Origin of the sequence: Curtobacterium luteum (genome assembly GCF_014646995.1) — a bacterium.
In the GTDB taxonomy this organism is placed as follows: Bacteria; Actinomycetota; Actinomycetes; order Actinomycetales; family Microbacteriaceae; genus Curtobacterium; species Curtobacterium luteum.
Genome location: NZ_BMOI01000016.1, coordinates 1 through 56814, shown reverse-complemented (window position 1 = coordinate 56814; position 56814 = coordinate 1). Strand labels below are relative to the sequence as shown.

Below are 56814 nucleotides of genomic sequence, written 5' to 3'. Positions count from 1 at the left end.
GGTACCCGGTCGCGAAGGTCCTCAACAAGTCCGGCTACTACGTCGAGCCCACGGCCTCGAACGTCGCGGTCGGCCTGCTCGGCGCGAAGATCAACACCGACAAGAAGTCGCCGTCCTACCTGACGCAGATCCTCGACGGGGTCTACGACAACCCGGACCCGCGCACGTACCCGCTGTCGTCGTACTCCTACATGATCATCCCGACGACGACGGACGCGAGTCTCACGACGGCGAAGGGCAAGACCCTCGGCGCGTTCGACTACTACTTCCTGTGCGAGGGCCAGCAGCAGGCCGAGGTCCTCGGCTACTCGCCGCTGCCGATCAACCTCGTGCAGGCCGGACTCGACCAGGTCCGTCGGATCCCCGGCGTCCAGGCGAAGTCGATCGACATCCGGAAGTGCAACAACCCGACCTTCTCGGCGGACGGCAAGAACACGCTCGCGGTGAAGGCTCCCCAGCCGCCCGCGTGCGACAAGCTCGGCGCCACCCAGTGCAACACCGGCACCGGCGGCGCGAAGGGCACCGCGACCCCCACCCAGACGAGCAGCGGTTCGGGACGCTCCTCGGGCTCCGGCGGGGCGAACGGTGGAAGCGGCTCCGGGTCGGGGTCCGACGGTGCGAGTTCGGACGCCGGCTCGGGGTCGACGAGCGGTGGGTCCTCCGGCACCACCACCGCGGGGGACCTCTCGAGCGGGAGCGCCGGCGGCTCCGGGTCGGGATCCGGCACCGGCAACGCGGTCGCGGCGCTGAACGACGGGTCGCCCGTGCAGTGCGACGCCGACAGCGGTGTCTGCCAGAACGTGGCGGCGCTGCCGGTCGAGGTCGACGCCGCCGACGGGTGGAGCCCGACCAAGACGCTCATGACCTGTGCCGTGGCCGCACTGCTCGGCCTGGTGCTCCTGCCGCCGTTCATCGGCGTGCTCGTGTCGCGACGGAGGATCCGCAAGTGAAGCACCAGACCCTCGTCCGACTCGGCTCCGCGGCGCTCGTCTTCGGCGTCGTGACGACCACCGTCGCGGGTTCGCTCCTCGTCGCGAGCTTCCCGGCCTCGGCCGCTGCGCCGTCCACGAACTCGTCGTCGTCGGTCACGACGTCGTGGGCGGACGCCCAGGCGGCGCTGGCGACCGGCGGCACGGTGTCCGGCGCCGGGAGCGGCACCGGCACCGGCCGCCCTTCGGCCGGCACCGCCGACACTGCGGCGGGCAACACCGACGCCGGCACCGCGGGGGCGAGCAACACCGCCACCGCCACGACCGCGCCCGACCCCGCCGCGACCCCCGACCCCGACGCGACCCCCGACCCCGACGCGGCCGACTTCGCCGCCATGTCGTTCACCGTCAGCCAGACCGAGGACCTCACCGACCAGGGCGTCACCGTGAGCTGGACGGGTGCGAAGCCGACCTCCCCGAGCGAGTACGCCACGAACTACGTGCAGATCATGCAGTGCTGGGGCGACGCCGCCACCGGACCGTCGCCCGAGCAGTGCGTCTGGGGTGCCCCGTCCTCGACGATCGCCTCGCTGACCGGCGTCGGCGCGGCCAAGCGCGACCTCGTCATCGGAGACGACCCGCTGCAGGATCCCGCGCTCTCGGGTCCCGACGCGGACCCCGACATGCTCCTCGACCCGCCCGTCGAGAACCCGTTCCTCCGCGCCTACCGGGTGCCGTTCCGTGCGGTCGACGGCTCGCTGTCGAAGAGCACGACGGAGCTGTCGAAGCAGTTCGACGCGACCACCACGAACGAGGTCACGGCGGCGCGCACCGCGAGCGACGGCACCGGACGCGTCACCTTCGAGACGCAGTCCGGACTCGAGGCGCCCCAGCTCGGCTGCGGACAGGACGTCCGCACGGCGACCGGGACGGCACCCCGGTCGTGCTGGCTCGTCATCGTGCCGCGCGGGTCGCACAACCTCGACGGCAGCCCCGCGACCGCGACCGCCGCCGGACGCGTCACCGGCTCGCCCCTGTCGGCCTCGGCGTGGCGCAACCGCGTGGTGTTCCACCTCGGGTTCCAGTCCGTCGCGCAGTCCTGCCCGATCGGGAACAAGGAGCAGCGGCTCGTCGGCTCGGAGACCGCGACCGAGGCCGTCACCGCGTGGCAGCCCGCGCTCTGCCGACTCGGCACCACGTACGGGTACTCGCAGATCGGCGACGAGGAGGCGCAGCACCAGATCGTCTCGACGACCGACGGCGCGGCACGACTCGCGCTCGTCAACACCCCGCTCGACACCGGGACCGCGTCCGGGACGACCATCCGGTACGCCCCGGTGGCGCAGTCCGCGCTCGTCATCGGCTTCACGATCGACTACCGGCTGTACCCGGACGCCCCCGCGAAGGTCCGCAACGGGCTGCAGGCGCAGGACCTCACCCTCGACGCCCGGCTCGTCGCGAAGCTGCTCACCCAGACGTACCAGGCCGACGTCCCCGGTCGGGGCAAGGGCGACGCGGTCGTGCAGGCGAACCCGACGAGCATCGTCACCGACCCCGAGTTCCTCGCGCTCAACCCGTCCTTCGTCGGGTCGAAGAGCGACTCGGCGCCGGCCGGCCTGATGGTGGCGCTCGGGGACACGGACGCCAACGCCCGGGTCTGGGCCTGGCTCCGGGCGGACCCCGCTGCGCAGGCGTTCCTCGAGGGACGCCCCGACGAGTGGGGGACCCGCATCAACCCCGCGTACCTGCCGCTCGCACTCGGGACGGACACGACGATCGACAGCTTCCCGAAGGCCGACCTCACGATCGCGAAGGGCGGCGACCCGGACGAGACCGGCTACGGGACGCTCGACATGCGGCCGTACATGAACGACATGCACGAGGGCGCGTACCGGACCCTCAAGGCGGACCCGAACGAGAAGGACTCGTGGAACCCGTTCGGGCAGCCGAAGGGCTACACCTCCCTCGGCGCGCAGGTGCCGGGCGCGCGGTTCGTCCTCACCGTGACCGACGCGGCATCGGCGGCCCGCTACGCGCTCCCGACGGCGAAGATCGTCAACGCCGCCGGCGAGGCCGTGGCGCCGACGACCGAGTCGATCACCAAGGGGATCGCCACGATGCGGCCCTCGACCGCCGGTGGTGTCCTGCTCGCCGACCCCACGAACCGCGACCCCGGCGCCTACCCGCTCTCGATGCTCAGCTACGCCGCGGTCAACGTGTGCGCCTCGTCGCCGACCGAGCGTGCCGCGTACGCCACGTTCATCCGGTACGCAGCCGGCACCGGGCAGGTGCAGGGGGAGAAGCAGGGCGAGCTCCCCGCGGGCTACGTGCCCCTCACCAGCACGATGGCGGCCACCGCGAAGCAGGTCGCGGCCGGGCTCACCGACGCCCGGAGCATCGCGAACGCGTGCCCGACGACGACCCCGCCGGCGGCGTCCGGCGGCACCGAGCAGCCCCCGGTCGCAGGCGGGGCGGGCGTTGCCGTGCCGACCACCGAGGGCACGACGACGGACCCGGGCAGCGTCGGCGACGTCGCGCCGGCCGCGGACCCCGAGGCGCCGGCCGCAGCTGCCCCCGCTTCCACGCACGACGTCGACGAGTCGTCGACGCCCGACCGACGCACCCACGACCAGCCGCTCGCGGTGAGCCGCACGGCGCTCGCGGCAGCGCTCGGCGCCGGTCTCCCGGCACTCGGCGTGGGGCCGTTCCTGATCCGCCGCGGCCGGAGGCTGGCGATGCTGGCCGCCGCCCGTGTGTGACCGAGTTCCACCCCAACGACGGCTGTCACCGCGGCAGCGTCGGAACCCACGAAAGGAAACACCAGCCATGAAGGTCAACACCTTCTGCAAGGTCGGCGTCACGCTCGGGGCCTCGGCCCTGCTCGTCGGGGCCCTCTCCGTGCCGGCACACGCCGACCCCGCGGGGAACGCGTTCGGCACGCTCGTCGGTCTCGGCTCGGACACGACCCAGGACGTGATGAACGGTGTCGCCAGTGCCGTCGGCGGGAACCAGATCGCGTCCTACGACGCCACGAACGCGGGACCGACCGTGGTCACCCGCTCCGGTGGCAAGGCGATCCCGCGGGTGTCGGGTTCCGGTGCCGGACGCGACGAACTGCTCGTCTCGATCGGCGCGATCGCGAACAAGTCCGGCGTCGCACTCGCCGACGGTTCGAGCACCACCATCGACGACTCCGTCGTGGGACAGCTCGACTTCGCGCGGTCCTCCGGCGGCCCGGCGAGCAAGGACCTGTCGGCCGACGGCGTCCTCGCGTACGTGCCGTTCGCCCGCGACGCGGTCGACGTCGCCTACGCGCCGGGCAGCGCCCTCGCGAAGGTCCCGTTCTTCATCGGTGACGGCACCCAGGCGAAGAACGCGCCGACGCTGTGGAACGTGTACCGCGGCGACGTGACGCACGCCTACTTCAACGCCGACGGCACGTACAACTCCGTCGGCTCGGACGCCACCGGTCCCGACGGCACGACCGCGTACCAGCTGCAGCCGCTCCTGCCGAAGTTCGGCTCGGGCACCCGCAGCTACTTCCTCGGCCAGCTCGGCCTGACCGACGCCTCCGGCTTCACGAGCACGAACCCCTTCGTCTCCGACACCGACGGCGGCAAGCCGATCGAGGAGCACGACGGCACCGCGATCGTCGACCAGACCACGCAGTCGACCCTCGCGATCGCCCCGTTCTCGGTGAGCCAGTGGGTGGCGCAGGCGAACGGCGTCGGCACGGTCACCGACCGCCGCCACGGCGTCCAGCTCGCCGCGCTCAGCAAGGCCGACGGCGCGCAGACCGCCGCCACCACCGGCAGCGGCACGGCCTACGCGACGAACCCCGCGTACGCCGGCTTCGTCCGCGACGTCTACAACATCGTGCCGTCGCGCCTCGCCGACAACCCCTCGAGCGCCATCGCGAAGACCTTCGTCGGCAAGGACTCGCTCGTCTGCAAGCAGACCGCGACCATCGCGGCCTACGGGTTCCTGCCCGAGCCCGCGACGAGCGCGGCGACGACCTGCGGCTACGCCCAGCTCCGCGCCTACGCTCCGTCGCTGAGCACGACGACCCTCTCGGTGCCCGCGACCGCGACCGCCGGCAAGCCCGTCGACGCGACCGCGTCGGTCGAGTCGTTCGGCACCGGTGGCGGCTCCGTCCGCTTCCTCACGGGCTCCACGGTCGTCGGGACCGGCACCATCGCGAAGGGCGCCAAGAGCGTCACCGCCCCGGTGACCCTGCCGGTCGGCACGTCGTCGGTCACGGCGCAGTTCATCCCCGCCCTCGCCGGTGTCGCCTCGAGCACCTCGGGTGCGTCGAACGTCGCCGTGTCCGCCGCGACCACGGTCGCCGTCTCGGTGCCGAAGCTCACCGTCGGCACGACCGCGAAGGCGACCGTCACGATCGGCAACGGTGACGCAGCCGGCGGCACCGTCACGCTGAAGAACGGCACGGAGACGGTCGGTACCGCGAAGGTGGCCGCCGGTCGCACCAGCGCGACGATCTCGTTCGTCCCGAAGCACGCCTCCTACAAGTTCGTCGCCTCCTACGTGCCCGCGTCGACCGGTGGCAGCACCGTGTCGAGCTCGGCCGTGAGCGCCACGGTCGCCAAGGGCGCCCCGACGGTGAAGGCCGGTTCGGTGAAGTCCGTCTCGGCGAAGAGCCACGCGAAGTTCTCCGTCTCGGTGAGCGGTGCGGGCGCGACCCCGACCGGCAAGGTCACCGTGAAGGAGGGCAGCAAGACGCTGACCACGGTCACGTTGACCAAGGGCAAGGCGACCGTGACGCTGCCGCGGCTCTCGGCGGGCACGCACAAGCTGACCGTCTCCTACAGCGGTGACTCGCTGTGGAAGGCCGGCTCGACCTCGGCGACCGCCAAGATCACCCCGCTAGTCCCACCCCGTCCGGCCGGCCCGCACGGGCCGGCCGGACCTCCCCGCACCCGAGCACCCCCACGAACACCCCGACGGACGGACCGATGACGAGCTCGACCTCCTGGCTGCCCCGACCCTCCTGGTGGCCCCCGCGCCGCGCCGAGCCTGGCCGAGGGCGCAGCCGGACCCGGGGACCCGCGCGCACGGTCAGCGGCTGGTCCCGGGAATCCGCCGGCCCGGCCGCCCGAGCGATCCCGACCCTCGGCGAACCCGACCGGTGGCGCTTCGGCGGGTCCGCGGTCGTCGTGGCCGGGCTCCTCCTGGTCGGCTTCGCGCTGCAGTTCACCGGCGTCTCGCAGATCTCGTACGCCCGTGACCAGCAGCTCGCGCTCGACGCCTTCCGCTACCAGCTCGCGAACGCCACCGCCCCGGTCGGCCAGACGGGCTCGGACGGCCGACTCGTCCCCGACGGCACCCCGGTCGCGATCGTCCGCGTCCCGGCGCTCGGGCTCGACACCGTCGTGCTGCAGGGCACGACGTCCGACGTCACCCGCTCCGGACCGGGTCACCGCCGCGACACCCCGCTGCCCGGGCAGGTCGGCGCCAGCGTCGTGTACGGACGTCAGACGGCGTACGGGGGGCCCTTCGGTCGGATCGACCAGCTCCGCACCGGCGCCGTCATCACGACCACGACCGGCCAGGGCACCGCGGAGTACCGCGTCGTCGACGTCCGCCGGTCCGGCGACCACGTCCCCGCGCCCCTCGGCGCCGGTGACGGCCGCCTCACCCTCGTGTCCGGCGCAGGGCTGCCGTTCCTGCCCGACTCGATCGTCCGGGTCGACGCCGAACTCGTCTCGAAGGCAGCCGTGACCCCGACGCCCGCGATCGGGTACTCCTCGCTCGCGCCCGAGGAGCTCACGATGGCCGGCGACGGCTCGGTGTGGCCGTTCCTCGTCCTCGGGCTCGTCGTGCTCGCCGCGATGGTCGCGCTGTTCGCCGTCGGCATGCGGTTCTGGGGCCGCCGGCAGACCCTCGTCGTGGCGGTGCCCGTGGTCCTCGCGATCGGGTTGTCCGCCGCGTCCCAGCTCACCGTCCTCCTCCCCAACCTGATGTGACCGAAGAGAAGACCATGACCGACACCGAAACCCTCCTCGCCGAGTTCGACAGCTGGTTCGGGGACAGCACCCCCGACCGGCCCGGCCCCGCGGTCGCGCCCGCGACGCTCGACGCTCGGTCCGTGTCCGCCTGGTTCGGCGACCACAAGGTCCTCGACCGGGTGTCCCTGACCATGCCCGCCGGCGAGGTCACCGCGCTCATCGGGCCGTCCGGGTGCGGCAAGAGCACCTTCCTCCGGACCCTGAACCGCATGCACGAGCTCGTGCCGTCCGCGTCGCTCGCTGGCGAGGTCCTCCTCGACGACGTCGACATCTACGACGCGTCCCGCCGGATCACCGAGGCGCGCCGCCAGATCGGCATGGTGTTCCAGAAGCCCAACCCGTTCCCGGCGATGAGCATCCAGGACAACGTCCTCGCGGGGCTCGCCCTCACCGGCGTCCGCCTCGACAAGGCGGCGAAGGTCGACCTCGTCGAGGAGACGCTGACGAAGGCCGGGCTCTGGAAGGAGGTCAAGGACCGCCTCCGTCAGCCCGGCGGCGGCCTGTCCGGCGGTCAGCAGCAGCGCCTCTGCATCGCCCGGTCGCTCGCCGTGCGGCCCCGCGTGCTCCTCATGGACGAGCCGTGCTCGGCGCTCGACCCGACCTCGACCCGGCGCATCGAGCAGACGATCACGGAGCTCGCCGCCGAGGTCACGATCGTCATCGTCACCCACAACATGCAGCAGGCGCAGCGGGTGTCGGACCGGTGCGCGTTCTTCCTCGCCGAGGCGGGGACGCCCGGGGCGATCGTGGAGCACGGGCCCACCGCCGCCATGTTCGAGACGCCCCAGGACCCGCGGACCGCGGACTACGTGAACGGTCGCTTCGGGTAGGGATCTCCACGGTCGGACGGGAGGCGCGGTGCGGGCCCGCCCCGCGCCTCCCGTCCGGCCGTGCTCGCGTCGGACCTGCTCGCGTCCGGCCGCGCGCACCTCCGGGGCCTGCCCGCTCCCGCCGATGCGGCGGATTCCCGGCGATGCCGGGTTTGCTGGTGGCATGAGCGCCTTCGTGAGGGACAACCCGCCGGCCGGGGCCGAGGAGCCGGACGCGTTCGGCATCGACCTGGTCGACGGCGACGAACCGGCCGTGCGCATCCTCGTCCGGGGCGAGCTGCCCGCGACGGTGGAGCACGACGGACGGACGTGGGTCGCCACGGACGAGACGCACGACGCAGGGGACGACGGCCCGCCGATCGCGGTGTTCCGCCCGCGGGCCTGACCGTGGCCGCCGAGGACGAGACCGGGCCGTTCTTCCACGGCACGCGCGCGGCGCTCCGACCGGGGGACCTGCTCGTCGCCGGGCGCCCGTCGAACTACCGGCCCGAGGTCGTGATGAACCACGTCTACTTCACCGCGCTGCGGGACGGCGGCGGTCTGGCGGCGGAGCTGGCGGTGCTGCTGGCGGGCGCGGGGGAGCCGCACGTCTACGAGGTCGAGCCGACCGGGCCCTTCGAGGACGACCCGAACGTCACCGACAAGAAGTTCCCCGGCAACCCCACGCGGTCGTACCGCACGTCGGCGCCGCTGCGGATCGTGCGCGAGGTCGACGACTGGACACGCCTGACGCCCGAGGCGGTCACGCTGTGGCGGGAGCGCTTGACCACCATGCGCGACGGCCGGGCAGAGATCATCAACTGACGACGTCGTCGCCGAGGACGGCGCCGCGGGTGCGCTGCGGTGTCGGTGGTTGGTCGTACCGTGTCGCCATGCCCGAGGGTGACTCCGTCCACCGGCTGGCCGCACGCCTCCGCCAGGTCGACGGATCACGGGTGGTCAACGGCGAACTCCGCGGCGGACCCGACGCCGGCCGAGCGTTCGGGGACCGGGTCGTCACCGGGCACGCCACACACGGCAAGCACCTGCTCACCCGGTTCGACGACGGCATGACGCTGCACACCCACATGCGGATGCAAGGGTCGTGGACGGTCACCGCGGCCGGTCGGCGCCTCCCGCGTCATGTCGTGCAGGACGCGCGCGTCCGGCTCGTGCTCGAGGACGGCCGGACGGTGTGGGGGATCGACCTGCCCGTGGTCGAGCTCGTCCCCACGGCCGAGGAACACCGGGTCGTCGGACACCTCGGGCCGGACCTGCTGCACGACGACTTCGACCGCGACGAAGCTCTCCGCCGGTGCTCGCGCGACCCGGACGCACCGATCCGCCGGGTGCTGCTCGACCAGCGTCGGGTCGCGGGGCTCGGCAACCTCTGGGCGAACGAGCTGTGCTTCGTGCGCGGGCTGCACCCGGACCTCCCTGCGGGCCGGGTCGCCTTCGGTCCGCTGCTCGACACGGCACGGCGCATGCTCCGACACTCGGCGACCGCGCCGGACGCGTACCAGGTGACGACCGGGGTGCTCCGACGGGGCGAACGGCACTGGGTGGTCGGCCGTGCGGGGCGCCCGTGCCTGCGCTGCGGCACCCGGGTGCGGGCGCGGGACGACGTCGAGGTGGTCGGGTCGCCGGCCCGACGACTGTGGTGGTGTCCCCGGTGCCAGCCGGAGCCGAAGGCGGCCTGACCGAGCTGTCCCCGGGCTGGGCTCAGAGCACCCGCTCGAGCAGCCGCAGCGTTCCCGCGATGTCGATCCGCCGGTCGAGCAGCCACTGCACCTGCAGCCCGTCGAACGCCGCGATGATGAGCGACGCCACCTGCTCGAGGTCCGCGTCCGAGTACCGCCCCGACGACGCCAACTCGTCCCGCAGCTGCGTCGCGAGGTCCGCCCGCAGCAGCTCGAACCGCTCAGTGAAGAACGCGCGCGACTCCTCGTTCCCGGCCGCCACCGACACCCCGAGCAGCGTCGTGTAGAGCGTCACGAGGCCCGGCACGCTGACGTTGTGGTCCGCCGAGGCCGCCATGCGGGGGAGCACCCCGTCGACGTCCGCGACCCGGGCGACCGAGTCGGCGTCGCGTTGCCGGAGCACCTCGAGGAGCAGGGCCTCGCGTGACGAGAAGTAGTGCCGGAGTGCGGCGTGCGAGATGCCGATCGCATCGCCGATGGCCCGGAGCGAGGCCCCGTCGATGCCCCGCGTCGCCACGACGTCGAGCGTGCGGTCGAGGATCTCCTGCCGGCGCTGCACCCCCTTGGCGTAGGGCCCCCGGACACCGCTTCCACCGTCGGAACTCACGGACCCAGGCTAGGCGTAGCCACGGGTTCCCGATGACCCGGCGAAACATCCGCACCAAAAACTTCCGTCCGGAGGTTTTGGGTGCTACTGTCGCCGTCACCTACCAGCACTAGGTATTCAGACGGGCGTCAGCCCCCTGTGGCTCGAGGAGGAGTCATGTCGACACCGACGTCGAAGGAAGAACCCAAGTCCGGTCTCGCCGGCACCGCGACGCCGCCCGTCACCGCGGCCGCCGGTGCGACGAGCACCGACCCCGCAGCGGCATCGCGGGCGTTCTCGGTCGAGGGCATCACGCAGGCCGTCAGCGCGGTCCGCGTCGGTCGCGGCTACCTCTGGGCCCTGAGCTTCGCCCAGTTCGGCCTGTTCGTCGCCCTGCTCACCCCGGTCTTCGTGAGCATGTCGATCAAGGCCGAGCAGCTCAACCCGACCAGCCCCGAGACCGTCGTCGGATCGGTGTTGCCGTTCGGTGCCCTCGGTGCCCTGTTCGCCAACCCGTTGCTGGGCGCGATCTCGGACCGCACGCGCACCCGGTGGGGGCGTCGCCGCCCCTACATGGTCGGCGGTGTCGTCGTCTTCGTCGGCGCGCTCGCCTGGATCGCGTTCTCGGACAGCGTGCTGCAGCTCACCCTCGGGTGGTTGCTGGCACAGATCGCTGCCAACACCGTGCTCGCCACCCTCACCGCGAGCTTCGCGGACAACGTGCCGGAGTTCCAGCGCGGCAAGGCCTCCAGCGTCATCGCGCTCGCTCAGAACATCGCGATCCTGGCCGGCCTCTACCTGGCCGTCTACCTCGTCGGCAACCTGCCGCTGCTGTTCATCGCACCCGGCGTCCTGGCGATCATCGCGGTCCTGATCTACGCGTTCGTGGCCCGTGACGACCTGCCGACGACGACGATCAAGCCGTTCAGCTGGATCAACCTGATCAGCTCGTTCTGGACGAACCCGATCAAGCACCGCGACTTCGGACTCGCCTGGTGGGGCCGCTTCCTCATCACCTTCGGCACGTTCATGTTCACGACCTACCGCGTCCTGTACATGCAGGACCGCATCGGTCTCTCGACGAAGGAGGCCGTCCCGGCGGTCGCGTTCGGTGTGCTCCTCTACACGATCGCGCTCCTCGCCAGCGCGGCCGTCTCCGGCTGGGTGTCGGACCGGGTGCAGCGTCGCAAGGTCTTCGTCTGGGGATCGACCGCACTCACCGCGGTCGGACTCGTGATCCTCGCCCACGTCGACACCGTCGGCGGGTTCTACTTCGCCGAGATCGTGCTCGGCTTCGCCTTCGGCATCTACGCCGCCATCGACACCGCGCTCATCGTCGACGTCCTGCCCGACCCGGAACGCCCCGGCAAGGACCTCGGCGTCATCAACATCGCGAACGCCCTGCCCCAGTCGCTCGCACCGGCCGTCGGCCTGTTCCTCCTCGGCATCGGCGGTGGGCAGAACTACACGCTCATGCTCTGGGGCGCCGGCGTCGCGGTCCTGCTCGGGGCCCTCGTCATCTTCCCCATCAAGTCGGTCAAGTAGCGCAGTCGCCAGCAGACGGCCTGGAGGCGCGACCCGCGTCCGCAACGCGAGTCGCGCCTCCCCGCCGTCACGCCACCCCGCGACGACGCGGGCAGAAAGGATCCACCATGGCACCCGCCATCTCCCTGCAGCTCTACACGGTGAACGCCGCGCTCGAGCCCGACCTCGACGGCGGCGTCCGCCGCCTCGCCGAGATCGGCTTCGACACCGTCGAGGCCTTCGCCTTCGTCGGTCGCTCCGCCGAACTCAAGCGGGCCTTCGACGCGCACGGGATCACCGCGAAGACCGGCCACGCGTTCCTCGTCGAGGAGACCATCCCGCTGCCCGACGGTTCCGTGATGACTGCTCCGTCGCACGCCGACACCTTCGCGGCCGCGAAGGAGCTCGGCCTCGAGATCGTCATCGACCCGTTCGTCGGACGGGATGCGTGGACGACCCGCGAGGGCGTCGAGCGCGTCGCCGCCCGACTGAACGCCGCCGCCGTCGAGGCCGCCGAGCACGGCCTGCGCGTCGGCTACCACAACCACGACCGCGAGCTCCGGCCGCAGATCGACGGGCAGCCCGCGCTGCAGGTGCTCGCGTCGCTGCTCGACCCGGCCGTGGTGCTCGAGCTCGACCTGTACTGGGCCTCGGCCGCCGGCATCGACCTCGTGCCGTTCATCCAGGAGCTCGGCGACCGGATCGTCGCCGTGCACGTGAAGGACGGACCGATGCACGAGGACATCTCGACGGCCTCGATCCCGACCGACCAGACACCGGCCGGTCAGGGCGACGTCCGGCTCGCCGAGGCCATCGCCGCGGCACCCGCCCTCGAGTACGCCGTCATCGAGTTCGACGGCTTCGACGGGGAGATCTTCGACGGGGTCGAGCAGTCCTACCGGTGGCTCGACGCCACGCTGAACAAGCAGGAGGTGTCCGCGTGACCCGCACGGGGAAGGTCGGCGTCGGGTTCATCGGCGCCGGCATGATCAGCGAGCAGTACCTCACGAACCTCACACGGTTCCCCGACGTCGAGGTCGTCCGCATCGGAGACATCGACACCGAGCGGGCCGCGGCGTCGGCCGCGAAGTGGGGCGTCGCAGCGTCCGGCACCGGCGACGAGGTCCTCGCGGACCCGGACGTCGAGATCGTCATCAACCTCACGCTGCCGGCCACGCACGTCGAGGTCTCGACCGCAGCGCTCCGTGCCGGCAAGCACGTGTGGAGCGAGAAGCCGATCGGCGTCGACCGCGGATCGGCCGCCGAGCTCGTCGCCCTCGCGGAGTCGCTGGGGCTGCGGCTCGGCATCGCACCCGACACCGTCCTCGGCACCGGATGGCAGACCGCCAAGCGGGCGATCGAGGCCGGTGCGATCGGCACGCCCCTGACCGCGGTCACGAGCTTCCAGTGGCAGGGGCCCGACGTGTTCCACCCGAACGCGTCGTTCCTCTACGCGAAGGGCGCGGGCCCGCTGTTCGACATGGGCCCGTACTACTTCACCGCGCTCGTGCACCTGCTCGGGCCGATCGCCTCGGTCGTCGCGACCGGCTCGAGGTCGCGCGACACCCGGCAGCTCGTGGTGGGACCGAACGCCGGTCGGGAGTTCCCGGTGGAGGTCCCGACGCACCTCTCCGTGCTGACGTCCTTCGAGCAGGGCGGGTCCGCGCAGTCGCTGCTCTCGTTCGACACCCCGCTGTTCCGCCACGGCGTCTTCGAGGTGAACGGCACCGAGGGCACGATCGTCCTCCCGGACCCGAACACCTTCGGCGGCGGCCACCCGATCCGCATCGCACGGCCCCTGGGCGCGGACGTGTCGTTCCCGTTCGAACAGGAGTGGGAGACGGTCCTCGACGAGGAGCCCACCGCCGGCCGCGGGCTCGGCGTGCTCGACATGGCGCGGGCGATCCGCGGCGGAGGCACCCACATCGCGACCGGCGAGGTCGGGTACCACGTGCTCGACACGATGGTCGCGGTGGAGGAGTCCGTCGAACGGCGGTCGTTCGTCGAGGTCGAGTCGACCGTCGCGCCGATCCCGTCGCTGCAGGACGACTTCGACCCCTTCGCGGCCACGCTGTCAGGGGTGGCGGCCGGGGTCTGACGACCCACGGTCACGGCCTGGAGGCCCTGCGCACGTCCGCCGCGCGCGGACCGTGAGCAGGGCCTCCCGTCCGTCCGCGGTCACGGACGTCAGGCCCAGAGCCGCTCGACCGGCACGGCGCGCCCGAGCACCCGCTCCGCCGCCCGGTGCCCCGAGTACATCGCCGCTGCCACGGTCGCCGGGTCGTCCGTCCACGTCGCCTCGCCCGCCAGGTGCAGCACGCCGTCGATCGGCTCCGCGAGGTCGTCGTGGTCGGCCGTCGTCGACCCGGGCAGCATGTGCGCGTACGAACCCCTGGCCCACGGATCGTCCTGCCACGCCGTCACGAGCACCGACGTCGGATCGTCGACCCGGTCGCCGTACAGGCGTCGCAACTGCCCGAGCACCGAGTCCCGGACCCGCTCGGCCGACCAGCCCCGGATCGCGTGCGCCGCCGGACCGGCCGCGAACGTGAGCAGCGTCGGCTCCCCGTCCATCCGGGTGAGGTCGTACCAGGAGTGCCACCACGCCCCCGCCGGACCGAGCTGCCGCACCGCGTAGACGTCGTCGTCCCAGAACCGCTGCGGGAACCGCAGCACGACCTTCTCGAACGCGTTCATCCGCAGGGCCCCGAGTGCCCGCCGGTGCGGGTCCGGCAGCGGCGGCTCGAAGCGGATCACGCCCGCCTGGAGGACACCGACGGGGACGGTCACGACTGCTGCGCCGGCGGAGAAGAGCCCGTGGTCGGTGGCCACGGTCACCGCGTCGGACGAGCGTGTCACGACGGACACGGCGTGGCCCAGCCGGACGTCGAGCCCCTCGGCCAAGCGCGCCGGCAGCTCGTCGTAGCCGTGCGGGAAGACCACCTCGTCGCCCTCGATCGTGTCGTCGTCGAGGCCGTGCGCGGCGAGTTCGTCGGCGGCCACCCCGTACTGCTCCTCACTCCGGTGCTCCAGGTGCTCGAGCACCCGTGCGGACCGGTCGGCGTCCCAGCCCTGCGCCGTCACCGCCCGTTCGACGACGTCGCGGTAGGAGTCCGACGGGCCGGACGCCGCGACGACCTCCGCGAGGGTGCGGTCCACCGTGTGCACGTCGGCTGCGAACCGCGCTGCCTCGTCGTCGCTCATCCGGCGGCCGTCGGGAGCGTGGTACGCGATCGGCCGACCGTCGACCTGGTAGCCCCCGACCGTGAACTCCACCGTCGGCAGCCCGAACGCGTCCGCCGCGGCCGCAACCGCGCTCCCGTCGACGCCGTGGATCCACGACGCTCCGAGGTCCGTCACCCGGCCCTCGCTCCGGTCGGTGTGCACACGACCGCCGACGCGTCCGCGTGCTTCGAGCACCACGACCCGGCGTCCGGCGTCCTGCAACAGCCGTGCTGCCGCGAGTCCGGCGACCCCGGCGCCCACCACGACGACGTCCCACGAGGAGGTGTCCACGCTGGTGCTCCTCTCGACGGCGGATCACGATCATCACAGGGTAGTGCGGATCCCGTCGCGAAGCGCTATTTTCAGTGCTCGGATCCACGGTGCTGCGGATCCGCGACGACGGAAATCGTCGCCTGGCACATCCGAGAGGTGGCTGGTCATGCGTGATGGCGGAGTGGTGACGGCGACCACGGACACGACCGCGGTCGACAAGGGGTTGCGGACCGGGACGCTCGGCCTGTTCGGCAGTGTCGTGATGGGCATCTCGTCCACGGCGCCGGCGTACAGTCTGGCCGCCAGTCTCGGCCTCGTGGTCGCGAGCGGCGGAGCCCTGCTCGCCGGGGTCAAGGCGCCCGCGATCATGCTGTTGGCGTTCATCCCGATGTGGATGATCGCCGTGGCGTACCAGGAGCTCAACACGGAAGACCCGGACTGCGGGACCACGTTCACGTGGGCGACCCGGGCGTTCGGCGCCGTCACCGGATGGCTCGGCGGGTGGGGGATCATCGCTGCCGACGTCATCGTCATGGCGAACCTCGCGCAGATCGCCGGCTCGTACGGGTACACGTTCGTCGGCACGGTGACGAACGACCCGGCGATCAGCGCGCTCGGGAGCAGCACCCTGTGGTCGACCGTCGCCGGTGTGCTCTGGATCGCCGTGATGACCGTCATCTGCTACGTCGGGGTCGAGGTCTCGGCGCGGTTGCAGTACGTGCTCCTCGGCGTCGAGGTGCTCGTCCTCGTCATGTTCGCCTCGGTCGCCCTCGTCCGCGTCGGCACGGGGCACGGAGTCGACGGGTCGATCGCCCCGTCGCTGTCGTGGCTCTGGCCGAGCGGCATGGACTTCGGCTCGGTGATCGCGCCGGCGATGCTCACCGCGATCTTCATCTACTGGGGCTGGGACACCGCGGTGTCCCTCAACGAGGAGACGAAGGACCCGGGCAAGACCCCCGGCCGCGCCGCCGTGATCAGCACCGTGCTGCTCCTCGTCATCTACGCGCTCGTGTCGATCGCGGCGATCGCGTTCGCCGGCGTCGGGACGAAGGGCATCGGGCTCGGCTCCCAGACGAACGCCGACGACGTCTTCTCGGCCATCGGCCCGACGCTCTTCGGGGACTCGTTCCTCGGGCACGCGGCCATGGCGCTGCTCGCGTTCTCGATCCTGACGTCCGCGTCCGCGAGCACGCAGACCACCATCCTGCCGACCGCACGGACCGCGCTGTCGATGGCGGCGTACAAGGCGATCCCGACCCAGTTCGCCCGCATCCACAAGCGCTTCCTGACGCCGACCTGGTCGACCGTCGGCATGGGGATCGCGTCGATCGGCTTCTACGTGCTGTTCACCGTCATCTCGACGAACCTGCTCACCGCGCTCATCGGGTCGGTCGGGCTGATGATCGCCTTCTACTACGGCCTCACCGGGTTCGCGTGCGTCTGGGCGTACCGGCGCACGCTGACCTCGAGCGTCCGGAACGCGCTCATGCGCGGTCTCGTCCCGCTGCTCGGCGGGGTCTCGCTCGCCGTCACGTTCGTCTACGGGCTCGTGCAGTTCGCCCAGCCCGACTGGCTGCAGGACGACGCCGGACACGACGTCACGATCCTCGGGATCGGCGCCGTCGCGGTCGTCGGTGTCGGCGCGATCCTCATCGGTGTCGTGCTGATGGTCGTCTGGTGGGTCCGTTCGCCCGACTTCTTCGCCGGTCGCACGCTCACCGCCCGGACGCCCGTCCTCGTCCTCGACACCCCGGGCGGCATCGAGACGATGGGTCTGCCGGACTCCGGCCGCGAGGCGACGGTGATCGCGCCCGACCTGTCGAACCTGCCGACCGGCAGCGTCGCCGTCGACGAGGAGACCGGCAAGCGGTTCCGCCGGACGCGCTCGCGACGCGACGACTGAGCAAGCACGCGGGCCCGTGGTCCCCGCCGCGGCACCGCGGCCCGGTCCTCGCGCGACACCGCGACCACGTGGGCGAGGGGAGCCGGGGCGGGCGTGTCCGCCCCGCGGCCCGCGCACGCCGAGACGGCCTGGAGGCCCGGTACCAGCTGGTACCGGGCCTCCAGACCGTCAGTGGTCACCCCTGATCCGGGTGACCGCACGCGGCGGGTCGGTCTCCCGACCCGCCGGGACGACGTCAGCGCGCGGTGCGAGCACCGATGCGCGGGACGACCAGGCCGAGGACGACCATCGCGACCGCGAGGATGAAGTGCAGCACGTTGTCCGCGGTGTTGAGCGGCACGAAGTTCGCACCGGTCGCCATGCCGGCGGTGAACAGGCCGTAGATGAAGACGACGAAGTAGACGATGCCGCCGAAGACGAGGTAGTTGCGCGAGCCGACGTGCGAGCGAGCGGCGATGAGGCCGACGACGCCGAAGAGCAGGTGCACGATGTTGTGCAGGACGGACACCTGGAAGACGCCGACGAGGAGCGCCATCGAGCCGTGACCGGCCATCGACATGGAGCCCATGTCCATCGTGAGGCCCGGGATGAAGCCGGCGATGCCGACGAGCAGGAAGACGACGCCGAAGAGCAGCGCCACCTTCTGGGTCAGCGTCGCGGCGAAGCCGGTACGTGCAGGAGAGGTGTGTGCGGTCATGGTGCGGTCCTTCCGAACGGTGGGTTCGAACTCGATGGGCCCGCGGCGTGTTCGCCGCGGAACTGTTCCCGTCGCACAGGGTCTTCGGAGCGGACGGTCCGCCGGTTTGGAGGTGCCCGTGTGAACACCGCGTCGACCGTCGGACCCTGCTCCGACGGACGCGATCGGTGCTGTTCAGACCCAGCGTGCCCGTTGTGCGGCGTGCGTGTTCGCTGATTGCGCACTGTGGCGACACCAGTTCGGGGGTCAGCACATCTCCGTCGCACGGGGGACGCGGGCCGGCTGGGGGTCCCCCTAGCGTTGGCTGCGTGATCGAAGTCGAGCACCTCACCAAGCACTACGGCCAGAAGATCGCCGTCAACGACGTCTCGTTCGTCGTCCGTCCCGGGAGCGTCACCGGCTTCCTCGGGCCGAACGGCGCGGGCAAGTCCACGACGATGCGCATGATCATGGGGCTCGACCGCCCCACTGCGGGGGGGGCGATCGTCAACGGGGCGCCCTACCGGAGCTTCCCCGACCCGCTGCGGCAGGTCGGGGCGCTGCTCGAGGCGAAGGCGGTCCACTCCGGACGCAGCGCGTACAACCACCTGCTCGCGCTCGCCGCGACGCACGGGATCCCGAAGGCGCGGGTGCACGAGGTCATCGACATGACCGGACTCGACGCCGTGGCCAAGAAGCGCGTCGGCGGGTTCTCGCTCGGCATGGGGCAGCGTCTCGGGATCGCGGCAGCGCTCCTCGGCGACCCGAAGACCCTGATCCTCGACGAGCCGGTCAACGGCCTCGACCCGGACGGTGTCGTCTGGGTCCGGCAGCTCGCCCGCCGCATGGCCGCCGACGGCCGCACGGTGTTCCTCTCCAGCCACCTCATGAGCGAGATGGCACAGACCGCCGACCGGGTCGTCGTGCTCGGCCGCGGCCGGGTCCTCGCCGACGCCCCCATCGCAGAGTTCGTGGCCGGCGGCGAGTCGGGCGGCGCCAACCGCGTGCTCGTCCGCACCCCCGCACCCGACCAGCTCTTCGGAGCGATCGGCTCGGAGGCGTCCGCCGTCACCCCGCGCGAGGACGGCGCCTTCGTCGTCGTCGGCCCCGACGCCCGGCGCATCGGCGACGTCGCCGCGCAGGTCGGGGCACCGGTCCACGAGCTCACCCCGATGGGCGCCAGCCTGGAGGAGGCGTACATGGCCCTCACCCGCGACGACGTCGAGTACCGATCGGAGGGCGCCCGATGAGCGCCGTGACCATGCCCCGCTCCACGAACGTCACGTTCCCGCGGCTCGTCCGGAGCGAGTGGATCAAGCTCCGCAGCATCCGGTCGACCGTGTGGTGCTACGCCATCGTCGTCCTGCTGACCCTCGCGATGGCCTTCCTGCTCGTCAGCATCGACACCGGTGTCCCGCGAGGTGCCCCGGTCGCCGCGGCGAACGCGCTCATCGTGCAGATCGGCACGGTCAGCGTCTCGCTCACCGCGCTCGTGGTCGCGGTGCTCGGCGTGCTCATCATCACGGGGGAGTACGGCACCGGGCAGATCCGGTCCTCGTTCACCGCTGCGCCCGGACGCACCGGCGTCGTACTCGCGAAGGCCGCGGTCCTCGCCGTCACGACCTTCGTGGTGAGCGCCGTCTCGACGTGGGTCGGGGTCGCGATCGCGGCGTCGCTGCAGTCCGGTCGTGACATCCACCCTGACCTCGCCGACCCGTCGGTCTTCATGCCGATCCTCGGGTCCTCGGTCTACGTGACCCTGGTCGCGCTGCTGGCGTTCGGCATCGGGCTCCTGGTCCGTTCGAGTGCCGGCGGGATCGCCATCGCGCTCGGCATCCTGCTCGTCCTGCCCACCATCGTGCAGGTCTTCGCCGCCCTGACGAACCAGCAGTGGATCATGGATGCCTCGCAGTTCCTGCCGTCCTCCGCAGGCGCGCAGCTCTACGCCTTCGACGGCGGTCAGCAGGGCGACGGCCTGCACCTGAACGGCTGGGGCGGCTTCGGCGTCCTCGCCGCCGAGGTCGTCGTCGTCGGTGCGGTCGCCTTGACGGCGGCGCGCACGCGCGACGTCTGACGACGTCCACGGTCGACCTGGAGGCCCGGGTCACGTGAGCAGGTCTGCTCACGTGCTCCGGGCCTCCCGTCGTGCTGCGCGCAGTCCGCGCGTGTTGACTGGTGGCCATGGATGCGGGGGAGTGGCCGTTGCCGCGGTGGGCCGAGGTCGGGAGCGTCGTCGTGGCGGGGGTCGCGATCGTGCTGGGGATCGTGCTGCGGCTGGCGCCGGAGGACGAGCCGTTCGAGACCGTGCGGTTCGTGTTCCAGCTCATCGGACTCGGCTGTGCCTCCGTCGCGATCGCCGTGGGCCTGACAACGATGGCTCGGGGCCGCCTCGGCGCCTCGGTCCTACCCGAGAGCCGTCGCTTGGATCGGAGGACTCGACGCCGGATCGGGGCGGCGGCCGTCGGCCGGGTCGAGCCGCCCAGCGGGACCGACGGCCTCGTCCGGAGCACCGCGAAGCGGGTTGTGACCCTGATGCGGACCTCGGTGCTCACGGTGACCGGCATGCTCGTGCTGGAGGCATCTGCTCTCGCCCAGCGCTCAGACGGTGATGCGTGGCGATGGCTGTTCCTGCTCGCGGCCGTGATGTTCGCCGTGGCGCTCGTGGCCTCGTTGTGGCAGTACCACGGGGCGCTGCGGGTGCTCGCCCGGAGTGAGCCCGCCCCGGCGGACGAGGTCCGCTAGCGCCGACCGAAGACCGCGGCGAGGGCCTCGCGGAAGCGCGACGGGCGACGCGGCGCGAGCGGCAGCGTGCGCGTCTGGTTCGGGAACGCCAGGTCGTGCAGCATGTTCCGCTTCGAGCCGTCCCAGTTCGCGAAGAGGTACGCGCCACCGAACGAGGTGAGACTCCGAACAGGCGTGCGTTTCCAGTTGCGGGCGACGTAGTACCCGGAGTGACCGGCACTGATGTTGCGGATCACGGTGTCGACGTCGATGACGCTCGTGGTCGTGACGACGGCGGTGATGCCCGTGCGGTCGCGGGCAACGTACTCGATGAGGTGTTCGGACACGGCGGGCTCTTCGTGCTCGTGGGGCAGGGCGGGGACACGGAACCGCCGTTGCTTCCGGAGGTCAAGGATACGTCGAGGGCGCCGATCCGGTCACGGGTCGGAAACGACCTGCGTGCTTCCGCGCCGGGCGGACGATGGCGGGTGCCGCGGCCGCCCGAGTCTCGCCGTGCGCGACACTCCTCGCGCTCTCGACCACGAGCAGTGTCGCTGCGGCCGAGTCTCGGTCTGCGCCGCCCGAGTCTCGTACCCAGCGACGGTGCTCGCGCTCCCGATCGCGAGCAATGTCGCTCAGGCCGAGTCTCGTGCCCAGCGACACCGCTCGCGCTCCCGATCGCGAGCAATGTCGCGCCGGCCGAGTCTCGGGGTCGGCACCGCCGCGACGCGCACCCGGTAACACACCGGGGCGCGGGTGGCCATGCTGGGACGGTGCCCCTGATCTCCTCCGCCGTCCGTCCTGCCCTGCCAGGCGTCGCCGTCGCCGTGGCGGTCGGCATCGTCGCGACCGCCGTCGGGACCCTGGTGCCCGTCGTCGGTGGCCCGGTGCCCGCCGTCGTCCTCGGGGCACTGCTCGGCTGGCTGGTCCGTCGACGGACCGACGGTGGCCTCGGCCTGCTCGCACCCGGGGTGAAGTTCGCGTCGAGCCGGGTGCTGCAGGCGGCCGTCGTCCTGCTCGGCGCGCAGCTCTCGATCGGCGCGGTGCTGCGCATCGGCGCCGAGACCCTGCCGGTGATGCTCACCACCCTCGTCGTGTGCCTGGTCGGGGCGTGGCTCATCGGACGCGCGCTCCGGGTGTCGTCGACGCTCCGCACGTTGATCGGTGTCGGGACCGGGATCTGCGGCGCCTCCGCGATCGCCGCCGTCACGCCCGTCGTCGGCGCCGTCGGAGCGGACGTCGCCTACGCGATGTCGACGATCTTCCTCTGCAACATCGCGGCCGTCTTCCTCTTCCCACTGCTCGGTCACGCGCTCGGCCTGTCGCAGCACGCCTTCGGCGTCTTCGCCGGGACCGCGGTCAACGACACGTCGTCGGTGGTCGCGACGGCGACCGTCTACGGTCGCCAGGCGACCGACACGGCGGTCGTCGTCAAGCTCGTCCGCACTCTCATGATCATCCCGATCGTGGTCGGACTGGCCGGCCTGGAGGCACGGCGCACCGCCCGCGCACAGGCCGCGTCCGTCGACGGTGCCGGTCGCGACGGGGGCGTCCGCGTGTTCCGGCTGGTGCCGTGGTTCCTGATCGGGTTCCTCGTGGTCGTGCTGCTCCGGACCGTCGGGGTGCTGCCCGCGGCTGCGGCACCCGGGTTCGCGACCGTGGCGACGTTCCTCATCACGGTGGCGCTCGGCGCGATCGGGGTGTCGACCGACTTCGGGGCGCTGCGCCGGGCAGGGTTCCGGCCGATGCTGCTCGGCATCGTGCTGTGGGCGCTCGTGGCGGGCACGAGCCTCGGGGTGCAGGCGGCGTTCGGCATGCTGTGACGAGGCCCCATGTGTGTGCGCTGTGCGCGAGGCGCTGGGTGGCCGAGAGGATGGTCTGGACCACGCGAGCGCGTCGGTCGGAGAGGACACAGTGTCGGACACGACGAGCAACGGTGCACTGCAGGCGATGATCGAGCGCGCCGGTCGGATCACTGCCGAAGAGGCCGAATCACTCGACGTCACCTGGAAGGCCGACGAGGGCATCCTCGTGCCGGAACCGAGCGCATCGCTCGCGATCCAGGGCGGCGCGGACGGGCGGATGGTCACGAACGCCGACCTCCTCGCCGCCTGGCAGCACGCGCTCGACGCCGCCGGCGCAGCGGGACGCGTCGAGGAGATCGAGGCGGCACAGGAGGCCGGACGCGCCGTTCGGCACTCGGACGCGCATCTGCGCGACCGCGCCGGGGCGGAGGAGGCCGTCCGGTCCGCAGTGCTCGCGACCGGCGTGCGCGACCTCGTCTCGGACGACGAGTACGCCACGCTGACGGCCGCCTGGCGGAAGGTGCTCGGGGAGGTCTGAGCGGCAGTACGTCGCGTGGCACGCCCTCGGTGGCCACGGTGCGCCCGCGACTCCTGCTCAGGAGCAGTCGTTGGTGATGCTGAGACGGCGGTCCCGTCGCTCGGGGCTGGTCCTGGACCGCCTGATCACCGGCCCCGAGGCCAGGGGACGCACGACCGGTGCGATCGCACGACCCCTGCTGCGGTCCTAGTCACAGATCCTGTGGTAGATGTACGCCGTGCAGATCTGCGTCTTCTTGTCGCAGCCCTTCTTGGTGTAGGTCTCGGTCCACGAGTGACACACGAGCGGACCTGCGTGGGCCGGAGCCGCGGCCGCAGGCAAGACGATTCCCACCCCCGCCAGTGCCACGACCAGCCCCATACCTGCCAATGCTCGCTTGACATTGCTCATTGCATTTCCCCCTGTTGTTCAGTGCCGTTCGGCCACCATTGTAGACATCATGGACGTTCGACTCTGCGACCAGCACTCGCGTCGACACGATCCGCGCCCGCTGTTCCTCGAGACGCGGTGATGGCCGGTCGACGGACGTGTTCATCCTGAAGGATGACCCGAGGTGCTGTTGCACGATGCAATACTCGCCGTCACGTTCGCTTCTCGACCCGGCTCCCGCACGCGGTGAGCAATGGGCGGGGCGTGCCGCTGGGGGCTCTTCGTCAGGAATTCACGATGCTGCAGGGCGCATTGTGCTGGGGGCGGACGTTGCATGCTGTTCGAATCACAGGAAAGAGACGTTCAATGAAGAAGAAGATCGCAGCAGTGCTCGCTGGTCTTGCGCTCATCGCTGGCGGGGTGATGGTGGGGGCTTCTCCGGCTTCGGCGAAGGAATGCGCCTACGAGAAGGGCGCTGAATGCACCGGCTGGTACCCGAACGTCAACACCTGCAAGGGGATCGCCTACCGTGGAACCTTCCAGCAGATGCGTGCATGCGAGGCGTGGGCCGGATGGGGATCGCACGGCTGAGCCATGTCGACGCTGCTCGCACGCAGCAGCGCTCGATCGAGCGTGAGCGGTGGGGAGCACCGAGGACCGTAGCGCTCGGCCGTTCCCGCCGGGCTCACCTCGGCGTCGGAAGGGAGGCCCGGGCCACGTGAGCAGACCCGCTCACGTGGGCCGGGCCTCCCGAGCGACCACCGTGGCGGCAGCCGCGCGTCCCGCCCTCACGCCACCCGCGAGTCGATCACCGCCCGCCCCCCCGGGACCGCGAGCAGCTGCGAGCATGCGACCGCCTCCACGTTCTGAGGAGGAGCACGGCGCCGTTCGCCGACGTCCGCTTCTCGGGTGATCCGGTCGCGGGTTCATCCCGTGTGATCGCTGTCCGCGCGTGCTTCTGCTGTCGCAGGCGTTCGGTCGGGCTGCCGCTTCGTGGCACCACGCTCGGATCGAACGGACCCGTGCAGTGCGAAGCCGATCGCACCGACGGCGGCGGCCAGCAATCCCATCGCTGCGATGACGAACCCGGCTGCGACGAGGCCGACGGAGTCGGGACCCACGACGAGGCCGAGGAGCGCCATGATCACGCCCGCGACCAACGCTCCCACGCCGAGTGCAAGGCTGAACGCGCGAGGCGCAAGTCCGAACAGCATGCTGGCATCCAAGTCCTCGTTGCCGAGCGCGGTCGCCGGTCTGGGTGGCAGGGCTCGAGCGCGCCGCGAGTGGGACGTCTACACGCAGTACAGTGCGATCGTGCAGATCGTCGATGGCGTGTGTGTCTGGTGGAGCGAGGACGAGGGCTGGGGCGCCCTCCGTTCAGAGGCGCTCGAGTCCGATGTCTTCGTGCACTTCTCCGAGCTCACCGGGCCCGGCTTCCTCTCACTGCGGCCCGGACAGACCGTACGGTTCGAGGTCGAGCCCTACCCGGCCGGACAGGACGGGTACTTCTTCCGGGCACACAGCGTCACGATCATCTGATCGAGCATCGGTGACCTGACCGAAGGCGCTGCACGCGGGCAGGTCAGCGCGGCACCCCCCCTCGGCCCCTCAGCGGTCGAGCGCGCTGGTCCACAGGATCAGCAGGAGACCCGTGACGGTGAGCACTTCGACTCCGGACCAGAACCACGGAGCACTGCTCCCTCGTTCTGCCTTCGCCCGTCCGATCCCGTCCCTGCGGATCGCGATGACGACGGCGCGTCCGATCAGTCCGGCCCCTGCCAGTGCGATGGCCACGAGGCCGGACCACGCCCACCACGAGAACTCCGCGGGTCGAGTCTGCCGGACGGGGAGGGCTCTACCTGGGCACACCTCGGAGTGGAGGCCCGGAGCACGTGAGCAGACCCGCTCGGGTGGTCCGGCCTCCCGTCCGGCCACTGTGGCACCAGCCGTGGGGCGCGCCCTCACACCACCCGCGAGTCGATGACCGCCCGGTCCCCCCGGTACCGCGAGAACCCGTACTCCACCGGGGTCCCGTCGGCCAGGCACATCAGCCGCTCGATGTGGAAGATCGCCTGCCCGGGGTCGATGTCGAGCAGGTCGGCCGTCCACTGGTCGGCGTTCACCGTGCTGAGCAGCAGCCGGCGTGCGACCGGCCGCTCGCCGCTCCGGCGCACCAGGACGTCGGGCACGTACGCGGTGAGCGGCTCGGACACGAGGCCCGGGAAGCGCTCCTGCGGCACCCAGCTCGTCCGGACCCGGCTCGGCTCCCCGTCGAACGAGATGAGGCTCTCGACGAAGTACGCCGACGTGCCGGTCATCTCGAGGTTCCGCCGGACGGTCTCCGGCGCGGGGACGAGCTGGACGCAGAGGTGCACGATGCTCAACCGGGGCGAGTCGAAGATGCTCCCGCCAGCGGTCTCGCCGTAGATCGTGACCTCCTCGGTCGTGCGTGCGAGGCTCACGGACGCGACCGGGCGGACGCCGAAGGTCCCGGACCGGGGAGCACGGGTGATGAGCCGCTGCTCCTTCAGCAGGGTGAGGGCTGCACGGAGGACGTTCCGCGTCGTGCCGTACAGGTCGAGCAGCTCCCACTCGTAGGGGAGCGGCCCCGCGAAGCGTCCGGCGACGATGTCGGCGCGGATGAGGTCCGATACCTGACGTGCGGCGTCGGACCGGCGGTTGAAGCCGATCCAGTGCCCGGGTCGGACGTCGCCGACGCCCATGTCGGTCCAGGGCGGAGTGGGACGGCGGTCCACGGGCTCGTCGAGTCCGGGCTCGGGCACGGTGTCGGTCACGAGGCCACCTCCAGGCTGTCGGTCACGAGGCCGCCCCCACTCGTGCGAGGTCCCCGGTCCACCCGGCCCACCGTAGGAACTCCCGCGCGAGCCGCACCGCGTAGTCCGGCGCCTGGATGTCGAGCGACACGAACACCCGCCGGTAGAATGTCGGACCGCCGAGCAGGTCGACCGCGATGCCGAGGTCGACGTCCGGCCGCAGGTCACCGGCGTCCATCGCCCGCTGCAGCATCGCGTTCACGCGGACCCGTCGGTCGAGGTGCCATGCGGCGACGGCCTCGGCCACGCGGGGTTGGTGGGCGGCGAGCTCGACGATGATCGGCAGGGCCCGACCCACCGGCGTCGCGACGAGCGCGTGCACCCAGCCGCGCGTGAGGGCGAGCACCCCGTCCTCGATCGCGGCGTCGAGCTCGGTCGGGATCGACTCCTCCATGAGCCGGATGACCGTCTCGGTGAGCAGGACGTCCCGGCCGGACCACCGCCGGTAGATCGTGGCGGCACCGACCCCGGCGGCGGCTGCGACCGCGCGGATCGTGAAGGCACCGGGACCACCGGTCGCGAGGATCGCCACACACGCGGCGTGCACGGCCTCGTCGACCCCCGCGTCGCGGGGCCGGCCCCGGAGCACGGCGGGGCCGGCGGCGACGGCGCTCACGAGACGCTCCAGTGCGCGAGCACGCGGTCCATCGGCCACACTTCGCCGATCTTCGCGGCGATGTCGAAGAGGTTCGCCTCGTGGACGCTCGGCAGCCGGTCGCCGACGGCCTCGCGGACGACGATCGGCACGAACCCGTGCTGCATGGCGTCGGTGGCGGTGGCACGGACGCAGCCGCTCGTCGACAGCCCGGCGATGAAGAGCGTGTCGACGCCGCGTGCGACGAGTTCCGCCGCCAGCGAGGTCCCGAAGAACGCGCTCGGGTACTGCTTCTGCACGAGCGTGTCCCCGGGCTCCGGCGCGAGGCCCTCGATGAACGCCCCCGTCGGCGCCCCCGGCAGGTACGCCGTGAGCGCGGGCACCTTGCGGAAGAACACGCCCGCGTTCGAGCCGTCGGCGGACAGCGCCATCGTGGTGACGGCGACGTGCACCCCGGCTGCCCGCGCCGCGGCGGTGAGCTCCCGCATCCGGTCCACGGGCTCCTCCACCCCGGCGTACAGCCCGCACGTCCGGTCGACGTAGGCGGTCACCGGGTCGACGACGACGAGCGCCGCCCGCCGTCCCGGCTCCAGCGTGCCGGTGTACCCGGCCGCTGCGTAGTCCTCGTGGTCGTCGGTCATGCGGTCGTGCTCCCGTCGTGTGGTCCGGTGGGGTCGGTCTGGAGGCCCGGCTCGGTGCCGTCGTGGCGGCCGTCGGTCCGCCGCGTGGTCGCGGAGCGGCCCGCACAGGAGGTCATCCGGAGGCTCCCGCCTCGGGGACCGGACCCGACGTGTCGGGCCGGACCGGTGCCTCCCGGTCGGGTGGACCGAACGGTCCGAACGCGACGATGAGCGCACCGAGGGCCGCGCAGCCGGCGAACGTCAGCGCGGCCGAGCGGACCCCGTCGACGAACGCCTGGACCTCCGCCGTCGAGAGGGCGAGCAGGCTGCCGTCGTACGCCGCGGACTGCTGCGCCGCGGAGAGCCCGCTCGTCGCGATGGCCAGGCCGAGCGCCGTCGAGAACAGGAATCCGGCGTTCTGCAGCGCCGAGCGGATCGCGTTGGCGATCCCGCGACGGTGCACCGGCACCCGCACCATGAGCGCGGAGGTGCTCGGCGTCATGAACACGCCCGTCCCGACCCCGACCGCGCCGAGGCCGACCGCGGTCCACCCGTAGGCCCCGTCGTCGGCGAGGGACACGGCGAGCACCGCCGCGCCGACGGCGATGAGCAGCATGCCGATGGTCGACAGTGTCCGTGCGGGCACCCGGCGGGCGAGGACACCGGCGCTCGCCGCGGCGACGGTCGTGCCGATCGGGGTCGGGAGCACCCAGAGCGCGGCCTCGACGGCGTCCTTGCCGGAGACGGCCTGGAAGGTCAGGGACGCGAGGAGGACGAGGGCGTAGCTGGACAGGGCGCAGAGGCCCGCGGCGGAGAACAGGGTGATCGTCGCACGGTCGCGGAAGATCGACGGGTCGACCAGGGGATGTGCGACGCGGCGCTGCGTCCGGACGAACACCCACCCGAGGACGACCGCTCCGACGCCGGGCGCGACGGCCGGGGGACTGCTCCAGCCCGACGAACCGCCGGTCGACACGGCGGCGACGAGCAACCCGACCGCGGCGACGGACAGCACTGCGCCGGGCACGTCGAGCCGCTCGCCGGTCCTCGGGCGTGCGACGCGGGGGACGAGTCGGATCGACCAGAGGAGCCCTGCGAGGGAGACGGGCACCCCCGCGAGGAAGATCCACCGCCACCCGAGGGACTCGGCGACGAGCCCGCCGACGATCGGACCGACGACCTGGCCGACGGCGGCCACCGTCGCGTTGACCCCGAGGCCGAGCGACAGGATCGACTCCGGGAACACGTCGGTGAGCAGCGCCGTCGTGTTCGTGACGATCGCGGCAGCGCCGACGCCCTGCACGAGCCGCGCGCCGATGAGGACGGCGGCGTCGGGGGCGAAGCCGCACGCGAGCGACGCGACGAGGAACACGAGGATCCCGGCGAGGTACAGGCGCCGCCGACCGACGAGGTCCGCGATCCGGCCGAGCACGAGGATGAGCGTCGTCGTCGTGAGCATGTAGCTCAGCAGGACCCAGCTGGACTGCAGGGCGCTCGCGTCGAGGTCCGCGCTGACGTCGGGGAGCGCGACGAGCAGGGCGCTGGAGGAGATGAAGACGAGGACGACGCTGAGGCTCGACGCGCACAGGACCTGCCAGGCGCGGCGGCGGGCGGCGCCCTCGTCGGTGGTGCGACTACGGATGGGACGGCCCTCCCGGGGCGGAGGCGGTGGTGGAGCGCGAAGCGGAGACCGGCGGGACCCGGCGGTGGTGGTCGGTCGCGCGCTGGAACGCGACCGCGGCCGACAGCACCGTGCCGTCCGCCCAGGGACGCCCGACGAGCTGGACGCCGACGGGCAGGCCGTCCGGTGCGACGCCCGCGGGCATCATCAGCGCCGGGAAGCCGACGTAGTCGAACAGGCGGGTGTTCCGCGGCACGACCTCGTGCAGGTTGTGGCGCTCGCCGTCGACGGACATCGTCAGGTCGTCGAGCCGCGGGGCGGTGGCACCGATGCCGGGCGTCAGCACGAGGTCGACGCGGGCCTCGTCCATCCGGGCCACCATCGCGGCCTGCACGAGCGGACGCCGACGCAGTGCGCGGAGGTAGTCGGCGGCGCTCGGCGTGAAGGCGACCTCGAAGCGCGCCCGGGTGCCGGCGTCGAAGCGTTCGGCGGTCGCGGCGTTCGCCTCCTGGTTGGCGGCGAGCTCCCCGTAGAAGACCGTCCAGCACTCCGAGTCGACGGTTTCGAGGTCGTCGAACTCGATCGGGACGACCTCGGCCCCGAGCTCGTGGAACCGGTCGACCGCGGCCTCGTGTGCCGCGAGCACGGCGGCGTCGACGCGCTCGGTGAACCAGGACCGCGGCACACCGATGCGCATCCCGACGACCCGGGCCGGGTCCGCGGTGAGGTCGGGGACGGCCGGGTACGTGGACGGGTCCGCGCCGTCGTCGCCGGCCAGCACGTCGAGCACCAGCGCGAGGTCCTCGGCGCTCCTGGCCATCGGCCCGACGTGGTCGAGCGTCCAGGACAGGCTCGTGACCCCGGTGCGCGGGACGAGCCCGTGCGTGGGCTTGATGCCGGTGGTGCCGCACAGCGCGGACGGCACCCGGATGGACCCACCGGTGTCGGTCCCGAGCGCGAGGGGCACGATCCGCGCCGCCAGCGCCGAGCCCGACCCGGTCGATGAGCCGCCTGTCCACCGCTCGGCGTCCCACGGGTTGCGGACGGCTCCGTAGCGGGCGTTGTGCGGACCGCCGCAGGCGAACTCGGTCGTCGCCGCCATGAAGACGGGGATCGCGCCGGCCGCCCGGAGCCGTGCCGTCACCGTGGCGTCGGCCTGGGCGACCCGGTCGCCGGTCTGGAGCGAACCGCTCGTCACGACGGTGTCGGCGACGTCGATGATGTCCTTCACCGCGAACGGGACGCCCTCGAGCGGCCGGGCGGTGCCCTCGGCCCAGCGGCGGGTCGACTCGGTGGCGGCCGCGTCGGCACCGGCCACGAGCCGGAGGACGGCGTCCGACCACACCGCGTCGGTCGTCCACAGCGGCGCGAGCGCTGCGAGGACGGCCGTGGGGGTGGTGGCGCCGTCGGCGTAGGCGGCGAGGAGCTCGGTGACCGTGGCGCCGGCGGGGTCCGCCGCGGTGGAGCTCGTCGTCGGCGTGGTGTCGGCCGGCGCTCCCTGGCCCGTGGTCGGGCGGTCCGTCGAGGGCGCGGCCGTGGTCACCGCCTCCAGGAGCCGGGTGAACAGCGCGCGGCTGTGCCCGGGCTCGGCGGCGAGCGACGACGGCGACGCCGGGAGGGGCCGGGCGCGGCTCGCGGCCAGCGCCCGGTCCAGCTCCGGTGCGATCGTCGCGCGCACGACCGTGAACACGTCGGGCGCGGTGGTCGTCGCGCTCACACCGGCACCGCCGGGGCGTGGGCGTCCGCGAGGTACCGGAAGACGCCGGGCTGCCGGTCGCGGCCGAGCGGGAAGTCGGTCCGGGCGGCGGCGACCTCGGACACGTCGATCGTCGCGCGGACGATCGGGCCGGCCTCGTGGGCGGGAGCCGAGACGACGAGCGCGCCCCGCGGGGTGACGACGGACGACCGGCCGAAGTAGCTCACGGTCTTGCCGTCGAGCGTCTCCTGTCCGCCGCGGTTCGGTGCGACGACCCATGCCTGCGTCTCCATCGCCCGGACCTGGAGCTCCTGGGTGAACAGGGTCTCCCGGAAGCCCATCGACGAGACGAAGACGAGCATCACCTCAGCACCGGCCGCGCGCGAGGCGAGCCAGTACTCCGGGAAGCTCCGGTCGTAGCAGATGAGCATCCCGAACCGGGTGCCGAGCGCGTCGAACACGACCGGACCCGAACCGGGCGCGAAGTAGTGCTTCTCGTCGACGTCGGAGAGGTCCTCCTTCGGGATCGAGGTCTTGCGGTAGGTCGGCACGCGCTCGCCGTGCACGTCCGTGCCGTGCACCACGCTGCCGTCGGCGTCGATCAGGACGGCGCTGTTGTAGAGCGCGTCACCGCCGTCCTCGTAGAGGCCGAACGCGACCGCGGTGCCGAGGCGACGGGCGGCCTCGGCGAACCGGGCGGTGGCGGGGCCGGGTACGGGCTGCGCCCAGGCCTTGCGGTCGTCGTTGCGCACGCCGCAGAAGTAGGGCGTGGTCGCGAGCTCGGGGAAGACGACGAGGTCGGCGCCGTCGGCCGCCTGCTCGAACAGGGCCAGGAGTCCGTCGAGGGCGAGTCCGTGGTCGGCGGGCGTCTCGCCGGCCTGCACGATCGAGACCTCGATGACGGGCCCGGTGCTGCCGGTCGTCATGCGGTGACCGCACTCGGTGCGACGGAGGCGACGCCCTCACGGGTGCGCATGAGCGGCTGGATGCGGTTGCCGAAGTCGTCCATGCCCTGCAGGAAGTCGTCGAACACGAGCATGATGCCCTTCGTGCCCTCGACGTCGGCGGCCTCGTCGAGCATCGCCGCGACGTGCTCGTACGAGCCGACGAGCGTGCCCATGTTCATGTTCACGGCGCCCTCGGGCAGGGAGATGCGCTTGGCGGTGTTGCCCTCCTCGCCGTTGGTGTCGGTGAGCGCCTGCCCGGTCATCCAGGCGATCGCCTCGACGTCCACGCCGTCGCTGTACGCCTGCCACTTCGCCTGCGCGGCCTCGTCGGTCTCGTCGGCGATGACCATGAAGAGCACGTAGGAGCCGACGTCGCGGCCGGTCTTCGCCCGGGCCTCGAGGAGTGCCTGGTTCTGCTCGGCGTAGGCGGTCGGCGTGTTCACGCCGACGCCCATCGAGAAGTTGTAGTCCGAGTACTCGGCAGCGAACGCCATGCCCTGGGACGACTGCCCGGCGGACACGATCGGGATGTGCGACGTCGGCTTCGGCAGCATCCGGCAGTCGTTCATCTGGAAGTACTCGCCCTGGAAGTCGCTGCGACCGGTCTCCCACAGCTCCTTCATCACCTGCATGTACTCGGTCTGGTACGCGTAGCGGCGCTTGAAGTGGACCTCGTCGCCCGGCCACAGGCCCATCTGGTCGTACTCGGCCTTCTGCCACCCGGCGACGAGGTTGAGTCCGAACCGGCCGTGCGAGATGGAGTCGACGGTCGCGGCCATCCGAGCCGCGATCGCGGGCGGGATCGTCAACACCGCGGTCGTGGCGAAGAGCCGGATGCGCTCCGTGCGGGCGGCGAGCCCGGCCATCAGGGTGAAGGACTCCAGGTTCTCGTCCCAGAAGCCGCTCGGCCCGCCGAACCCGCGGAGCTTGATCATCGAGAGCGCGAAGTCGAAGCCGTACGACTCGGCCTTCTGCACGATCTCGAGGTTCAGGTCGAACGACGGCTTGTACTGCGGCGAGGCGGTGGAGATGAGCCAGCCGTTGCTGCCGATCGGGATGAAGACGCCGATGTCCATGGGGGACTCGCTTTCTGTGGTGAGGGTCGTGGTCATGGGGGAGGGCTGGAGGGGCCGGAGGTCAGGACCGCTTGGCGGCGGCCTTCGCGGCGCTCGTGACGGCGTGCCGGCGGATCGTCTGGGAGACCGCGACGGCCACGATGAGTGCGCCGCCGTAGAAGAGCTGCTGGACGAAGTTGTCGGCGCCGAGCATCTGCAGTCCGACGACGCCGGAGAACAGGAAGTAGACGGCGATGAAGGTCCCGACGGCGTTGAAGCGTCCGGGGACGATGGCGGTCGCGCCGAGGTAGCAGGCGGCGAACGCGGGGAGCAGGAACGACTGTCCGCTGGACGGGTCGGCGCCGCCGAGCGTGCCGGCGTAGACGACCCCGGCGACCGCGGCCGTGAAGCCCGCGCCGACGAACGCGCCGACCCGGAGCCGTCGGACGTTCAGGCCGGACAGCTCGGCGACCGTGCGGCCGGTCCCGACGAAGAGCAGGCGCCGGCCGACGGGGGTGGCGCTCAGGACGATCAGCACGACGACGGTCGCGACGAGCCCGTACACGAAGGCGAGGGGCAGGCCCGCGAGACCGCGCCAGCCCACGGTGGCGTTCACGAGGGCCGGGTCGACACCGGTCACGGAGGAGGAGGCGCTCATCCACTGGATCAGGCCGATCATGAACGTCGACGTGCCGAGCGTCACGATGAACGAGTCGATCCGGAACGCCACCGTGAGCAGACCGTTCACGAGGCCGACGACCACGCCGATGACGAGCCCGACCAGGATGGCCGGCACGAGCGGGACGCCCGCCTGCGCGTTGAGGACCGCGATGGTCATCGCCGACAGCGACATCGTGGACGCCCCCGACAGGTCGAACTCGCCGGCCGTCAGCGGGAACAGGAAGCCGAGCGCCAGGATGAGCAGGACCGACTGCGAGCCGAGGATGTTCTGCAGGTTGCCGAGCGTCGGGTAGGTGTCGGGCAGCACGACGCTGAACGCGATCACGATGACGAGCCATGCGCCGAGGAGGGCGTAGCGCTCGGTGTGGCCCCAGCTGAAGCGCGGGCGGCCGGGGCGGGGGATGCCGGTCTCGAGGACGGGCTCGGCGGTGGTGGACATCAGGCGTTCTCCTTGACGGGGGAGGAGTCGACGGGGGTGGGAGGGTCGACGGTGCTGGCGACGACCGCGGCCGCGATGACGTCGCGGTCGATGCGGTCGCCGGTGAGCACGTCGTGCACGCGGCCGTGGGCGAGGACCACCACGCGATCGCAGACCTGGGCGAGCTGGTCGTGGTCGGTGGAGGCGCAGACGATCGAGACGCCCTGGTCCGCGCTGCGCCGGAGCATCGCGAAGATCGCCGCGCGGGCCCCGACGTCGATGCCCTGCGTCGGCTCCTGCAGGAGGACCAGGCGCGGGTCGTCCTGCATCCACTTCGCGAGCACGGCCTTCTGCTGGTTGCCGCCGGAGAGCGTCCCGAACAGCGCGGCCGGGTCGGCGGGCCGCACGTCGTACTCGCGGACGAGGCCGGCGACGTGCGACCGCTCGCGGGCCGGGGAGAGCCCGAGCAGCCCGCGGAGGCGTCCGAGCACCGGCAGTGTCACGTTCTGCTCGACCGAGAGCGTCAGGGCGCCGCCCTCGCGCTTGCGGTCCGCCGGGACGTACACGACGTGCCGCGCGATCGAGTCGGCCGGGGTGGCGCGGGCCAGGTCGGTCGTCGCGCCGTCGAGGGTCAGCGTGCCGGTCGCCGTCCGGGCGCCGTAGAGGCCGGGGAGGACGTCCTCGACGCCGGACCCGGCGAGTCCGGTGATGCCGACGACCTCGCCGTCCGCGACGTCGAAGGACAGCCCGTCGACCGGGCCGACCGTGAGGTCGCGGACCCGGACGACGGCGTCGCCGGTCGCGGCCGGGCGCGAGGCCCTGGTCGTCTGGCCCTCCACGCCACGGCCGACGATGAGCGACACGAGTTCGTCCGCGGTGGTGGTGGCGGTGTCGCGGTGGGCTTGCACCCGCCCGGCGCGCAGGACCGTGACCCGGTCCGCGTACTCGAGCACCTCGGACATGTCGTGCGACACCAGGAGCGCCGACGTCCGACCGTCGGACACGAGGTCCTTGACGACCCGGAAGAGCAGGTCGGCGTCGTCCGGCGGCAGGAACACCGTCGGCTCGTCGAGGACGATGAGGGACCGCTCGTCGCCGAGCTCGGAGACCGCGCGGAGGATGGCGACGAGCGCCTTCTGCGTGTCCGTGAGCGCTTCGACCCGGGCACGGGGGTCGATGTCGACCCCGTACCGCTCGAACAGGGCGGCGGCGGCGCGGTGCTCGGCCCCCCACCGGACGAACGGTCCGCGGCCGGCCACGACGGACGCGAGCCGGAGGTTCTCGGTCACGCCGAGCGACGGCACGAGGGCGAGGTCCTGGTGGACGAAGCTGATGCCGACGCGTCGGAAGTGCCCGGGAGGCACGGGGAGGGGGAGTCGGTCGCCGCGGACCTCGATCGTCGCCCCGGGGTCCGGGGCGTAGGTGCCCGAGAGCACCTTGATGAGGGTGGACTTGCCCGACCCGTTCTCGCCGAGCAGCGCGTGCACCTGGCCCGGACGGACCTCGAGGTCGACGTCGTCGAGGGCGGTCAGTCCGCCGAAGCGCTTGGTGAGCCCGCTGATGCGCAGGACGGGCGCGGTGTCCGCACCGACCCCGGCGGCCGCAGCGGACGCTGCGGAGCCGAGGCGTGCCTCCCGGGTGTCGGTCACTTCGCCGGGCCCCAGATCTTCTCGTACCCGGTCTTGTAGGCGTCGCCGTAGCCCTTGCTCGGCTCGGGCGGCGTGCCCGTCTCGTCGACGTTGTCCTTCGTGAAGACCTTGAGGGGCGTCTGCTCGTCGCCGTCCTCGATGATCGGGGTGTCGGTGAGCACGCGACCGGCCTGGTCGATCGTGGCGTAGGCGAGCCACTCCATGTTCTCGCCGATGTCCATCGTCATGACGTTCCCCTGCTGCAGGATCTTCATGACCGCCGGGGTACCGTTGTACGAGGACGTGTGCACCTGGCCGGTCTTGCCCGCTGCCGTGACGCCGGCCTCGACGAAGAGCGCCATCGAGTCGTAGATCGGCAGCACGTAGTCGAGGTTCGGGTCGGACTGGATCGCGGACTGCACGGTCGACGAGATCTTCGTCGCCCAGTCGGCGACCGGGACGTTCGTGACCTTCACCGTGCAGCCGGAGCAGTACTGGTCGAACTCCTCCTGCATGGCCTCGACGATCCCGTTCGACGGCGGCACCTCGGAGGAGGTGATGATGAGGACGTCACCCGTGCCCTTGGTCTCCTTGATGGCCCAGTCGGCGTTGAGCTTCGCGGCCTCGTGGAACGGCGCGGTGACCTGGGCGGCGACGAGCGGCTGGAGCTGCGACGGGAGCGCCTGCCCGGTCTGGTAGGTGTGGCTGACCAGCACCGGGATGCCCGCCGCCTTCGCCCGCTTCAGCGCCGGGACGATCAGTTCGCCGTTGACGCCCTGTGCGAGGACGATGATGTCCGCCTTGCGGCTGATCGCCTGGTCGATGCCGGCCGACTGCTCGGTCGGCGTGCCCTGGTTCGTGTACTCGATCCACTTCGCCCCGTACCGCTCCGCGAGCGCCTCGCCCGCCTCGTCGACGGAGACGATGAACGGGACGGCGGACGAGTTCGGGATGTTGAAGATGGTCTTGCCGGCGATCTTCGACAGGTCGAAGGGCTTGCCCTCGAACGTGAACTCGGGGTCGACGCTCGCGGCGGTGATCTGCCTGGTCGCGTGGGTCACGCCGGCCGCGTCGTCCTTCGAGCCGGTGGACGCGGTGCTCGTGGCGGAGCAGGCGGAGAGGACGAGGACGCCGCTGAGGGCGGCGGCGAGGATCGCGGGGCGGGCGAAGCGTGTTCGGGTCGGTGCGGGGGACGACATCGGTCGGTGACCTCCAGGACGTGGTGCGGGGACGGGTGGGGGTGCTGCGGGAACGACGAACACCCCGCGGCGCGGGGTGGGCGTGACGGCGTGGGACGACCGGTCACGGGGAGGGTGCTGCTGCACCGGCGGCGATGGCGTCGGTGGGACGGGGCCGCTCCGGTGGGGCTGATGCGAATGTAACGGCCCGGCCGAGCGTGCAGGGGCCTGCGCGGTAACGGTCCTGTTAGGCATTTGTTTCGCTGGTGTTAGGCCACCGTGCCGGGGTGCCCGGACGGACCCGCGAACCGCGCGCCCGCGGCGATCCCGTCCGCGCCACGGACCCGCGTCGATGTGCGGATCGGCGCCGTTCCGGGGCGGCGGCGGGTGGGCGCAACACGGCGGACCCGCGACGGACGGATTCCGGGAACACGTCTCTCACAAGTCGGCGGTCGGCGACCGGCGCATTGCCGCCGTGGACCGCCGGTGACCGGGTCCTGACCAGGCCGTTCCGTGCGGACCGACCTCGACGCCCCTGGCGTAACGGACTCGACACCGACGCGCCACGACGGCGAAACGCGCCGGGAGTGGACTGCACGCAGCGGACACCGCCACCACACCACCCCGAGCACAGGAGCGCACCGGATGATCACCACCGTCGTCGTCGGCAACCCGAAGCCGGCCTCGCGGACCCTCGACGCCGCGACGGTCGTCCTCGAGCGCCTCACCGGTCGTGCACCCGACCACGTCGTCGACGTCGTCGAGCTCGGTGCGGGGCTCCTCGGCTGGGGCGACGAGGGCGTGGCCGAGGCCGTGCGGACCACCGCCGCCTCGGACCTCGTCGTGGTCGCGTCGCCCACGTACAAGGCGACCTACACCGGCGTGCTCAAGCTGTTCCTCGACCAGTTCGCCACCGCTGACGGTCTCGCCGGGGTCGTCGCCGTCCCGCTCATGCTCGGCGCCGGACCAGCGCACGCGCTCGCCCCCGAGGTCTTCCTCAAGCCGGTCCTCGTCGAACTCGGCGCGACCGTGCCCGCCCCCGCCCTGTACCTCAACGACAAGCACTACTCGGAGCCCGCGTCGACGGATGCCTGGACCGCGCGCTGGCGCGACGTCGTCCTCGGTGCGGCCACGAGCCTCCAGGAAGGAACCCGCTCATGATCAGCCCGTACTCGACCGAGGCCCCCGACCTCTCCGCGCTCCGCGAGGCCTTCTCCGGCTTCCCGTGCGGTGTGGCGGCCCTGTCCGCGATCGTCGACGGCGAGCCCACCGTGCTCGTCGCGTCGTCGTTCACGGTCGGCGTCTCGCAGGACCCGCCCCTCGTGATGTTCGCGGTGCAGCACACGTCCTCGACCTGGCCCGTGCTGCGCGGCGCCGAGACCATCGGCGTCTCGGTGCTCGGCGAAGGGCACGCCCAGGTGACGCGCCAGCTCGCGTCGAAGGACAAGTCCGTGCGGTTCGTCGGGGTGGACACCTCGGTCTCCGAGACGGGGTCGGTGTTCCTGCAGGGGGCGCCGATCTGGATGGAGTGCTCCGTCGAGCACACCTACCCGGCGGGCGACCACGACATCGTCGTCCTGCGGGTCCTCGGGCTCATGTCGGACTTCGCGCACAGCCCGCTCGTCTGGCACCGGTCAGGGTTCGCGACGCTCACCGCGTGACCGACCGGGGGCCGGTCGACGTGACCGACCCGGAACCGGTCGACGGACGGGAGGCCCGGATCACGTGAGCAGGTCTGCGCACGTGGTCCGGGCCTCCAGTCCGTCCCTCGCGGCGTCAGCCGCGGATCGCCTCCGCCAGCTTCACGCGACTGCCGGTCCGCAGCAACGCGTTCTCGTAGATCCGCGCGCCGACGAGGATGACCACGACCACGGACGCGAGGAGCACCAGGAGCGACAGCACGGGCTCCCACCAGGCGGCCGACCCGAGGAAGATCCGCATCGGCATGCCGATCGCGGCGCTGAACGGCACGTACGACATCACGCCGAGGACCGTCGGGTTCGAGTACGCGACGATGATGAGCACGTACGGGATCATCACGAGCATCATCACCGGGGTGGTGACGCTGCCGACGTCCTCCTGCCGGGAGACGAGCACCGCGGAGGCCGCGAAGAGCGCCGCGATGAGCACGAACCCGACCGCGAAGAACCCGACGAACCACAGCATGCTCGGGCCGAGCAGGGTGAACAGGTTGTCCTGGCCGGTCACGGCGAGCGCGATCGTCGCCGCGATCGCCACCGCGACGATCTGCGCGAACGCCATGACGCTGTTGCCGAGCACCTTCCCGGCCAGCAGGGCTCGGGCCGGGATCGCCGCCATCAGGATCTCGACGACCCGGGTGGACTTCTCCTCCACCACGCTCTGCGCGATCGACTGCCCGAACGTCACCGCCGAGGCGAAGAACACGACGCCGAACGCCAGCGCGACGGTGTACGCGAGGCCTTCGGGCAGCGCATCCGGGTCGAGCAACTCGACCTCCGGCGAGACGCTGAGCGCCTGCACGACCGCCGTTGGGGTCGAGTCGAGCCCGACGACCGAGAACCCGAGCGGGTCGTCGGAGGGCACGATCGCGGCGTCGACCTCCCCGTCGCGCACGAGCCGTTCGGCGGCCGCGGTCGTGGCCGTCGGCGTGACGTCGAGTCCCACGGACGACGGCAGGGAGACGCCCTCCGCCACGGCGACGGGGGTCTTGTCGTCGGCCGTCGCACCGCCGACGATGCCGGACACGACGATCGACGCGACGACCATCAGGACGAGGACGAGCGCGGAGACGATGAACGCCTTGCTCCGGACCCGCGCCTGGATCTCCCGGGCGCTGACCAGCCGGACGGCGGACACGAACGAACCGGTCACCGGATGACCTCCCGGAAGACCTCGCTCAACCGGGGCACCCGGGGAGCGAACGACCCGACGGTGCCGGACGACACCGCACGCTGCAGCACGGACTGGGCGACCGCGTCGGAGGCCTCGAACACGGCGTAGCCGCCGTCGAAGTCGCGGACCGTGACGCCCGGCTCGTCCCGGAGCCAGGCGACGTCGCCGTCGACGAGCAGTTCCCACGCGGGCGGCCCCGCCTGCCTCCGGAGGTCCTCCTGCGGACCGGACGCACGGATCCGGCCGTCGGCGATCACGACGACGTCGTCGCAGAGGCGCTCCACCACGTCGAGCTGGTGGCTCGAGAACAGCACCGGGACCCCGTCGGCGGCGGCTTCCCGGAGGACCCCGAGCACCACGTCTACGGCCATCGGGTCGAGCCCGGAGAACGGCTCGTCGAGGACGAGTACCTCCGGGTCGTGCGCGAGTGCGGCGGCGACCTGCACGCGCTGCTGGTTGCCGAGGGAGAGCTTCTCGACCTCGTCGTCCGCGTGCTCGCCGAGCCCGAGCCGTTCCAGCAGGTCTGCGGTCCGGTCGGCGGCCTCCCGCTTCCCCACCCCGTGCAGGCGGGCCAGGTAGGTGACCTGCTCCGCGACCCGCATCTTCGGGTACAGCCCGCGCTCCTCCGGCATGTACCCGAACCGCTTCCGGTCGGCCGGCCGGAGCGCGGTCCCGTCGACCGACACCGTCCCCGCGTCGGCGTCGAGCACCCCGAGCAGGATGCGCATGGTCGTCGTCTTGCCGGCCCCGTTGCCGCCGACGAACCCCGTCAGGCGTCCGCGGCCGACCGCGAAGCCGACGTCGTCGAGCACCCGGCGGTCGCCGAAGTGCTTCGTCACACCGTCGATGGTGAGCATCGCTGGTCCCCTCCCGTCGGCGCACCTCGCCGACACCCCGACGCTACGGCCGGGAGGCACGGCCCACCTCCGGCTGTCGGCGGGTGTTCCGGTGTGGTCGCCTCCTCCACGCGGGGGAGTGGGGCGGTCACAGCGGTTCCGGGGCGGTCCTGGATACGATGCGGCGATCGGTGCCGAAGAGCCCGGGAACACCGAGGGGACGACCGTGGGCGACGCAGTACAGGGGGCGGACGGGCCGGAGCGTTCGGACGGGCCGGAGCCGGGAGCGGACGGTCAGGACACCGTCGCCGGTGCGGCCACCGTCGACGGTGCGGCGACCGCCGCCGGTGCGGCCACCGCCGCCGGCGCGGCCACCGGGTTGCCGCGGGCGGAGACCGCTGAACACCGACCCGGTGTCGTGCGGCACGGCCGGCTCCGCACCCGGAGCCCGCTCGGCTTCGCAGCGCGCACCCTGGCGATCGCAGCCGCCGTGGCAGTCCTCGGCGCCAGCTCCGTCGCGGCGATCGCGTCGTGGCAGGTCGTGCGCACGGCCAAGCCGCCGGTGTCGCTCGCGATGCCGGGGACGACCGCCAAGCCCGCGCCCGAGCTCACCGCGCAGTCCGGCGAGGTCAACATGCTCCTGGTCGCCACCGACACCCGGGACGGACAGGGTGCCGGGTTCGACGACGCGGCCAACCGCCGGGCCAGCTCGGGTGTCGGCAACAACGACACGACACTGCTCGTGCACATCTCGGCCGACCACACGAACATGGCGGTCGTCAGCTTCCCCCGTGACCTCGTCATCCCGATCCCGGCGTGCACGAACGACAACGGCTCCGTGACCCCGGCGACCGATGCGGCGATGCTCAACACCGCCCTGTCGCGCGGCGGCGAGCAGCACGGACTCGGGTGCGTCGCGAAGACCATCGAGGACCTCACCGGGCTGCAGATCCCCTACGCCGGCATGATCACGTTCGACGGCGTCGTCGCGATGGCCGACGCGGTCGGGGGCGTGGACGTCTGTCTCGCCACCCCGATCGTCGACGACGACGTGACGCCGGCGCTCGACCTGCCCGCCGGCGTCCGGGAGCTCTCCGGCGCCCAAGCGGCCGCGTTCCTGCGCTCCCGTCACGGCGTCGGCGACGCGAGCGACCTCGGCCGGATCAGCAACCAGCAGACCTTCATGTCCGCGCTCGCCCGGCAATCGGTGTCGGCGGGCACCCTCACGAACCCGGCGCGGGTGCTGCGGCTCGCGGAGACCGCCGCCAAGCACATGACCCTGTCCGACACGCTCGCCGACGCGACGACGCTGGCACGCATGGCCCTCGCCGTGCAGAACGTCGGGCTGTCGGAGATGGTGTTCGTGCAGTACCCCGTCGTCGACGACCCGACGGATCCCAACCGTGTGGTCGTCGCCGACGAGGCGGCAGCACAGCTCGACGCCGTGCTCCAGGCGAACGAACCCGTCGTCCTCGGCTCCGGCAGCCTCGGGCGTTCGGCGGTCCGCGACCCGTCGGCGAGCGCGTCGCCGTCGGCGAGCAGCTCTGCGGCGCCGACGCCGACGTCGACGGTCGCTCCCGGTGGTGGGACGACGGCCGGTCCGACGGGCTCTGCGTCCGCCGGCACCCCCGGCGCGACCGGGACGCCGACTCGGACGTCCTCGCCGCTGCCGGACATCGTGTCCGGGCAGAGCGCGGACACCGTGACCTGCGCGAAGCGCGACGGCTGAGCCCGGGTCGCCCGGGCTAGCCCGCGACGCCCTGCTCGAACGCCCAGACCACCGCCTGGATCCGGTCCCGCAGCGCGAGCTTCTGCAGCACGTTCGACACGTGCGTCTTGACCGTGGCGTCGCCGACGAACAGCTCGCGGGCGATCTCGGCGTTGCTGAGTCCCCGCGCGAGCAGGCGCAGCACCTCGGTCTCGCGCTCGGTGAGCCCGGCCGCGGTGACGGCGGCGGAAGCGGAAGCAACCGGGCGTCGGGAGGACCCGAGTGCGGGTGTGGCGGTGGCCCGGCTGATGACCCGGCGCGTCACGTCGGGGGCGAGCAGGGCGTCCCCGGCGGCGACGGTCCGGACTGCCTCGATCAGTCGCTCGGGGGAGGCGTTCTTCAGCAGGAACCCGCTCGCCCCCGCTTCGAGCGCCTGGAAGAGGGCGTCATCGTGGTCGAACGTGGTCAGCACGAGCACCGCGGGCGGGTCGTCGAGCGCCGCGATCCGCCGAGCGGCCTCGAGTCCGTCGACGCCGGGCATCTGCACGTCGAGGCAGACCACGTCCGGACGGAGCCGCACGACCGCGTCGACGGCCTGCGCACCGTCCGCCGCTTCGCCCACCACCCGCAGCCCGGGTTCCGACTCGAGGATCACCCGGAAGCCGGCCCGGACGAGCTCCTGGTCGTCCGCCAGCACGATGGTCAGGTCGTCGGCAGCCATGCCCGCACCAGGTACCCTCCCCGGGTGCGCGGCCCGATCTCGACGGTACCGCCGACCGCGGCGACCCGTTCGCGCATCCCGACGTGGCCGAGCCCGCTGCCGGTGGTGTCCCGGACACCGCCGCGGCCGTCGTCGGCCACCTCGACCTCGAGCGCGTCCGTCAGGTAGCGCACGCGGACGTCGGCCCGTGCGTTCTGCCCGGCGTGCTTGAGCACGTTCGTCACGGCCTCCTGGGCGACGCGGAAGGCAACCGAGGCGACCGTCGGCGGGACGGGACGCTCGTCGCCGACGACCGACCACTCGGCGGGGTGCCCGGCGGTGCGGGCCGCCTCGACGACCTCGGCGATGCGGCCGATGCCCTCCGTGCTCGGCGCGTCCCCGTCGGCCCCCGCGGCGGATCCGGTCGTGCTGCCGTGGCCGTGGCCGTGGCCGTCGCCGTCGCGCAGGGTGCCGAGCATCCGCCGGAGTTCCTCCACCGCGGTGCGGGCGCTCTGCTCCACCACGCCGAGCGACGCGGTGGCCTGCCCGGGATCGCTGCCGATCACCCGTCGTGCGGCTCCGGCCTGCACGCCCATGAGCGCCACGTGGTGCGCGACGACGTCGTGGAGCTCCCGCGCGATCCGCAGTCGCTCGAGCGTGACCGCCTGCGCCGCCGACCGCTCGCGCTCGGCGGCGAGCTCAGCGGTGCGGACGTCGAGTTCGTGCCGGGCGACCGCAGCGCCCCACGCCCGGTTGCCCGCGTACCAGGCGGCCCCGAAGTAGACGACGTTGATGAGCACGTTGAGCAGCGAGTACGCGATGTACGGCGGGATGACGGCACCGTCGTCGTTCGGCAGCGAGGTCGGCATCGACCAGCCGAAGACGATCGCGAGGAACAGCCACGCGAACATGCCGCCGATCACCACCCACCGCACGGCCTCGGAGCGGAACCGGTCGGAGCACCAGGCGCCCACTGTGTAGATCCCGATGAAGAGCGTGAAGTTGACGACGAAGAGCTCCGGCACGTGCAGCAGCTGCATCCCCACGAAGGCGAGCGCGACGACCACGAGCGCGGTCATCGGCCACCGCCGCCGGAACGCGATCGGTACCGTGTTCGCGAGCACCATGAGCGCGGACACCCACCACGCGGCCTGGTCGTCGTCGTACGCACCGGACGCCCCGTACAGCACGGTGGTGATCGCCATCCCGACCGCGAGCACCGCCGCCAGCAGCACGTCCTGCCGCCACTCCCGCCGCCCGACCGGCAAGCGCGACCACGCGGTGTCCGGCGGTCGCGACCACGCGGTGTCCGGCGGCCGCGACCACGAACCCGTCATCGCCCCCATGCCACCACGGTACCGAACGGCCGGCACCGGGCGGGATTAGTCTCCACGGCAACGGAGCAGGGAGGCACGATGCGGTTCCTCGTCAACGTCATCGACGACGGCCAGGCAGCGACGATCGGTCGGACCGCGTCCGCGACCGAGGCGGAGGCAGCGGCGGTCGACGCGCTCAACGAGCGACTCGACCGCGACGGGAGCATCGTCCTCGCCGTCGGACTCGCGGCACCGTCGGACGCGACCGTGGTGGACGCGCGCGGGGACGAGCCGGTCGTCCGTCCCGGGCCGGTCCTCGACGCCGCCGAGTACGTCGCCGGCTTCTGGGTGCTCGAGCTGCCCGACGCCGAGACCGCGCTCAGGACCGCGACGGAGGCGTCACGAGCCTGCAACCGGAAGGTCGAGCTCCGACCGGTCCTCTGACCGCCGTCGCCGCACGGCGAGGGCTGCGCACGCCGCCGTCACGACGGCCGCGAGCGCGAACGTCGTCGCCGGACCGAGGCCGTCGACGAGGCCCCCGAGCCCCGCGGCCCCGACGGCCTGTCCGAGCACGAGCACGACGAACAGGACTGACGTCCCCGTCGCGGACCGCTCGGGGGCGATCTCTGCACCGCCGCCGAGTACGCCGACGCCCCCGAGGAGGTCGGGCGGGTCCTCGCCCGCGAGACCGACACGCTCCGCAGCCGGCTCACCGTCGCCGTCGTACCGCTCGTCGGACCAGCGGACGCGGCAGCGCTCGCCGAGGACCTGCTCCTCGTCGTCTCCGGCGCCCTCGCGATGCGGCTCCGGGACCAGCGGACCGGGACGGCCACGGCGCGGACGGTCGCGGACGCGGTGGTCCGTGCCCACCTCGCGGCGACCACCTGCACGACCTCACACGGAACACCCGGCTGAACACCGCTCACCTCCGCGCTGCTGCTCGCTACGCTGCGGACGTGCACCCGACCAGGTCCAGAGTCACCCGCCGTGCCCTCATCGTCGGCGGTGGAGCGGTGGTGGCCGCGGTCGCGGTCGCCGAGGCCGTCGACCTCCGCTGGCTCCCGGGACGCTCCACCATGTACCGGACCCTCGGACTGGACGGCGAGCCCGGCCACATCCCCGATGTGACGCCCGTGCCGACGACCTCCGGATCGTTCGTCTCCCGAGCGCGTGGCGGCCGCACCGTCGGCTGGACCATCGCCGCGCCGCAGTCCGACCGCCCGCTGCCGATCGCCGTCGCCCTCCACGGGTACGGCGGATCGCACCGCACGTTCTTCGGGAACGGCCTCGGCTACGAGCGCTTCCTCGCCCAGCACGTCGCGCGTGGCGGGGCGCCGTTCGCGGTCGCGGGCGTCGACGGCGGCAACCGCTACTGGCACCGGCGCGCGGACGGCGACGACCCGGGCGCGATGGTGCTCGACGAGTTCGTCCCGATGCTCGAGCAGCGCGGCTTCGACACCGGCCGCCTCGCCTTCACCGGCAACTCCATGGGCGGGTACGGTGCGCTCCGCTTCGGGGGCCTCCTCGGGCCGAGGAAGGTCCGGGCGGTCGCCGCCCTGAGCCCGGCGCTCTGGACGAGTGCGGGCGAAACCGCCCGCGGTGCCTTCGACGACGCCGAGGACTTCCGCGCGAACACGGTCATCGGACGCCAGCACGAGCTCGACGGTGTCGCGGTCCGGATCGACGTCGGCACCGGTGACGGGTTCGAGCCCGCCGTCCGGACCTACGTCGACGGGTTCACCACGACGCCGGCCGGCGGGTTCGAACCGGGTGCGCACGACAACGCCTTCTGGCGACGCATGGCCCCGCAGCAGATCGCGTTCCTCGCGCGGCACCTGCACGCCTGACCCAGGTGCCGGACGGGAGGCCCGCCCCGCGTCCGCCACGCGCGTCACCCGGGCCGCGCCTCCAGGCAGGTCCCCGCGGCGCGACCCGTCCGCGTCAGCGGGACGCGACCAGGAGGTCGTCGACCGCGGCGACGACCGTCGCCACCTCGGTGCGGGTCGTGTAGTCCACGTGCACGTCCGCGAACCGGACCGTGCCGCCCGCGTCGATCACGAACACCGACGGGAACGGGATCGCCGCCGTGGCGTCCGCGTTGCTGTCGGCCACGTCGAACCCGAGCTGCGTGTGTGCGCCACGGGCGGCTGCACTCGGCTCCGTCACGATCCCGAAGCGGCCTGCGAGGACGTTCTCCAGGTCGGTCAGCACCGGGAACGCGAGCTCGCCGTTCGCGATCGACTGCTCCGCGCCCTCGGGGGTCTGCGGCGACACGGCCACGAGCTGCACGCCGCGCTCCTGCAGCGCCGGGAGGAGCTCCTGCTGGTAGGTGCGCAACGTGATGTTGCAGTAGGGGCACCAGGCTCCGCGGTAGAAGACGAGGACCGTGGGCGTGGTCCCGCGGACCTCGGCGAGCGACGTCGTGGCACCGGTCGGGGTCACCAGCGGGGCGTCCGGCGCGGTGTCGCCCTCGGTGAGGACGCCGTCCGGGACGCCGGCGTCGCGGAGGTCGCGCTGCTCGCCGTCGAACACCGCGGAGAGCTCCGGGCCGATCTGGGCGGTGAAGCCCTCGTTGAACTCGTCCACCTGGCGGGCGATGGTCTGGTCGGTCACGGTGGGGCTCCTCGGGTCGGTTCGGGTCGGGGTCGGGTCGGGTCGGGTCGGGTCGGATCGAGTCGGGTCGGGTCCGGCAGCGATGCCGGTGCGTGGAGCGTAGGCACGTCGCCGGCGACGGGGAACGGCCCGCGTCACGCAGTGTCACGCAGCGGTGTGCGCGGGACGGTGCACGCGGCGGAGACCGACGCGGCGGAGACCGACGCGGCAGGCGGGCGTGCGGCCGTGGGGGACGTGCCGGGCGGACGCGCGGCGGTGGGCGGCGGTGACGGACGCGGCGGTCCCCGGCACGCTAGCGCCGACGTTCCGCTCGATCGGTGGCAGTTCCGGTTCGCGATCCCCGGGTCCGACGAACCAGGACTGCCAGGTACCGGACGGGGAACGTGCTCCGGTCGGGAGCTCAGCGCGGGGCGAGTGTCGACACCGCGAGCTCGGCGAGCCGGTGGTCGGCCGACTCCTCGTGCGCGGTGATCGTGACGACGGCGTCGCGCGCCTGGTCGACGACGACGTACTGCCCGTAGCGCCCGTCGAGCCGCCAGGCGTCGCCCGGCCCGTCCCAGACCGCGAGGCCGTACCGGCGGAACGGGCCGTCGCTGCTGACCTCGACCCAGTCCGCGTGCATCGCGTCGATCCAAGCCGCAGACACGAGCTGCCGTCCGTCGAACGAGCCGCGGTCCCGCAGGAGCCGACCGATCCGGGCGAGCTCGGAGGTCCGGAGCTCGAGTCCGCTCCCGCCGACGACGAAGCCGAGCGGGCAGCGGTGCCACTGCGGGTTGTCGATGCCGAGCGGGCCGAAGAGCCGTGGGAGCAGCCAGTCGCGCACGTCGCCCACGACCGACGCGAGGATGCGCATCGCCACGTACGGGCCGGAGTCGGTGTAGCGGAAACGTTCGCCCGTCCCGTCGGCGGGCAGGGCCAGCATGGTCGCGGCGAGGTCGTCGCCCGGGACCGGCTCGTCGCCGAACCAGGCGAAGTCGATCCCACTCGTCATCGACAGGAGGTGCCGGACGGTCACCTGCTCGACGCCCGCTCCGAGCCGGATGCCGGGGAGCAGCTCGGGGACCCGCGTGTCGAGCGTCAGCAATCCCTCGTCGACGGCGATCCCGACGGCCAGTGCGCACACCCCCTTCGACACGGAGTACACGTTCTCGCGGTCGTCGCTGCGCCACCGGTGCGCGACCTCGTCGTCGCCGATCCGGACGTGCACGCCGTACGCGCCGAGCCCCTCGTCGTCCACCGCCGCGACGAACCGGGCGAGCACGTCAGCCGGCGACGGTCCGGTCGGCGTCGCGCCCGGCCGCGGTCCCGGCGGGGTCACGCCCGGCCGCGGTTCCGCCGGCGGATCGCCTTCGGCGCACGGCCGCCGAGGAACGACCGCGCCGGGTCGACGAGGAAGGCCTGCCGCAGCGCCTCGCGGCCGACGAGCATCCGGAAGCCCATCTGGTCGCGGTTGCTCAGCGTGACCTCGGCGTCGACCGTCTGCTCGTGCAGGGTGATCGGCGTGAGGATGACGATGCGCTCCTGGGTGTGCCCGGTGGAGCTGCGGATCGTCCGCCGGTCGTGGATGTCGCACTCGACGGTGACCGCGTCGGCGTCGGTGTCCTGCCACGGGTGCACCGAGAAGCGCACCCGCTCGCCGGGCAGCTCCTCGAGGTCGAAGGCGTGCAGCGCCGAGCTCCGGGCGCCCGTGTCCAGCTTGACCTTGATCCACGGCAGCGCGAGGCCCGGGAGGGCGGCCCACTCCCGCCAACCTGCGATCGTGGGAGTGCGGCTCATGTGCCCATCCTGTCGCATGCTTTGATTGAGCGTCGCCGTCGATACCCCGAACACCCAGCGGAGCCCCACCGATGAAACTCGCCATCCTGTCGCGCGCCCCGCACGCGTACTCGACCCAGCGTCTCCGCGCCGCGGCGATCGACCGCGGGCACGACGTCAAGGTGCTGAACACGCTCCGGTTCGCGATCGACCTGACCGCCGACGAGCCCGACCTGCTGTACCGCGGCAAGCTCCTCAGCGACTACGACGCCGTCCTCCCGCGCATCGGGAACTCCATCACGTACTACGGCACCGCCGTCGTGCGGCAGTTCGAGCAGATGGACGTCTACACGCCGAACACGGCCACGGGCATCACGAACTCGCGCGACAAGCTGCGGGCGAACCAGATCCTGTCCCGGCACCACATCGGCATGCCCGCGACCACCTTCGTGAACAGCCGTGCCGACGTCCGCGGGGCGATCGACCGCGTCGGCGGCGCCCCGGTCGTCATCAAGCTCCTGGAGGGCACCCAGGGCATCGGCGTGATCCTCGCGCCGGAGGCGAAGGTCGCGGAGTCCATCGTCGAGACGCTGCACTCGACGAAGCAGAACGTCCTCATCCAGTCGTTCATCTCGGAGAGCCGCGGGAAGGACATCCGCGCCCTCGTCGTCGGCGACCGGGTCGTCGCGGCGATGCGGCGCAGTGCCTCCGGCGACGAGTTCCGGTCGAACGTGCACCGCGGCGGCACGGTCGAGAAGGTCACCCTCACGCCCGAGTACGAGGAGGCCGCCGTCCGGTCCGCCCAGATCATGGGGCTCCGGGTCGCCGGGGTCGACATGCTCGAGGGCAACGAGGGACCCCTCGTGATGGAGGTGAACTCCTCGCCGGGCCTCGAGGGCATCGAGCGCGCCACCGGCCTCGACGTCGCCGGCGCGATCATCGACTTCATCGGCAACCAGGTGGCCTTCCCGGAGATCGACGTCCGCCAGCGCCTCAGCGTCTCGACGGGGTACGGCGTCGCCGAGCTGCTCGTGCACACGAACGCCGACCTGGTGGGCAAGACCATCAAGGAGTCCGGGCTCTGGGACCGCGACATCACGGTGCTGACGCTCCACCGCGGGGCGTCGGTGATCCCGAACCCGCGGAGCGGCGTGACGCTGCAGGCCAGTGACCGCCTGCTCTGCTTCGGCAAGCTCGAGGAGATGCGGTCGATGATCCCGGACCGCCGGAAGCGCCGGAGCAAGGTCCGGAAACTGCCGAAGGACGCGGTCACGGAGCAGTCCTAGTGCGCGCGCAGGGCACCCGGACCGCACGTCCAGCACATGTGCGGAATGATGAGGCGGTGACCATCCTCGCTGACCGCCCCGTCGACCCGACGTCCGAAGCGGAGACAGTGCGACCCGGCAACGCCACCGCGAAGCACCGCAACGTCTCGTTGCTGTCGGTCGCGACGACCACCGCGGACCGCGTGACGACCTCCGCCGACATCGAGGAACGCCTCCGCGGCGCCCTCCGTCGTCTCCGTCTGCCGAGCGGCCTGCTCGAACGCGTGGCGGGCGTCAAGGAGCGTCGGAACTGGGGCGAGGGCCAGACCTTCCACGAGGCCGCCATCGACGCCGGACGCCGTGCCATGGCCGAGGCGGGCATCCAGCCCCACGACGTCGGGCTGCTCATCAACACGTCGGTGACCCGGCCGCACCTGGAGCCGAGCGTCGCCGTGCGGCTGCACCACGGCCTCGGGCTGCCGTCGTCGGCGATCAACTTCGACATCGCGAACGCGTGCCTCGGGTTCGTCAACGCCATGAGCGTCGCCGCGGGCATGATCGACTCCGGTCAGATCCAGTACGCGCTCATCGTCGACGGCGAGGACGCCGACCAGGTGCAGCTCAACACCATCGACCGCCTCAACCAGGGCAGCCGGAACCGCAAGGACTTCATGAGCGAGTTCGCCAGCCTGACCCTCGGGTCGGGCGCCGCCGCCGCCGTGCTCGGGCGGACCGACGCCCACCCCCGCGGGCACCGGTTGATCGGCGGCGTGACCCGCGCGGCGACGCAGTGGTACGACCTGTGCGTCGGCAGCCCGGACGGCATGTTCACCGACGCGAAGATGCTGCTCAAGGGCGGCATGGAGCTCGTGGTCGAGGCCTGGAACGAGGCGAAGGCGCACTTCGACTGGGCCGACATGGACCGCTACGTGCTGCACCAGGTCTCCGACGTGCACACCAACGCGTTCGTGAACGCCATCGGGGTGCCCCGGTCGAAGGTGCCGACGACGTACGAGCGGTTCGGCAACGTCGGTCCCGCGTCGATCCCGATCACCCTCGCGGACGAGGTCGCGAAGGGCTCGATCCGCAGCGGCGACCGGGTGTTCCTCGGCGGCGTCGGCTCCGGCATCAACACCGCGATGCTGGAACTGCACTGGTGAGGTCCGGCCTCCCCCGCGTCGCTGCGACCACCGCGCCGGCGACGCTCCCGCCGCCCCTGCCCGGACTCGACCCCGCCTGGTCTCGACTGGTCACCGTGCCGGGTGGTGACGGCGACCGGCCTGGGCCCACGCCGCCGGTTCCGGAGCGACGCGCCAGCGGCGGTCCGGCCGTGCCGGTGGGGAGAGGCGCGGATCGCCACGAGCGCACATGGCACCTCCTCGACACGGCCGGTTCCCTGGACGCGCTCGGCGCGCATCCGGTGGGCACCCTGCTCTGCGTGCACGGCAACCCCACGTGGTCGTACCTGTGGCGCTCGGTCGCGCAGCGCACGCTCGACGTCGCCCGCGCCGGAGGTCCCGCGTGGCGGGTCGTCGCGGTCGACCAGCTCGACATGGGCTTCTCGGAGCGGACCGGCGTGCAGCGCGGGCTCGCACAGCGCGTCGCGGACCTCGGAGCGCTCACCGACGCACTCGCGCTGACCGGTCCCGTCGTCACCCTCGGACACGACTGGGGCGGGGTGGTGTCGCTCGGCTGGGCCGTCGACCACCCGGACCTCGTCGTCGGGGTCGCAACGTGCAACACCGCCGTGCACCAGCCAGGCGACGCGTCGATCCCCGCGCCGCTCCGGTTCGCCCTGAGCCCCGGGGTGCTCGGCCGGGGCACGGTGCTGACACCCGCGTTCCTCGAGACCACGCTCGCGATCGCGCACCCGAAGCTCGACCGCGCGGTCGCCGACGCTTTCCGTGCGCCCTACCGAGGCGCTGCACGCCGCGGGGGCATCGGCGGCTTCGTGGCGGACATCCCCGTCGACAGCGCCCACCCGTCCGCGCCCGAGCTCGACCGGATCGCCGCCGGGGTCGCGGCGCTCGACGTCCCCGCACTGCTCCTCTGGGGGCCGCGCGACCCGGTGTTCCTCGAGCGCTACCTCGACGACCTCCTCCGACGCTTGCCGCACGCCGACGTGCACCGGTTCGAGGGCGCCGGACACCTCCTGCCGGAGGACGTCGACGTCGCCGGGACCGTCACCGACTGGCTGGGAGACCGCCTGCCGGAGGGGACCGTACCCACCGGGGCCGAGCCGTCCCTCCAGGCACGGCCGTCACCCCGCTGGCGCGGTGCGCCGGAACCGGCTGGTGGGGCCCACCTCCCGGCCGACACCGACCACGTCGGGGACGCGAGCCGCCCGCTCTGGGCCGCACTCGACGAGCTGCGCGACGACGACGGACCCGCCCTCGTCGAGATGGCCGCGCCCGGCGGCGTCCGGAGCGTCAGCTGGCGGCTCCTGGCGCGCCGTGTGGACGAGATCGCGGCCGGACTCGGCGTCGTCGGCGTCCGTGCGGGCGACCGCGTGTCGTTGCTCGTGACGCCCGGAGCCGACCTGACCGCCGTGCTCTACGCGTGCGTCCGGATCGGCGCTGTCGTGGTCGTGGCCGATGCCGGGCTCGGGCTGCGCGGTCTGACGCGAGCCGTGCGCGGTGCCCGACCGGACTGGATCGTCGGCGCGCTGCCGGGGCTGTCGGCGGCACGCGCGCTCGGGTGGCCCGGTCGGCGCATCGCAACCGTGGCGCTCCCGACGGTGGCTCGTCGCGCGCTCGGCGTGTCCCACACGCTCGCCGAGGTGGCCCGGGCCGGGGCCGTACGGCTCGCGGCCGGCGGAGCCCTCCCGGACGCCCCGACGCCGGACTCGACGGCCGCCGTGCTCTTCACCTCCGGGTCGACCGGTCCGGCGAAGGGCGTCGTCTACACGCACGGGCAGCTCGGCGCCGTCCGGGACGCCCTCGCCACGCAGTACGGCGTCGGCACCGGCACCGGGCTCGTCGCCGGCTTCGCCCCGTTCGCGCTCCTCGGGCCCGCGCTCGGAGCCCGGTCGGTCGCGCCGGACATGGACGTCACTTCGCCGCGGACCCTGACGGCGACCGCCGTGGCGGAGGCCGTCCGGGCGGCGGACGCCACGGTGGTCTTCCTGTCGCCGGCCGCGATCGCGAACGTCGTCGCCACGGCGTCCGCACTGACGGAAGGTGACCGCACCGCGCTGCGCCGCGTCGAGCTGTTCCTCTCCGCTGGAGCGCCGGTGGCGGACTCGCTGCTCGCCGCGGCGACCGAGCTGATGCCGAACGCGACGGCGCACACCCCCTACGGCATGACGGAGGGGCTCCTCATGACCGACGTGGACCTCGAGGGGGTCCGAGCGGCTGCCGCCGCCGACGCGTCCGGCGTCTGCGTCGGTGTGCCCGCGGCCGGGGTCACGGTCCGGATCGCCCCGCTCGACGCACGCGGCGCCGCGACCGGGGTGCTGACCGACACCGCGGGCGTGACGGGGGAGATCGTCGTCGCCGCGCCGCACGTCCGTGACCACTACGACAAGCTCTGGCGGACTGACCGTGCCTCGCGCCTCGGCGTCGACGACGCACGCGGACACCGCACCGGTGACGTCGGGCACCTGGACGAGGCCGGCCGACTGTGGGTCGAGGGCCGCCTGCAGCACGTCGTCACCACGCCCGAGGGTGTCCTCACGCCGGTCGGACCCGAACAGCGCATCGAACGGGTGCCCGGGGTCCGTCGGGCCGCCGTCACCGGGATCGGTCCGGAGGGCACGCAGCAGGTCGTGGCAGTCGTCGAGACCGTCGCACCGCAGCGACGACCGGGCCTCGCGCCGCCGTCGGTGGCGTCCGCCGTCCGTGCAGCGGCAGGGGTCCCCGTGGCCGCCGTGCTCGTCGTGCCCGTGCTCCCGACCGACGTCCGGCACAACTCGAAGATCGACCGGACGCGACTCGGCCGGTGGGCATCGTCCGTGCTCGCCGGCGGCCGGATGGTGCGGCCGTGAAGGTCCTCGTCACCGGGGCCAGCGGCTTCCTCGGGCGTGCGACCGCGGCAGCCGTGCGGGACGCCGGGCACGAGGTCAGGACCTTCCAGCGACGGCCGTCCGGGGTCTCCGGCGTCGACGACGTGCTCGGGACGGTGACCGACCCGGACGCCCTCGCCCGCGCGGTCGACCGTGTCGACGCCGTCGTGCACCTCGCCGCGAAGGTCTCGCTCGCCGGCGACCCGGACGACTTCCGCCGCGTGAACGTCGACGGCACCCGGGCGCTCCTCGACGCCGCACGGGCCGCCGGCACCGAGCGGTTCGTGTTCGTGTCGTCCCCGTCGGTCGCGCACACCGGCACGTCGCTCGCCGGGGCCCCGGCCGGCCCGGCCGAGCCCGAGCGCGCGCGCGGGGAGTACGCCCGCACGAAGGCGGCCGCCGAACTCCTCGCACTGGCCGCCGACGAGCCCGGCTTCGCGGTCGTGGCGGTCCGACCGCACCTCGTGTGGGGCCCGGGGGACACCCAGCTCGTCGGACGCATCGTCGAGCGGGCCCGCGCCGGACGGCTGCCGCTTCTCGACTCCGGCGCCGCGCTCATCGACACGCTCTACGTCGACAACGCGGCGTCGGCGATGGTCGCGGCGCTCGACCGTGCGACGGACGACGGCGTGCACGGATCGGCGTACGTGGTGACGAACGGCGAGCCCCGACCGGTGGCCGACCTGCTCGCCGGGATCTGCACGGCGTCCGGAGTGCCGGCGCCGCGGTGGCACGTGCCCGCCGGGGTCGCCCGGGTGGCCGGCTCGGTCGTCGAGGCGGTGTGGCGGGTCCGCCCGGGGCAGGACGAGCCGCCGATGACGCGGTTCCTGGCGGAGCAGCTGTCGACGGCGCACTGGTTCGACCAGCGCCGGACCCGGGCGGAGCTGCGGTGGGTGCCGGCCGTGTCGATCGACGAGGGTCTGGCGCGGCTGGCCGCTGCGCGCTGACGCTGCCGCGCGCCGGGGCCGGGGCCGGCGCCCGAGATCCGGCCCCAGCGACAGTTCTCGGGGGCTTGAGCGCAAGAATTGTCGCTGTGCCCGAGTCTCGGGCTGAGCGACATATCTCGCGCGCAGGAGCCCGAGAACCGTCGCTGTGCCCGAGTCTCGCGCCGGCCCGCCCGAGTCTCGCGCCGGCCCGCCCGAGTCTCAGGTCGCGGATCCCGCCCGAGGTCGCCGGGCCGTCGGTGCAGGCGGCGTCAGCCGAGGCCGAACCTGCGCTTCAGGGCCTTCCGGCGCTTCCGGGCTCGCCGGTCAGCCAGTGCACGCCGGGCGGTCTCGGCCTTCGAACCCTTCACGACCGGACGGTTGGCACGAGCGCCGAGCCAGAAGCCGAACAGGACGACGAGTCCGACGAGGATGATGCGGTTGCGCATGGTGGAGTTCCCTTCGAGGGTGCGGTGCCGCGGGCCTCAGCCCGTGAACCGCTGCCAGAGGTCGGTCACGATCGGCCAGACGTCGCCGGCGCGGTCCGCCGACGAGATCGCGACCGTGACGACCGGGTAGATGGTCACCGCGAGGGCGACGAGCACGGCGAACACGACCGCGACGACGGAGGTCGCGGTGTGCCGGCGTGTGAGGGCCAGGACGACGAGGGCGAGCACCACGACCGCGCCGAGCAGCGCGACCAGGGTCACCCGTACGAACGGGAACGGGACGAGTCCCGCGGTGGTGGCCGTGACGCCGCCGAGGAAGCCGACGAGCGGGAAGAACGCTCCGAGGGTGATCGCGAGGAGCAGGACGATCCCGATCCCCGACGCCACCCACACCCCGCGGGGGCGCGGACGAGGCATGCCGCCCCGTCCACGCCGGAACCCGCGGAGCGTGGTCACTTCCGGTCCTCGTCGCGGTGGGACTCGGCGTCCTCGCGGAGGGCGTCCGCAGCACGGGCGAGGGTGGCCGACGCCTCGTCGAGCGCATCGGCGGTGTCCTCCGCGGACTCCTCTGTGGCGGCCGTGTGCCCGTCCCCGGCGGCTGCGTTCGCGTCCCCGGCGGCATCATGCGCGTCCGCGGCGGCAGCGTGCTCGTCCGCTGCGTCGGCAGCGTCGGCGACCGCGTCCTCCGCGTGCGCGCCGGCGGTCCGTGCCGAGTCAGCGGCGTCGTCCGCTGCACGGGCGGCGCGGTCCGCGACCTCGGCACCCGCGTCCACAGCGGCGTCGCGTGCGGCGCCGGCGGCCTCGGCCGCGTGGTCGACGGCGTCGGCGGCGGCACCGCGGGCACGGTCGGCACCGTCACGCGCGCGATCGGCAGCCTCCGCGGCACCGTCACGAGCCCGGTCAGCGAGGTCACGACCGCGCTCCCCGAGCTCCGCGGCAGCGTCGCGGGCGCGGTCTGCGGTCTCCGCGGCAGCGTCGCGAGCCCGGTCCGTCGCGTCCGCGACCGCGTCCCGCGCCCGGTCGGTGGCGTCGGCCACGGCCTCGCGCGCGGTGTCCGCGGCGTCGCCTGCACGGTCGACGGCGCGGGATGCGGCATCGCGAGCCCGCTCGGCGACGTCGGCGGCGTTCTCCTTGGCGTCGGCGGCGGCCTCGGACGCGGCGTCGCGGACACGGCCGACGGCGTCCTTCCCGGACTCGACGGCCCGGTCGAGCGCGCTGGGTTCGTCGTCGAAGGGACCATGCACGTCGAGCACCCGGACGTCGACCGAGACGGCGGCGAAGTCGAGTTGCGAGACGGCCTCGCGGACCTGTCGGCGGACCTCGTCGGCGACCCCGATCACGGGCTCGGGGTACTCCACGACGATCGACACGACGACGTCGAGTGCACCGTCGGTCTCGTCGACCTGCACCCCGGTCGTCCCGGCGGAGCGGCCGAACTGGGAGCGCACCTTGTCGGCTGCGCGGGCCAGGAGGTTGCCGAGGTGGTGGACGCCGTGGACACCGAGTGCGGTCTCGGCGGCGGTGCGGGCGGCGACGGTGACGGGCGAGGCGTCCGCGGGCAGGGGCTCGGTGAGCTCCGCGGGCAGGGGTACCTCGGTGATCTGTGTCCTGGCGTTCGGGTCGTGCTGCATGACTTCCTCCTTGCTCCGGGACGACGGACGCCGCCCACCATGGGCGGGCGGCGTCCGGGTCCGAGACGGGTTACTTGAAGACGTCCTTGACGTCCTCGCCGGCCTTCTTGGCGCTGGCCGCGGCCTGGTCCTTCTGCCCCTCCGCGACCTTCTGGTCGTCGTTGGTCGCCTTGCCGACGGCCTCCTTGGCCTTGCCGGCGAGGTCCTGGGCAGCGTTCTTGATCTTGTCGTCGAGACCCATGACGGGCTCCTCTCTCTCGTCCGGGCGTCAGCCCGGTTTCCTTGGTGGTGCAGCCGGGAGGCGCGGTGTGCCTCCCGGGGTCTGGGGTGGTCGGTGGGTGGTGCGGTCTACTGCACGCGGGTGGGTTTCGCGAGGGCGGCGCG

The 56814-nt window shown here is 72.6% G+C and carries 55 protein-coding genes (1 of these 55 only partly in view); 28 read left to right on the top strand and 27 right to left on the bottom strand.

The window, feature by feature from the left end; all coding sequences use genetic code 11:
* From pstS to IEY20_RS15295, 8 genes are all read left to right on the top strand, one after another.
* A protein-coding gene (pstS, locus tag IEY20_RS15330; protein WP_022903404.1) for a phosphate ABC transporter substrate-binding protein PstS crosses the window boundary here: on the top strand, positions 1–950 show its 3' portion. Its footprint begins 772 nt before the window's first position; only the last 950 of its 1722 coding nucleotides appear in the window; its start codon lies beyond the left edge, outside the window; its stop codon occupies positions 948–950.
* Complete coding sequence (locus tag IEY20_RS15325; RefSeq protein ID WP_175327563.1) at positions 947–3688, top strand: peptidase associated/transthyretin-like domain-containing protein; 2742 nt, start codon at positions 947–949, stop codon at positions 3686–3688. The genes pstS and IEY20_RS15325 overlap by 4 nt, the downstream gene beginning before the upstream one ends.
* Positions 3689–3755: 67 nt before the next feature.
* The gene (locus IEY20_RS15320; RefSeq protein ID WP_175327562.1) at positions 3756–5906 is read left to right on the top strand and encodes an Ig-like domain-containing protein; all 2151 of its coding nucleotides are present in this window, start codon (positions 3756–3758) and stop codon (positions 5904–5906) included.
* A complete protein-coding gene (locus IEY20_RS15315; protein ID WP_175327561.1) occupies positions 5903–6913 on the top strand; it encodes a sortase in 1011 nt (336 codons plus the stop codon). The genes IEY20_RS15320 and IEY20_RS15315 overlap by 4 nt, the downstream gene beginning before the upstream one ends.
* Before the next feature lie 14 nt (positions 6914–6927).
* Positions 6928–7785: a phosphate ABC transporter ATP-binding protein gene (locus IEY20_RS15310; RefSeq protein WP_031273184.1), complete on the top strand. Its 858-nt coding sequence runs from the start codon at positions 6928–6930 to the stop codon at positions 7783–7785.
* A gap of 163 nt (positions 7786–7948) precedes the next feature.
* Positions 7949–8170, top strand: coding sequence for a hypothetical protein (locus IEY20_RS15305; RefSeq protein ID WP_022903214.1), 222 nt, complete (start codon positions 7949–7951; stop codon positions 8168–8170).
* A 2-nt stretch (positions 8171–8172) separates the two neighbouring features.
* A complete protein-coding gene (gene arr, locus IEY20_RS15300) occupies positions 8173–8589 on the top strand; it encodes an NAD(+)--rifampin ADP-ribosyltransferase (RefSeq protein WP_175327560.1) in 417 nt (138 codons plus the stop codon).
* 68 nt (positions 8590–8657) lie between these two features.
* Positions 8658–9464 (top strand): DNA-formamidopyrimidine glycosylase family protein, encoded by an 807-nt coding sequence (locus tag IEY20_RS15295; protein ID WP_175327559.1) that lies wholly within the window; start codon positions 8658–8660, stop codon positions 9462–9464.
* 22 nt (positions 9465–9486) lie between these two features.
* On the opposite strand, the gene IEY20_RS15290 is transcribed toward IEY20_RS15295, so the two are convergent.
* Entirely contained in the window at positions 9487–10071 is a 585-nt protein-coding gene (locus IEY20_RS15290) for a TetR/AcrR family transcriptional regulator (RefSeq protein ID WP_175327558.1), read from the bottom strand.
* A gap of 156 nt (positions 10072–10227) precedes the next feature.
* On the opposite strand from IEY20_RS15290, the gene IEY20_RS15285 reads away from it, so the two are divergent.
* The 3 genes from IEY20_RS15285 to IEY20_RS15275 all read left to right on the top strand — a co-directional run bounded on the left by IEY20_RS15285 (position 10228) and on the right by IEY20_RS15275 (position 13672).
* Positions 10228–11595: an MFS transporter gene (locus IEY20_RS15285; protein WP_022903353.1), complete on the top strand. Its 1368-nt coding sequence runs from the start codon at positions 10228–10230 to the stop codon at positions 11593–11595.
* Positions 11596–11702: 107 nt separating this feature from the next.
* On the top strand, positions 11703–12518 hold the full coding sequence (locus IEY20_RS15280; RefSeq protein ID WP_175327557.1) for a sugar phosphate isomerase/epimerase family protein: 816 nt from the start codon (positions 11703–11705) through the stop codon (positions 12516–12518).
* On the top strand, positions 12515–13672 hold the full coding sequence (locus tag IEY20_RS15275; protein WP_242088976.1) for a Gfo/Idh/MocA family protein: 1158 nt from the start codon (positions 12515–12517) through the stop codon (positions 13670–13672). Before IEY20_RS15280 ends, IEY20_RS15275 begins: the two co-directional genes overlap by 4 nt.
* A gap of 89 nt (positions 13673–13761) precedes the next feature.
* Here the strand turns inward: IEY20_RS15275 and IEY20_RS15270 are convergent, their stop codons facing one another.
* Complete coding sequence (locus IEY20_RS15270; protein ID WP_175327556.1) at positions 13762–15090, bottom strand: flavin monoamine oxidase family protein; 1329 nt, start codon at positions 15088–15090, stop codon at positions 13762–13764.
* A gap of 148 nt (positions 15091–15238) precedes the next feature.
* Between IEY20_RS15270 and IEY20_RS15265 the strand changes: the two genes are divergently transcribed.
* Positions 15239–16975 carry an APC family permease gene (locus tag IEY20_RS15265; protein WP_175327555.1) on the top strand — a complete coding sequence of 579 codons (1737 nt, stop codon included), beginning with the start codon at positions 15239–15241 and terminating at the stop codon, positions 16973–16975.
* Positions 16976–17210: 235 nt separating this feature from the next.
* Here IEY20_RS15265 and IEY20_RS15260 read toward each other — a convergent pair whose 3' ends face one another.
* Positions 17211–17672, bottom strand: coding sequence for a DUF4383 domain-containing protein (locus IEY20_RS15260; RefSeq protein ID WP_022903359.1), 462 nt, complete (start codon positions 17670–17672; stop codon positions 17211–17213).
* 308 nt (positions 17673–17980) lie between these two features.
* Here IEY20_RS15260 and IEY20_RS15255 point away from each other — a divergent pair, with 308 nt between their 5' ends.
* From IEY20_RS15255 to IEY20_RS15245, 3 genes are all read left to right on the top strand, one after another.
* A complete protein-coding gene (locus tag IEY20_RS15255; RefSeq protein ID WP_175327554.1) occupies positions 17981–18901 on the top strand; it encodes an ABC transporter ATP-binding protein in 921 nt (306 codons plus the stop codon).
* Complete coding sequence (locus tag IEY20_RS15250) at positions 18898–19725, top strand: ABC transporter permease (protein WP_175327553.1); 828 nt, start codon at positions 18898–18900, stop codon at positions 19723–19725. Before IEY20_RS15255 ends, IEY20_RS15250 begins: the two co-directional genes overlap by 4 nt.
* Positions 19726–19832: 107 nt before the next feature.
* The gene (locus IEY20_RS15245; protein ID WP_175327552.1) at positions 19833–20393 is read left to right on the top strand and encodes a hypothetical protein; all 561 of its coding nucleotides are present in this window, start codon (positions 19833–19835) and stop codon (positions 20391–20393) included.
* Here the strand turns inward: IEY20_RS15245 and IEY20_RS15240 are convergent.
* Complete coding sequence (locus IEY20_RS15240; RefSeq protein ID WP_031273302.1) at positions 20390–20719, bottom strand: hypothetical protein; 330 nt, start codon at positions 20717–20719, stop codon at positions 20390–20392. The genes IEY20_RS15245 and IEY20_RS15240 overlap by 4 nt on opposite strands.
* 426 nt (positions 20720–21145) lie before the next feature.
* On the opposite strand from IEY20_RS15240, the gene IEY20_RS15235 reads away from it, so the two are divergent.
* The 3 genes from IEY20_RS15235 to IEY20_RS15225 all read left to right on the top strand — a co-directional run bounded on the left by IEY20_RS15235 (position 21146) and on the right by IEY20_RS15225 (position 23675).
* Positions 21146–22195: a YeiH family protein gene (locus tag IEY20_RS15235; RefSeq protein WP_175327551.1), complete on the top strand. Its 1050-nt coding sequence runs from the start codon at positions 21146–21148 to the stop codon at positions 22193–22195.
* A 91-nt stretch (positions 22196–22286) separates the two neighbouring features.
* Positions 22287–22715 (top strand): hypothetical protein, encoded by a 429-nt coding sequence (locus IEY20_RS15230; protein ID WP_022903364.1) that lies wholly within the window; start codon positions 22287–22289, stop codon positions 22713–22715.
* A 735-nt stretch (positions 22716–23450) separates the two neighbouring features.
* Positions 23451–23675 (top strand): hypothetical protein, encoded by a 225-nt coding sequence (locus IEY20_RS15225; protein WP_148286133.1) that lies wholly within the window; start codon positions 23451–23453, stop codon positions 23673–23675.
* A gap of 335 nt (positions 23676–24010) precedes the next feature.
* Here the strand turns inward: IEY20_RS15225 and IEY20_RS15220 are convergent, their stop codons facing one another.
* The gene (locus IEY20_RS15220) at positions 24011–24298 is read right to left on the bottom strand and encodes a hypothetical protein (protein WP_188889282.1); all 288 of its coding nucleotides are present in this window, start codon (positions 24296–24298) and stop codon (positions 24011–24013) included.
* Positions 24299–24398: 100 nt separating this feature from the next.
* Here IEY20_RS15220 and IEY20_RS15215 point away from each other — a divergent pair, with 100 nt between their 5' ends.
* On the top strand, positions 24399–24623 hold the full coding sequence (locus IEY20_RS15215; RefSeq protein WP_031273308.1) for a cold-shock protein: 225 nt from the start codon (positions 24399–24401) through the stop codon (positions 24621–24623).
* Between the two features lie 422 nt (positions 24624–25045).
* On the opposite strand, the gene IEY20_RS15210 is transcribed toward IEY20_RS15215, so the two are convergent.
* The 10 genes from IEY20_RS15210 to IEY20_RS15165 all read right to left on the bottom strand — a co-directional run bounded on the left by IEY20_RS15210 (position 25046) and on the right by IEY20_RS15165 (position 36378).
* The gene (locus IEY20_RS15210; RefSeq protein ID WP_175327548.1) at positions 25046–25879 is read right to left on the bottom strand and encodes a GntR family transcriptional regulator; all 834 of its coding nucleotides are present in this window, start codon (positions 25877–25879) and stop codon (positions 25046–25048) included.
* Between the two features lie 22 nt (positions 25880–25901).
* Complete coding sequence (locus IEY20_RS15205) at positions 25902–26534, bottom strand: TetR/AcrR family transcriptional regulator (protein WP_175327547.1); 633 nt, start codon at positions 26532–26534, stop codon at positions 25902–25904.
* On the bottom strand, positions 26531–27154 hold the full coding sequence (locus tag IEY20_RS15200; RefSeq protein ID WP_175327546.1) for an isochorismatase family protein: 624 nt from the start codon (positions 27152–27154) through the stop codon (positions 26531–26533). Before IEY20_RS15200 ends, IEY20_RS15205 begins: the two co-directional genes overlap by 4 nt.
* A gap of 112 nt (positions 27155–27266) precedes the next feature.
* A complete protein-coding gene (locus IEY20_RS15195; RefSeq protein WP_268239170.1) occupies positions 27267–28721 on the bottom strand; it encodes an MFS transporter in 1455 nt (484 codons plus the stop codon).
* A 46-nt stretch (positions 28722–28767) separates the two neighbouring features.
* Complete coding sequence (locus IEY20_RS15190) at positions 28768–30471, bottom strand: amidase (protein WP_175327545.1); 1704 nt, start codon at positions 30469–30471, stop codon at positions 28768–28770.
* The gene (locus IEY20_RS15185; RefSeq protein WP_175327544.1) at positions 30468–31376 is read right to left on the bottom strand and encodes a carbon-nitrogen hydrolase family protein; all 909 of its coding nucleotides are present in this window, start codon (positions 31374–31376) and stop codon (positions 30468–30470) included. The genes IEY20_RS15190 and IEY20_RS15185 overlap by 4 nt, the downstream gene beginning before the upstream one ends.
* A complete protein-coding gene (gene rutA, locus IEY20_RS15180; RefSeq protein WP_229728096.1) occupies positions 31373–32509 on the bottom strand; it encodes a pyrimidine utilization protein A in 1137 nt (378 codons plus the stop codon). The genes IEY20_RS15185 and rutA overlap by 4 nt, the downstream gene beginning before the upstream one ends.
* A 25-nt stretch (positions 32510–32534) precedes the next feature.
* Positions 32535–33572, bottom strand: a complete 1038-nt coding sequence (locus IEY20_RS15175) for an ABC transporter permease (RefSeq protein WP_022903906.1) — start codon at positions 33570–33572, stop codon at positions 32535–32537.
* Positions 33572–35200 (bottom strand): sugar ABC transporter ATP-binding protein, encoded by a 1629-nt coding sequence (locus tag IEY20_RS15170; RefSeq protein ID WP_175327543.1) that lies wholly within the window; start codon positions 35198–35200, stop codon positions 33572–33574. The genes IEY20_RS15175 and IEY20_RS15170 overlap by 1 nt, the downstream gene beginning before the upstream one ends.
* On the bottom strand, positions 35197–36378 hold the full coding sequence (locus IEY20_RS15165; RefSeq protein ID WP_175327542.1) for a sugar ABC transporter substrate-binding protein: 1182 nt from the start codon (positions 36376–36378) through the stop codon (positions 35197–35199). The genes IEY20_RS15170 and IEY20_RS15165 overlap by 4 nt, the downstream gene beginning before the upstream one ends.
* Before the next feature lie 624 nt (positions 36379–37002).
* Between IEY20_RS15165 and IEY20_RS15160 the strand changes: the two genes are divergently transcribed.
* Together IEY20_RS15160 and IEY20_RS15155 are read left to right on the top strand one after the other, a co-directional pair.
* Entirely contained in the window at positions 37003–37518 is a 516-nt protein-coding gene (locus IEY20_RS15160) for an NADPH-dependent FMN reductase (protein WP_175327541.1), read from the top strand.
* Positions 37515–38018 (top strand): flavin reductase family protein, encoded by a 504-nt coding sequence (locus IEY20_RS15155; protein WP_175327540.1) that lies wholly within the window; start codon positions 37515–37517, stop codon positions 38016–38018. Before IEY20_RS15160 ends, IEY20_RS15155 begins: the two co-directional genes overlap by 4 nt.
* 115 nt (positions 38019–38133) lie before the next feature.
* Here the strand turns inward: IEY20_RS15155 and IEY20_RS15150 are convergent, their stop codons facing one another.
* The gene (locus tag IEY20_RS15150; protein ID WP_175327539.1) at positions 38134–39210 is read right to left on the bottom strand and encodes an ABC transporter permease; all 1077 of its coding nucleotides are present in this window, start codon (positions 39208–39210) and stop codon (positions 38134–38136) included.
* Positions 39207–40088, bottom strand: a complete 882-nt coding sequence (locus IEY20_RS15145) for an ABC transporter ATP-binding protein (protein WP_175327538.1) — start codon at positions 40086–40088, stop codon at positions 39207–39209. The genes IEY20_RS15150 and IEY20_RS15145 overlap by 4 nt, the downstream gene beginning before the upstream one ends.
* Positions 40089–40293: 205 nt before the next feature.
* Between IEY20_RS15145 and IEY20_RS15140 the strand changes: the two genes are divergently transcribed.
* Complete coding sequence (locus IEY20_RS15140; RefSeq protein WP_175327537.1) at positions 40294–41796, top strand: LCP family protein; 1503 nt, start codon at positions 40294–40296, stop codon at positions 41794–41796.
* A gap of 16 nt (positions 41797–41812) precedes the next feature.
* Here IEY20_RS15140 and IEY20_RS15135 read toward each other — a convergent pair whose 3' ends face one another.
* Positions 41813–42496, bottom strand: a complete 684-nt coding sequence (locus IEY20_RS15135) for a response regulator (RefSeq protein ID WP_175327536.1) — start codon at positions 42494–42496, stop codon at positions 41813–41815.
* Complete coding sequence (locus IEY20_RS15130) at positions 42478–43821, bottom strand: sensor histidine kinase (protein ID WP_175327535.1); 1344 nt, start codon at positions 43819–43821, stop codon at positions 42478–42480. The genes IEY20_RS15135 and IEY20_RS15130 overlap by 19 nt, the downstream gene beginning before the upstream one ends.
* A 69-nt stretch (positions 43822–43890) precedes the next feature.
* On the opposite strand from IEY20_RS15130, the gene IEY20_RS15125 reads away from it, so the two are divergent.
* Positions 43891–44235, top strand: a complete 345-nt coding sequence (locus tag IEY20_RS15125; RefSeq protein ID WP_175327534.1) for a YciI family protein — start codon at positions 43891–43893, stop codon at positions 44233–44235.
* On the opposite strand, the gene IEY20_RS15120 is transcribed toward IEY20_RS15125, so the two are convergent.
* Positions 44191–44661: a hypothetical protein gene (locus tag IEY20_RS15120; protein ID WP_175327533.1), complete on the bottom strand. Its 471-nt coding sequence runs from the start codon at positions 44659–44661 to the stop codon at positions 44191–44193. The two genes, IEY20_RS15125 and IEY20_RS15120, sit on opposite strands and share 45 nt — an antisense overlap.
* Positions 44662–44747: 86 nt before the next feature.
* On the opposite strand from IEY20_RS15120, the gene IEY20_RS15115 reads away from it, so the two are divergent.
* A complete protein-coding gene (locus tag IEY20_RS15115; protein WP_175327532.1) occupies positions 44748–45638 on the top strand; it encodes an alpha/beta hydrolase in 891 nt (296 codons plus the stop codon).
* 94 nt (positions 45639–45732) lie between these two features.
* Here IEY20_RS15115 and IEY20_RS15110 read toward each other — a convergent pair whose 3' ends face one another.
* From IEY20_RS15110 to IEY20_RS15100, 3 genes are all read right to left on the bottom strand, one after another.
* On the bottom strand, positions 45733–46404 hold the full coding sequence (locus IEY20_RS15110; RefSeq protein ID WP_175327531.1) for a peroxiredoxin-like family protein: 672 nt from the start codon (positions 46402–46404) through the stop codon (positions 45733–45735).
* Positions 46405–46804: 400 nt separating this feature from the next.
* A complete protein-coding gene (locus IEY20_RS15105) occupies positions 46805–47665 on the bottom strand; it encodes a serine hydrolase domain-containing protein (protein ID WP_229728094.1) in 861 nt (286 codons plus the stop codon).
* A gap of 53 nt (positions 47666–47718) precedes the next feature.
* Positions 47719–48180: an ATP-dependent zinc protease family protein gene (locus IEY20_RS15100; RefSeq protein ID WP_022903892.1), complete on the bottom strand. Its 462-nt coding sequence runs from the start codon at positions 48178–48180 to the stop codon at positions 47719–47721.
* A gap of 71 nt (positions 48181–48251) precedes the next feature.
* Between IEY20_RS15100 and rimK the strand changes: the two genes are divergently transcribed.
* The 4 genes from rimK to IEY20_RS15080 are packed head-to-tail and all read left to right on the top strand — an operon-like array spanning position 48252 to position 54374.
* Positions 48252–49445, top strand: coding sequence for a 30S ribosomal protein S6--L-glutamate ligase (rimK, locus tag IEY20_RS15095; protein ID WP_022903891.1), 1194 nt, complete (start codon positions 48252–48254; stop codon positions 49443–49445).
* Between the two features lie 56 nt (positions 49446–49501).
* Positions 49502–50584, top strand: coding sequence for a 3-oxoacyl-ACP synthase III (locus tag IEY20_RS15090; protein WP_022903890.1), 1083 nt, complete (start codon positions 49502–49504; stop codon positions 50582–50584).
* Positions 50581–53409 (top strand): alpha/beta fold hydrolase, encoded by a 2829-nt coding sequence (locus IEY20_RS15085; protein ID WP_229728092.1) that lies wholly within the window; start codon positions 50581–50583, stop codon positions 53407–53409. The genes IEY20_RS15090 and IEY20_RS15085 overlap by 4 nt, the downstream gene beginning before the upstream one ends.
* The gene (locus tag IEY20_RS15080) at positions 53406–54374 is read left to right on the top strand and encodes an NAD-dependent epimerase/dehydratase family protein (protein WP_175327529.1); all 969 of its coding nucleotides are present in this window, start codon (positions 53406–53408) and stop codon (positions 54372–54374) included. The genes IEY20_RS15085 and IEY20_RS15080 overlap by 4 nt, the downstream gene beginning before the upstream one ends.
* A 248-nt stretch (positions 54375–54622) precedes the next feature.
* On the opposite strand, the gene IEY20_RS15075 is transcribed toward IEY20_RS15080, so the two are convergent.
* The 4 genes from IEY20_RS15075 to IEY20_RS15060 form a co-directional block, all read right to left on the bottom strand.
* The gene (locus tag IEY20_RS15075) at positions 54623–54799 is read right to left on the bottom strand and encodes a hypothetical protein (RefSeq protein WP_175327528.1); all 177 of its coding nucleotides are present in this window, start codon (positions 54797–54799) and stop codon (positions 54623–54625) included.
* Positions 54800–54835: 36 nt separating this feature from the next.
* Positions 54836–55216, bottom strand: coding sequence for an MFS transporter permease (locus tag IEY20_RS15070; protein WP_175327587.1), 381 nt, complete (start codon positions 55214–55216; stop codon positions 54836–54838).
* 35 nt (positions 55217–55251) lie between these two features.
* The gene (locus IEY20_RS15065) at positions 55252–56430 is read right to left on the bottom strand and encodes an Asp23/Gls24 family envelope stress response protein (RefSeq protein ID WP_175327527.1); all 1179 of its coding nucleotides are present in this window, start codon (positions 56428–56430) and stop codon (positions 55252–55254) included.
* 70 nt (positions 56431–56500) lie between these two features.
* Positions 56501–56671, bottom strand: a complete 171-nt coding sequence (locus IEY20_RS15060; protein WP_022903127.1) for a CsbD family protein — start codon at positions 56669–56671, stop codon at positions 56501–56503.
* Positions 56672–56814: the final 143 nt, after the last annotated feature.

Coding starts and splice junctions, on each gene's coding strand:
- rimK (WP_022903891.1), top strand. CDS start 48,252: ATGAAACTCGCCATCCTGTCGCGCGCCCCGCACGCGTACTCGACCCAG.
- IEY20_RS15260 (WP_022903359.1), bottom strand. CDS start 17,672: ATGACCGCACACACCTCTCCTGCACGTACCGGCTTCGCCGCGACGCTG.
- IEY20_RS15305 (WP_022903214.1), top strand. CDS start 7,949: ATGAGCGCCTTCGTGAGGGACAACCCGCCGGCCGGGGCCGAGGAGCCG.
- IEY20_RS15280 (WP_175327557.1), top strand. CDS start 11,703: ATGGCACCCGCCATCTCCCTGCAGCTCTACACGGTGAACGCCGCGCTC.
- IEY20_RS15075 (WP_175327528.1), bottom strand. CDS start 54,799: ATGCGCAACCGCATCATCCTCGTCGGACTCGTCGTCCTGTTCGGCTTC.
- IEY20_RS15160 (WP_175327541.1), top strand. CDS start 37,003: ATGATCACCACCGTCGTCGTCGGCAACCCGAAGCCGGCCTCGCGGACC.
- IEY20_RS15285 (WP_022903353.1), top strand. CDS start 10,228: ATGTCGACACCGACGTCGAAGGAAGAACCCAAGTCCGGTCTCGCCGGC.
- IEY20_RS15165 (WP_175327542.1), bottom strand. CDS start 36,378: ATGTCGTCCCCCGCACCGACCCGAACACGCTTCGCCCGCCCCGCGATC.
- IEY20_RS15065 (WP_175327527.1), bottom strand. CDS start 56,430: ATGCAGCACGACCCGAACGCCAGGACACAGATCACCGAGGTACCCCTG.
- IEY20_RS15315 (WP_175327561.1), top strand. CDS start 5,903: ATGACGAGCTCGACCTCCTGGCTGCCCCGACCCTCCTGGTGGCCCCCG.
- IEY20_RS15070 (WP_175327587.1), bottom strand. CDS start 55,216: ATGCCTCGTCCGCGCCCCCGCGGGGTGTGGGTGGCGTCGGGGATCGGG.
- IEY20_RS15225 (WP_148286133.1), top strand. CDS start 23,451: ATGAAGAAGAAGATCGCAGCAGTGCTCGCTGGTCTTGCGCTCATCGCT.
- IEY20_RS15125 (WP_175327534.1), top strand. CDS start 43,891: ATGCGGTTCCTCGTCAACGTCATCGACGACGGCCAGGCAGCGACGATC.
- rutA (WP_229728096.1), bottom strand. CDS start 32,509: ATGACCACGACCCTCACCACAGAAAGCGAGTCCCCCATGGACATCGGC.
- IEY20_RS15145 (WP_175327538.1), bottom strand. CDS start 40,088: ATGCTCACCATCGACGGTGTGACGAAGCACTTCGGCGACCGCCGGGTG.
- IEY20_RS15100 (WP_022903892.1), bottom strand. CDS start 48,180: ATGAGCCGCACTCCCACGATCGCAGGTTGGCGGGAGTGGGCCGCCCTC.
- IEY20_RS15310 (WP_031273184.1), top strand. CDS start 6,928: ATGACCGACACCGAAACCCTCCTCGCCGAGTTCGACAGCTGGTTCGGG.
- IEY20_RS15135 (WP_175327536.1), bottom strand. CDS start 42,496: ATGGCTGCCGACGACCTGACCATCGTGCTGGCGGACGACCAGGAGCTC.
- IEY20_RS15250 (WP_175327553.1), top strand. CDS start 18,898: ATGAGCGCCGTGACCATGCCCCGCTCCACGAACGTCACGTTCCCGCGG.
- IEY20_RS15185 (WP_175327544.1), bottom strand. CDS start 31,376: ATGACGACCGGCAGCACCGGGCCCGTCATCGAGGTCTCGATCGTGCAG.
- IEY20_RS15265 (WP_175327555.1), top strand. CDS start 15,239: ATGCGTGATGGCGGAGTGGTGACGGCGACCACGGACACGACCGCGGTC.
- IEY20_RS15200 (WP_175327546.1), bottom strand. CDS start 27,154: ATGACCGACGACCACGAGGACTACGCAGCGGCCGGGTACACCGGCACG.
- IEY20_RS15295 (WP_175327559.1), top strand. CDS start 8,658: ATGCCCGAGGGTGACTCCGTCCACCGGCTGGCCGCACGCCTCCGCCAG.
- IEY20_RS15060 (WP_022903127.1), bottom strand. CDS start 56,671: ATGGGTCTCGACGACAAGATCAAGAACGCTGCCCAGGACCTCGCCGGC.
- IEY20_RS15175 (WP_022903906.1), bottom strand. CDS start 33,572: ATGTCCACCACCGCCGAGCCCGTCCTCGAGACCGGCATCCCCCGCCCC.
- IEY20_RS15130 (WP_175327535.1), bottom strand. CDS start 43,821: ATGGGGGCGATGACGGGTTCGTGGTCGCGGCCGCCGGACACCGCGTGG.
- IEY20_RS15245 (WP_175327552.1), top strand. CDS start 19,833: ATGGATGCGGGGGAGTGGCCGTTGCCGCGGTGGGCCGAGGTCGGGAGC.
- IEY20_RS15155 (WP_175327540.1), top strand. CDS start 37,515: ATGATCAGCCCGTACTCGACCGAGGCCCCCGACCTCTCCGCGCTCCGC.
- IEY20_RS15220 (WP_188889282.1), bottom strand. CDS start 24,298: ATGCTGTTCGGACTTGCGCCTCGCGCGTTCAGCCTTGCACTCGGCGTG.
- IEY20_RS15320 (WP_175327562.1), top strand. CDS start 3,756: ATGAAGGTCAACACCTTCTGCAAGGTCGGCGTCACGCTCGGGGCCTCG.